Genomic DNA, 57,671 nt, shown 5'->3' with positions numbered 1-57,671 from the left:
AAGGCATTGGCAACTTGTCCGCAACAGGTAATTTTAATACGAACAGGTATAAACTGGTTTCCAATGGTTTAGGGGAAGATTTGATTTTGCGTCTGGACGAAACTGCAAATACTTCCTTGTTGCGATTAGGGGCGCATTATGACGATCTTTATAAAAGCGCCGCTATTATTAATTTTACCAAGAAAAAGATACTCTCCAATGATGATGTGGCTTCTTTTGACCTAATTCTTGGGGATAATGTACGGTATAACTTTGAGTATTATGTAGACAAAGGCACCTATTGGAGCTTTGGTATAAATTCCCGATTCAATGATTTTGAGGAAGAAATAGATTTTAGTATCATCAGCTCTAATTTTGAAGTGCCTCCTGGGTTGAATGTAAATACTATCAATCTGGATGTTACGGATTTTACGAATCAGGTCTATTTGCAAACAGTTATTAGGGAAGAATTCGCATTTACCATTGGTGCGGAACATAAATTTTTAAAATATACGACAAGAACTCTTGGGGGTATTTCCGGTCCCACGGAAGGCCCAGCAATAACTACCACTGACGAAAGAACAATTTTTGAGAAGAGTAATTTTTTCAGTGTTTTTGGCAATTTAAAATTGGATACCTACGATGATAAATATTTTCCGACAAGAGGACTGTTTTTTGACGGGGATTTCCATTATTACTTGCTATCATCCGATTTCAATGAAAACTTCAAAGACTTTTCAATATCAAAAGCACGTATGGGAGCGGCGTTTCCTTTGATGAAAAACCTTTCCTTAAACATAGAGACGGAAGGGGGATTTAAATTAGGAACTTCGGACGTAACTTCCTTTGACTTTGTTCTAGGAGGTTTTGGCACCAACCTTATAAATAATTTCATACCTTTTTACGGTTATGACTTTTTAAGTCTTCCTGGGAATAGTTTCGTAAAGGCCTATGCACGATTGGATTTTGAATTCGCTAAAAAGAATCACTTTTTGTTGGCCGCCAACTTCGCTAACGTTGATGATGATATTTTCAGGATTGGCGAGTGGTTCACAACGCCTAATTTTTCTGGGTACGGAGTAGGATATGGTTGGGAGTCCTTTTTAGGACCATTACAGGTTATATATTCCTGGTCTCCAGAAGGAAATAATACGAATATATTTTTTAGTGTAGGCTATTGGTTCTAAAGGGGAAAGTACCCTTTACGCAGTAAAACATTAAGTGTTTCTTTCGAATCGTTCTTAACGAAATCCCAATTAATTCAAAGAAGTGTGAATTAGTGTTAAGGTAAGCGTTAAAGTAAGTTAAAACCTACCAGGCAACAAGAATCTTGTTTTAAATTTACAGCAGCAAGGGGTGGTTCCCTTGCAACTTTAAGTATTGGTTTTTCATAATTTAAAGTTTGGTTGGTTATTTAGGAAAAGCCCAGTTTTTAAACTGGGCTTTTTTTTGTACAATACTTTGGAATAAAATTTGTTTAAGTAAATGTAAGTAAACGGAGTTTTAGGATTCCAGTTAGTAACTTTACTTTAAAGGATTGAGAGTATGAAGAGATTTGCCTTAATTATAATATTTCTTTCTTTCTTATTTAGCGCTTACGCACAAAATAGTAGGTCGGCTTTTGAACCTGGAGAGTGGTTGAAGTTTAGGATGCATTACGGACCATTGAATGCCAGTTATGCCACTTTGCAAGTTAAGAATGCTAAGATTAATGATATACCTGTCTACCACGTAGTAGGGCACGGAGAAACTACTGGATTCGCCAGTTGGTTTTTTAAGGTGGACGATACCTATGAGAGTTATTTTGATAAAGAGGATGGTAAACCCTATAGGTTCATCAGAAAAATAAATGAAGGAGGATATACCAAAGACGTTGAAATTAATTTTGACCATGAGAAGGACAAAGCCGTTTTTAATGATAAGAAAAACAAGAAAAAGCTTAATTTTGATCTTCAGGACAGTATCCAGGATTTAATTTCCGCTTTTTATTTTCTTAGAAATAATTACGAGCCTGAGGATTTGACAAAGGGCGAAGCCATAGATTTAAAAATGCTTTATGACGACGACGGTATTTTTACTTTTAAGCTGAAGTATTTGGGAAAGGAAACCGTGAGAACCAAATATGGGAAAGTGGAATGTCTTAAGTTTAGACCACTAGTGCAATCCGGAAGGGTCTTTAAAGAACAAGAAAGTTTGTCGCTTTGGGTATCTAACGATGATAATAGAATTCCAATACGGATAAAGGCCGATTTAGCAGTTGGCTCCATCAAGGCCGATTTGGATGGGTACAATGGTCTAAAACATCAATTTAAGATATTAATGGACTAACACGAAATGAAGGACAAGGAGCGAATCCAATCTCAAATCTCTAAACTTGAAGAAAAATATAAGGATTCAGGACAAGACCTCAACGCTTACCTAGACGGGTTACTCTACCAACGTTATCTTACCTATTGGGACTACATCCATTTGGATACACTACTAAGTTTACAAGTACCCCGGACGTATTTTCCAGACGAGGAAATTTTCATCATGTACCATCAGATTACGGAGTTGTATTTTAAGCTCATTCTACATGAACAAAAACAACTGGTAGACGACAAATCTCAGAAGCTGGATTTTTTTATTGAAAAGGTAAGGCGTATCAACAGTTATTATTCTGCCTTGATTTCTTCTTTTGGAATCATGATAAAGGGAATGGAACGGGAGCAGTTCTTACAATATCGCATGGCATTACTTCCGGCAAGTGGTTTCCAATCTGCACAGTTTAGAATGATTGAGCTCTACGCAACACCCATGGAAAATTTGGTACATCAGTCCAAACGTGAGGAGTTTTCCTCAAGGAACACTATTGAAGAACTTTACGAAAATATCTATTGGAAAAGTGGAGCAACGGATAGTTCCACCGGAGAAAAAACATTGACTTTAAAGCAATTTGAATACCGGTATACTCCCAGACTCATAAGAATCGCAAAGCAAGTAAAGAACAATACGATTTACCATAAATATTTAGATCTGCCACCGGAACTTAGGCAAAATAATGAGCTCGTAAATTCGTTAAAGAGTCTGGATTTAAATGCAAACGTAAACTGGCCGCTAATGCACATGGGCTCCGCACATCGTTATCTCGGAAAGGAATCCGGGGATTTAAAGGCCACTGGCGGCACAAACTGGAAGGAGTATCTTCCGCCCAGTTTTCAAAAAATTGTATTTTTTCCTAAACTATATACAAACCAAGAGTTAAATGATTGGGGAAAACAATGGGTAGACCATATCTTTAACCCCAATAAAATAAGTAATTGAGAATGCAAAAATATTGGGGCATAATATTAATGGCATTGACCTTAATGGTATCCTGTGGGGAAGATAAAAATCAAGAAATAGAGCATACCTCCCCAAAAATAAGTCCTATCGAGGAACCTGTGGTAACCCATTTTGGCTTTAATCTTCAAGATTTTAACGTTAAGGCAGATACTGTAAAACGGGGTGACAGTTTTGGCGAGTTAATGATTCAAAACCACGTTGACTATCCAAAAATCGTTAAGCTATCGGAAAACTTCAAGGATACCTTTGATGTTCGCAAAATAAGGGCAGGTAAACCTTATCTTATTTTAAAATCTAAAGATACCTTGGAACAGGCCCAGGTCTTTATTTATGAAAATGACCCGATAAATTATACTGTGGTTGACTTTAGGGACAGTGTAAATGCTTACAGAAGTAAGAAAAAGGTAAAATATGTGGAGAGGGAGGCTGCTGGGGTTATAGAGACTTCTTTGTCGGAAGCCATTTTAGATCAGGGAATAGATTACAACGTAACCAATAATCTATCAGAGATTTATGCTTGGACCATTGATTTCTTCAGACTTCAAAAAGGAGATAAGTTCAAAGTCATTTATAAGGAAAAATATATTAACGATACCATTTATGCTGGTGCCGAACCTATAGAGGTGGCCTATTTTGAACATAACGGACGCCCCATTTACGCCTTTGCCTACGAAAATGATTCTCTAAAGAATATTGTAGATTATTTTGATGAGGAAGCAAACAATTTGAGAAGAACCTTCCTGAGGGCTCCCGTACAATTCAGTAGAATTTCATCGCGCTATAATTTAAAAAGGCGTATCCGTTACTACGGTTACAAGCTGCGTCCGCATAAGGGTACGGACTATGCAGCACCTATTGGCACGCCTATTTTAGCTACGGCAGATGGTACGGTAACAGAGTCTACAAGACGTGGTGGTAACGGTAAATATGTAAAGATTAGACATAACGGCACTTATTCCACGCAATACTTGCATATGAAGAACCAAAAGGTGAAAAGAGGCGAATTTGTAAGGCAGGGGGATGTAATTGGTTGGATAGGGATGACAGGTAATACAGGTGGTCCCCATGTATGCTATCGTTTTTGGAAAAATGGAAGGCAGGTAGATCCGTTAAGGGAAGAACTACCTTTGGCAGAACCTTTAGCAGAAGAATTAAGGCCGGACTACTATGCTTATATTACTCCAAAAAAGGATCAGTTGGATTGCATAGAGTATCCCGAAAAACCTATCGAGGAAGAGGATTTGTTAACACTCAATGAACAAAATGCCACTACACAAAATTAATCCAACCACCACGAAGTCGTGGGCAAGCCTAACACAACATTTTTCGGATACCAAAAATTCTCATTTAAAGGATTTATTTGCTTCGGACGCTAATAGAGCCCAAGAATTCAGTTTGGAATGGAAGGATTTCCTTTTGGATTTTTCCAAAAACAGAATTACTACCAAAACAATGAAATTGTTGGTTCAACTGGCCGAGGAGGTAGCGCTCAAAGATGCCATTGCTAAATATTTTCAAGGAGACCTTATTAATGAAACCGAGAATAGAGCAGTATTGCATACGGCATTAAGAGCTAAAAAGAACGATGCGCTCATTGTCGACGGCGCTAATGTTGTTCCTGAAGTTTATGCCGTTAAAGAACGCATAAAAAGTTTTACAGATTCAATAATTGATGGTTCAAAAAAAGGATTTACAGGAAAAACGTTCACGGATGTCGTAAATATAGGAATTGGCGGTTCGGATTTAGGTCCCGGCATGGTAACGGAGGCGCTTAAATATTATAAAAATCACCTTAACGTACATTTTGTGAGCAATGTGGACGGGGACCATGTTAGGGAAGTTTTAAAAACGGTCCACCCGGAGACAACTTTGTTCGTGGTCGTTTCCAAAACTTTTACGACACAAGAAACATTAAGTAACGCCACTACGATTAAGAAGTGGTTTCTAGAATATGCTTCCCAAGAAGATATCGCTAAGCACTTTGCTGCAGTATCAACAAATACGGAAGCCATCGCAGATTTCGGAATTACTTCTGATAATGTATTCCCGATGTGGGACTGGGTTGGTGGCAGGTTCTCGTTGTGGAGTGCCGTTGGACTGTCCATCGCATTGGCGGTTGGCTTTGAGAATTTTGATGGTATGTTGGAAGGTGCTAATGAAATGGACGTTCATTTTAAGGAGGCCCCGTTTTCTGAAAATATGCCTGTAATCATGGCACTGGTCAGCGTGTGGTACAATAATTTTTATGGTGCGGAAACGGAAGCCATCATACCATATACCCAATATTTGAGTAGGTTTTCGGCTTATCTGCAACAGGGAATTATGGAAAGTAACGGTAAAAGCGTAGACCGTAGCGGAGAAAAGGTCGGTTATGAGACCGGGACTATTATTTGGGGCGAACCTGGCACCAATTCACAGCATGCTTTTTTCCAATTGATCCATCAAGGAACAAAATTGATTCCGACCGATTTTATCGGCTTTAAACATCCTTTACATGGCGATATGGACCATCATAACAAATTGATGGCCAATTTCTTTGCCCAAACTGAAGCGTTAATGAACGGTAAGACTTTAGCAGAGGCAAAAAGTGAATTAAAAGAAAAGGGGAGCTCGGATCGGGAAATTAAAAACCTTGCGCCGTTCAAAGTTTTTGACGGCAACAAACCAACCAATACTTTGTTGATAGACAAACTTACGCCTAAAAGTCTGGGTTCTTTAATAGCGCTTTACGAGCATAAAATATTCGTTCAAGGAGTCATTTGGAACATATTTAGTTTTGATCAATGGGGAGTTGAGTTAGGAAAACAATTGGCCGGAACCATCCTCAAGGATATCGAGGGTTCTGAAATTGCTGATCATGATAATTCTACACTGCGACTTTTGCAATATTTTAAGAGATAGTTCAAGGGTTCTGTAATAATCCTTAAAATCCCATAACATCTTCATTCACAGCAGCGATTTAATTCATTTTCATTAAATTTGCCCCGACTAATTTAACGTTCTCTTAACGTTGGAAGTTCTAAAATACAGGACTTTTGCAGCAAGTTAAAAATTAACACACACTAGAAAATGAAAAAAATTTATTTAGCTATGGCAGCCTTCTTATTGGTTGCGACAGCATTCTCACAAGGTGTTACAACATCAGCTATTGGTGGTAAAGTAACAGATGCTTCCGAAGAACCACTTTTAGGAGCCAATGTAGTTGCCGTTCACGTTCCTTCTGGAAGTACATACGGTGCGATTACAGATTATGACGGTTTTTTCAGAATTCCAAATATGCGGGTTGGAGGACCATATAAAATCTCAGTTTCTTATGTTGGATTTACAGATTTCGTAAGAGAAGATGTGTATTTGAACTTAGGTCAAACGGAAAGGTTCAATGTAGCGTTATCGGAATCGGCCACCGCTTTAGACGAAGTTGTGGTGACTGGGGTAAATGATGGGTTCAGTTCTAATAGAACAGGTTCTTCAACCAATGTTTCCCAGAGAGACATTAATACCTTGCCAGCTGCTTCTAGGTCAATAGCTGATTTTGTACGTATTACGCCACAAGCTCAGATTACTGAGGGGAATGACGGATTTTCAATTTCTTTAGCAGGACAGAACAACAGGTATAATGCAGTTTATATTGATGGTGCTGCTAATAATGACGTATTTGGTTTAGCGGGTTCGGGAACAAATGGCGGCCAAACAGGAGTTAATCCTTTTTCTGTTGATGCAATTGCATCATTCCAAGTGAATATAGCTCCCTTTGATGTAAGACAATCTGGTTTCTCTGGAGGTTCCATTAACGCCATTACGCGTTCAGGTACCAACGATTGGGAAGGATCAGTTTATGGTTTCGTAAGAAATGAAAGTTTAGTGGGAAAAACTCCGCCTTCATTGGTTGGTGATGGAGAAGAAAGGGAAAAAGTTGATGAATTCAGTGCTTTGACTTATGGATTGAGGGTAGGTGGTCCTTTGGTGAAGGATAAATTGTTCTTTTTCTTGAATTACGAACGTCAAGATGATGAAACGCCGCAACCTTTTAATTTCAGCAATTATACTGGGCGTTCTTCACAAGCTGATATTGATGGCCTAAGTAACTTTTTGCAATCTACATATGGTTACAACCCTGGAATATTTGACGCTAATACCAGAACTTTGGAAAGTAATAAGGTAACAGCTAAGTTAGATTGGAACATAAATGAAAATCATAAATTGTCTTTAAGGCACGGGTATGTGCAGGGTGATAATTTAGAAGCTAGAAGTTCCGGTAATAGATTTATTGGGTTTATAAATGGTTCTGAATCATTTTTAACAACAACCAATTCTACAGCTTTGGAATTAAACTCAACTTTTGGGAATAAGTATTCAAATAATTTGATTCTGACCCATACTTCTGTTAGAGACGATAGAGATCCATTAGGATCACCATTCCCAACCGTAGGAATACAAGACGGTGGTGGAAATATAGAGTTTGGTTCAGAACCATTTTCCACGGCCAATTTGTTGAACACAGATTTAACAACAATTACCAATAACTTTGAGATTTACGCTGGAAAACATACGGTCACTTTGGGCGCTAATTTAGAATTCGCAAACATTAAAAACTTGTTCTTTGCCTTCAACTATGGAGATTACACTTTTGAGGATCAATTTAATGATGCAGGAGACTTAATTTCATCAGGTTTAAACCAATTCCTTACAGGACAAGATGCAGATGTATACCAACATGGTTATTCTTTAGTTGGAGATGGGACTGTAGGTGACGAGTCTGCTGGCTCTGCTGATTTCAAAACCTTCCAAGCTGGTTTTTACGTTCAGGACGATATTCAATTATCAGATAATTTCAAAGCAACTTTAGGAGCACGTATCGATATTCCTTATTGGAAAGACGGCACCGTAAATGAAGATTTTAACAATAGAACAATCCCTCTATTGGAAGCTCAAGGCAAAAACTTACAAGGTGCTAAAGTAGGTCAAGGTGTTCAAGGAATTGCCCACTTTGCTCCAAGGCTTGGATTCAATTGGGATGTAAATGGCGATAGAACCACGCAAATACGTGGTGGTATCGGTGTATTTACTTCTAGACTTCCGTTAGTGTGGCCTGGTGGGACATACAATAATAACGGTGTAACAGGGGGATTCAATTTTGAATTTGGACAGCCTTTTGTTGCGGATGTTAACAGTCAATTTGAAGATCCCGCTCCTGGTACAGGTGGAGTTGGCGGAAATATTGATTTAATCGCAGAAGATTTTAAACTACCGCAAGTAGTAAAATATAATGTGGCCATTGATCAAAAGCTTCCTATTTGGAATTTGATAGGGTCCGTTGATTTCCTTTATACTGATGTTATAACTGACATCTACTATGAAAATCTTAATTTAAGAGGTCCAGTTGGATTTTATGATGGAGCAGATAATAGACCTTTCTATGATAGAGGAGACGAAATAGATGACACCTATCAGAGAATCATCTTGGCATCAAATACTGGAGGCGGAGATGCAACCAACCTTACTTTCAGTTTAAGAAAACCTTTTCAGAATGGTTTTTCAGGGCAGGTTTCATATAGTTTTGGAGAATCTAATAAAGTTTTCGACGGTACTTCTTCACAGAACAGTTCGCAATGGAGAAATATCCAGACTGTAAATGGTAAGAACTCAAATATTCCTGTATCCAGATCAGATTTCGCTTTAGGAAATAGAATATCAGCTAATGTATCCTATGAATTGGCATGGAGTGATAATGTTAAAACCACTTTTGGTCTCTTTTACGAAGGAGTCCAGAGCGGACCTTATAGCTTTACTTATAGAGAGGGGCGTGATTTGTTGAACGATGATTCTAGGGATAACGCTTTAATGTATATTCCTGCTAGTGCCTCTGAAATTGTTTTCTCCGGCGATGCTGCTGAACAAGCTGCGCAGTATGCCCGTTTGGAAACCTTTATTAATAGTTTGGAGTATTTAAGGGAGAATAGAGGTGGCTATGCCGAAAGAAATGCCACACGAGGACCGTGGAGTCATGTTGTAGATTTAAAATTACTTCAGGATTTCTCCTTTGACATTGGAAACAAGAAGCATACATTCCAAATCTCAGCCGATATTTTCAACTTCACCAATTTATTGAACAAGGATTGGGGTAAAAGAAAGTTTATTGCAGGCAATGTTAGTCCTTTGCAAACTGTTTCTACTTCTGGAACTCCCGTATTCTCAATCAATGATGGTGATGTTAATGCTGACGGTACGCCGAATATTGAGCAATTGGACGATTTCGGATTGCAATCGTCTAGGTGGCAGGCACAATTGGGTCTTAGGTATATTTTTAATTAAGAAACAATATCTATTACATTTGGATAAGAAGCCTCACTGAAAAGTGGGGCTTTTTTTATGCCTAAAAATGAGTACATTTAAAACTTAAATTTGATACTTATGGAAGAAGCAAGCCTAGGATACCAATGGATACAGGTCTTACATTCCTATATGGCCTATGTAGCACTTGCGGTTTTATTTTTGGCAGTTGCAAACGCTATTACGGGGCTAATGGGAAAGAGAATTTTTAATATGGGCAAGGATTTGAGACTTAGCCTCTTTGCATTGATTCTTTGTCATATTCAGTTACTGATTGGCCTTATACTTTACTTTATATCTCCAAGCGGCTTTAGTGCCCTCCAAGAATTTGGCATGGGTGGTCTTACCTCTGCTGGTCGTCTATTGGCCGTCGAACATCCATTCGTAAATATTCTGGCCATCGTATTTATTACAGTAGGTTGGTCTAGACACAAAAAGTTTGTGGAAGGCAATAAAAAGTTCAAGAGCATCGCCATTTTTTATGGTATTGGTTTAGTGCTCATCTTGAGCAGGATACCGTGGAATCAATGGTTATGAAAAAAGAAATGTATTACGTTGCAACGTTTATAATTTTGATATTCGTGAGTGTCTCAAATGCTCAGTCCGTATCATTGTTTAATGGAGAAAACTTGGATGGCTGGACTATTTATGGGACCGAAAAGTGGTATGTGGATGACGGTGTTTTGGTTTGTGAAAGTGGACCAGATGCACAATATGGCTATTTAGCAACCAATGAAGCGTATAAAAATTTTATTCTAGAGCTGGAGTTTAAGCAGGAGGCGGACGGTAATAGTGGAGTATTCATTCGGTCAACTGTAGAGGGCACAACAGTAAACGGTTGGCAGATAGAAGTTGCTCCTCCAGGCTATCATACTGGTGGGGTCTATGAATCCTACGGTAGGAAATGGCTTATAAAACCGGATGAAGAGAAAGAAGGTGTTCTAAAGATGGGCGAATGGAACACCATGAAAATAAAAGTAGATCGTGACAAAATTATTTCATGGCTCAATGGAACCGAGATGATTTCCCTTACGGATAGCATAATCGGAAAAGGGGAAGGATCTATATTGCTGCAGATTCATGATGGCGGCGGAATAAAAGTGAAATGGCGAAATATTCAATTAACCGAATTGGATTAAGCTATCCATTATCTATCAGCGATATTTTTTAATTTGCTGCTTTGATAAGGTAGACGTACACAGGAAAATGGTCACTATATCCCCCAATATAACTTCCTCCGGCATAAGTGCGTAACGGGTAACCTTTATACTTTCCTTTGGCATCCATTAGATAGGCCGGCGTAAAAATCCCTACTTTCCAATAGTAGAAAGAATCTCCGGACTTGTCAGCTAGATAGCACTCATATATATTTGATCAAAAAGATTCCAACGGTCATGGTATGCCAACGAACCGAATCCTTTTTTAAATAGTCTTTCCATAGGTCCAAAAAGGTCTAGAGAGTCCAATTGTTTCTTTTTACCCTTAACGCCCAAAACTTTTTTAAAACTAGGGTCGGTGGGGTCATCGTTGAAATCTCCCATTCCAATAATCCTAGCGTTCACATCCAATCGTCTAATGGAGTCTATTATGCGCTTGTTCAACTCCGCAGCTTCCAAGCGATATGGACGACTACGTAATTCGCCTCCACTTCTAGATGGCCAGTGGTTTACTAAAAAGAAGATTTTTTCATCATCTAATATACCTTCTATAACGAGTTGGTCCCGTGTGTAATTTCGCTTATCATCAGCATCTGTTAATAGCAGACGCCGGCTATCAAAGTTTAAAGGAACAAATGCACTTTTCTTGTACAAGAGTCCAACATCTATTCCCCTTTCATCTGGGGAATCTGCATGTACAATTCCATAATTCTTCTCTTTAAGGAGTGGATGATTAATTAAATCGAGGAGTACTTGTTTATTTTCCACCTCACATACCCCAATAATATCAGGGGAAGTTTGGCTGAATTCGGAACCTATTTCGGAAAGAACTTTAGCGAGATTAGCTATTTTTTTATCGAAACGTTGCTTTGTCCACCTATCCTTGCCCTCAGGTGTGCGATCATCATCGAAAATAAGGGTGTCGTTTTGCGTGTCGAATAGATTTTCCAGATTGTAGAAAGCGACGGTTCTGAGTTTATATTCCTTACTGGTTTGAGCAATTACTAAGAAGGTTGAAAAGAATAGAAAACAAAGAAGGACCCATGGAGTTTTACAGGCTCGGAGGAGTAGGAGATTTTTGACTGGATTTGGGCTTGGATTGGTCCCTTGAGAAGACCTAAGAGGTGTTTTCCGGAATGTTCTTTTCGAAGACAGAGAACTACTTCTAGTATAGCAATTAATCAGAAAGCAAAAGATACCAGTCTTCATCCTACATTTATTACAACTAAAATAAATCATATATAACGGAATTTTCGTACTTTTTTTGATTTTCTAAATATATTACCGTAACGCTAACGTAATAAATGCTCAAGTATTTCTTGTTCATACCGCTCTGCATATCCCTTAAATTTCTTGCTGCTCAAGAAACAACGATATCAGGTACTGTTCTCTCAGATTTAGATTCTACTCCCATTGAAAATGCAGAAATAACTATTGAAGGTCAGCAATTTCTAAGCCAAACAGATAGTTCTGGACGCTTTCAATTACAGGTTTCCCTAACCGGAGACTATGTCATTTCTGTATCATTCCAGGATTATCGTGTAAGGAGAATTCCTGTTTTACTAGAAAGCAGGGGTGTGGATATTGGGACTATTTATCTGGAAAGGGATATCACTTTTGAAAAGAACGATAACTTGATTACACTTACGGATGCCGAGTTATTGGATGATGAAGGAAGTTCCAATGCCCTAGGCCTGCTTCAATCCACCAGAGATGTTTTTCTAACTAGGGCAGCTTTTGATTTTGGCCAGGCATTCTTTAGGGTCAGGGGATATGATTCACAAAACGGGGAAGTACTTTTAAATGGCATTCCAATGAACAAATTATTTGATGGCAGGCCGCAGTGGAATAACTGGTGTTGTTAATATTAATTATGTAACTTTAGTTTTGATTCTAAATTATGTTAGCAATATATATCCGAAAAAGTCGGGATAGAAAAAAGGAGAAAAGTTTAAAAGAACAACGCTTACTCGGTCAAGAGTTTGCACTCGATCGAGAGATGCAATATAGGTTTTACGATGAGGGGATAATTAGTGGTCAAAAGAAAAAAGAACAAAGACCCCAATTTGCTAAACTCTTGAAGGCAGTAGAGAATAAGGAAATAAGTGGTGTCTTCATTTGGGATAGTTCCCGAATAGCACGTAACGAAATAGCCTGGCATACATTTGCCGACCTTTTACGGGAAACAGGTACTTTACTGTACGATAACGGTGTAGAAAATGATTTTAGCGATGAAAATACGTACCTATTTTACACGATAAAAGCAGGGATGGACGCACATTTTGCCCGTATTACAGCTAAGAAGATACAAACAGTACTAAGACGTAATGCAAGTGAGGGAATCCCCCATGGCTTAACCCCCTATGGTTACACTACGGACGATAAAGGCAAATGGAAAATACATGCTAGAGAAGCAGAGACAGTTAAAACTATCTTTGATTTGTACCAAAAAGGATACGGATATATAAGGATTGCTAAACATCTTAACGAAATGGGTATTGAAACACGGTACGATATCGAATGGGCTCCCGCAACCATTAGGTATATGATATATAATAAAACCTATTCAGGAAGGGCAAAGCACAATGAATTAGAATTAGAGGTACCCGCTATAATCCCTAAGGATTCACATGACAAGCTGATTGAAAGTATCGGAAAGAGGTACAAAAAACCAGGACCCAAATCAAAAAAGTACATTTTAAATGAAGTAATGTTTTGTGCTCAATGTGGAACTAGATATACCGTTTCACAAAGAAATAGACATTCTTACTACAGGTGCTTGAGCGAAGTAAATAGGGGAGTTCCAAAATGTGGAAGTAAAGCAGTTAGAGCTTGGGCAATAGACAGACTTGTTTTTGAGAAAATACTCCTTGGTCAAGAACTTTACGAACAAGCCAAAAAAACTTATCAGACAGGGGGGAATATTGAACAAAAGAAAATACTTAATAAAAAACAAACGTATCATTTAGGAAAGCAAGAACAGTGGAAGAAGGAAACAATGAGAAATCATGAGCTATATGTTAAGATTGGAGATATGGGAATCTATATGGCCGAAAAAAAAGGATAGATAATCAAGCTTATAAAACCGATGAAACTTTAAAAGAAATAGCTATCGAACTTGAAAAGCTTGAAAATAGTAATAGGGTACTACTTGAGTTAAAAAAAGACTTCAAATTCAATTTGTTCGAGCAATACGTAGATTTATCAAATCCTCATAAAAAGGAGTATTTTGATAAAAGTATGAAGACGATTGTAGAAAATAGGGCGTTTGAGGAAAACAAGAAAACGATTATCGACAACTTAACTTTTGAAGAGAAGATAGCAATGGTGGAAAAGTACATAAAAAGAATAACAATTGATTACCTAGCGATTCCTTTAAAAATAAAGGTTGAGTTCAATATTCCAATGTCGCCAATGGAATTAATAATGGAATCGAGGTACTATGGAGCTTTGAACCTTAACACAAAAAAGGAGTATTTTTTGAAAGACTTCGGTAAACAACCATTAAAGATTTATCATAGGATGAAAACAGAGTTTAGTAAGTATTCGGATGTACATACATTTGATATTAACTTGATAACAAAGCCATTTGGATTTCTTAAGAATAAATAGTGGCTAATCCTCCCAACCACAAATGGTCCTACCTATCCTTTTGGCCTCGTTTAATTCTACTTCTTCAACCGCGGTGGAGCAATTTGACAATCCTCTACAGGTCTTGTTATAATGGTATTTCTCACTATATTTTCCTTTGCATATATACACATTTGAGAAATCGATCGGAATGTGCGAGGTGAAGATCATGAACATAAGGACCATACCAAATCCTTTTGAATATTTAAGTAAGATATTTCTGGTAACTCTATCCATCAAATAACTAACGGTGCTGGTTAGGATTTAGTGTAAAGCTTTGTTGTAGTAATCGATCGTACTGGTCATAAAGAACCACCTAAAATTTTAAGTCCCGCGCCGACTTTACAAGAAAAAGGCCTTGTAGACGGGCTGGTTACGATTCTTTTTTTTAATCGATTAGGGGATTGTCTAACTGTTAACGTTATTGTAGTCCGTTTTTCCTTTTTTAGTTATTATGTTTTAAACGGGGGAGGAGGGCAAATTTCGAAAACGAATTCCTTCGGAATTTTATCTCTCCTATCTTTATAAAAGCTGGCAATAGACATCCACCAGTCTTTCAGAGATTTTTTTTCCGTAAATAAATATGAATTATCAAATTTAATATTATCACCGTCTACTATATAGGAAACTATTGCAACAAAATAATATAGTTCCTTTTTAGTGTCATATGCAAAGTAGTTATAGGAATATATATTGGAATCTTTTAAAGTACTTGGATTAATAATACTTCCATATACTATGTCTTTTGAACCCAAATTCCTTTTGTAATTCTCTAAATTTGCAAACAGCCAGGTGTCCTTTGGTGGATTTGCATTTCTTAACGATTCGATTTTTCCGTTTTTGAGAGGTGTGATATATTCATTTCCTCTCTTGTTGATGGCATCAAATATTTCAGCATTTTTCACTTGCGAAAATATCGGAGCAATACTCAAAATTATCAATAGTGTTTGAATTAATTTCATTTTGAACTTTCATGTTTTAATTTAGTACTATCGTTCACATAATCACTTATTGATTTTTGAAGTACAGTTCTAAAATGCACTATAAAGATTTTGCTATGCGTTGTGCGGGATTAGAAAACAATTCACTATCCGCCTAACTTTATGTTTGTCAATTTTCATTTACTTTCAAATTAGCAACAAAACCCGCATTATGAAAACTATTGTCAGCATCTTTTCATCTTAGGAATTCAACGGGAAAATAAACTTGAGAATCTACTGGTTCTCCTGCAATCATTCCAGGAATAAATTTAAAACCACAGCTATTAATTATGTCAATAGCCACTTTATATAACTCATCTTTATCTTCTTCATATGGTTCAACGAATCTAATTTCACCGTCATTTTGGAGTAAGAAGCTCACATAGGAAGTGACTTTTTCTCCCTCTTGATTTGAAACGGCTCCTACTTTTAGTTGATAACATTGGATTTGTTCTTGAGAAACTTGTTGCATTTCAATCTGCTTGTCGAGAGCTGTATAGGATGCAGCGATCGGTTTCTTTGGGAGCTCAAATTCCTTGTTTTTTACTTTTCTTTGGTAAATTTTTATTGCTTCTTGGATTTCAAAATATGATTCATGTTCAGTTATTGTTTTGAGGGTAATTGCTCCGTTAACCTCTTTAAGCTTATTATACCAGTTGCCAACTTTATGTCCTTCAAAGTCGGTATAATCCACTTTGATTTCATCCGAATAATATGTTTTAGATGTCCCGTATTCGGATTCAGTTACCACCAGATAGCAATCATGACCTAAGATTATTGCGGTGCTGTCCTTTAAAATTTTGGAGCCAGAGTATTCAAAATTTCCCTTTCTAGAATCTCGAAATGTCACATAAGGCTTATCCCAATAATCATCGTACATTCTTTTAGTTTCATCATCATATGTATATGAGTAATTGTATTTTCCATCTTTGAAATAAGTTGACTTGTAATGTCTAGCCGTTATTAAGTAAGAAGCAGTAGTACCATGTTTCATTTCTACAACTTTCTTTAAGTTTACAGTGTCTGACTTAGGTATAATCTTAATTTCATAAGTTATTTCACCACTGAAGTATTGAGTATGGCCGAAAAATGGAATAACTATAGTAAGAATTAGTAGTTTCTTCATTTATATTTTAATTGATGCTAACCTTTGGGCTAAGCGTATTGCGGAGGTAAGGAAACTTTTCGTTTCCGTCTGCCGACGTAGCTAAAGCTTATTGTTTTGCTTTTTCTTTTTTTGGTTCATATCAAAATCCAAAAGATTTAGCGAATTCATAAATATATTCAGACCAATAAGTTTAGGCTTTGTACTAAGTAGTTTTTATAATCGGTAACCGAGACCTATTTTTACCAAGTTGATATTCGTGTTGTATTTAAAGTCAGGAACGTCATTATCAACACCAATTTTTATAAAATCATATTGAATTTGTAGAAAGAGATTATTTGTGATGTCATAAGCTAGTCCAAAATTCAGATTAACTCCATTCTCACTTTGACTTGAACTTACATCCGAGTTAGTTTCACTATTAAATCTATCTACATCAGCTCTAAAGTTTACTATTGAGTAACCCAAACCTACAGATGGATGAAGTTTCTCTAGGGATTTGATTTTAAATTCACTATTAATTCTAGGACTGAAAATATAAATTGTAGCATCGAAAGGCTGCACTCTATCTTCCTTTGTATTTTTAAAAATTCCTGAATTTAAAGAAACACCTAGGTTCATAAAATCTAGATTTGCGAAATTGTATTTAAGTCCTGCATTTATAATACCATTGTAACTTCTTCCGATTAGATTTTCATCGATTGGAATGGGATAATTTAATTCAATACTGAATTTTGAATCTTGCGCAAATGATTTGATTGTAAAAATCATTAAAAATGTCAATAATAATTTTTGTTTCATAGTTTGGTTATATTGTTTCTTACAACGGTTAGTCTAAGTTTCGTTGTTGTGATTCGACCGAAGGACAATCCAGCCAAACCTAAAGATAGCTTTTTGTGCGTAATTTCCGTTTGGGAAATCCGAAAGCAATAAATTTTAGGCTTTGTTGTGATTAGTGCTTTTCATAATCTTTGAGGTAGCGTATTTTTTTCGCCTTAAAAACAAGAACCCGCTGTTGGTAAATTTGCACTTATTAAAGCAGAAAAATCATCAAAAAAGGAACAATCGGTTACATTTATAGTATTCCAATTAGATAAATTCTGATTAAAAGAATTGGCTTGGTAAAACATATTTCTCATGTCAGTTACATTACCAACATCCCAATTGCTAAGGTCTCTATTAAATGAGGAAGCTCCATTGAACATTCCGTTCATATTAATTACGCTACTAACATCCCAAGTACTAATATCGCTGTCGAAAGAAACGGCTTCACCAAACATAAAGCTCATATCAGCAACACTAATAACATCCCAAGTACTAATGTCACCGTTGAAAGAAGTGGCATTTATAAACATTCCATACATATCGGTTACACTACTAACATCCCAATTGCCAAGGTCTCTATTAAATGAGGTCGCTCCATAGAACATCCCATCCATTTTAGTTACCTTACTAACGTCCCAATTATTTAGGTCACTATTAAAAGAGGTCGCATCAGAAAACATTCCATCCATATCAGTTACATTACTAACATCCCAATGATTAATATCAGCACTTAAGGAGGTGGCTCCGCCGAACATTAAGCCCATTTTGTTTACACCAGATAAATCAGGAGCATCTGTGGCCGAAATATTAAGATTAGAGCAACCAGTAAATGCACCCCACATAGTTGCCCATTTATTATTTCCCCATTGCTTTATATCAATTATTTTATCTTTATTTGAAAGATTGATGAAATTAATAGATGGAAAACTTCCAAGTATTATCACATCGTAAATACCATCAGCCGCATAAGTGTGAGAAGGGCTACTTCCATTTTGGGTAATAGTGCCATCGCCCCAATCTATGGTAACATTGGTGGCTGTGATAGGAATAGTTATAGATTCATTGCTATTATTGGTTTGCCACGTTGTAATAAACCCTAAACCATTATCTGCAACATAAGTTGTAAAACAAGGTCCTTTTGTTGGCAACTTGTTACTAGCCAATCCAGAATTAGCATTGAAGTCGTTACAGTTAGTTACATTGATAGTTTCCCAATTTGATAAATCTTTATTAAAATTAGCAGCTCCATTAAGCATTGCGGTCATATCAATAACGTTACTTACATCCCAATTACTAATATCATTGTTAAAAGATGCTGCTCCATAAAACATGGCGCTCATATCTGTTACCAAAGCTAAGTTTGGAACATCAGTTGCATTGTAGGTTAAGTTTTCGCAACCTTCAAAAGCACTTTTCATCGATAGCCATTCGATATCACCCCATTGTTCAATACTTATAATTTTCTTTTTATGCTCAAGGTTGTTACTAAAGTAAATAGAAGGGAATATACCTGTAATTTTAACGGTGTACGTGTTCGCGGTTTCATAACTGTGCGTTGCGTTTTCTGAATGGTTTGTCAAGGGTGTGCCATCGCCCCAATCTACAGTATAATCATATGAAAACCCATTTTGTGTAGGGATGGTGATGGATTCGTTGGAAGTTGTTGTTTGCCAAGTAGAAATGAATCCTTGCGGTTCGTCAATATCCGTTACATTTATTGTTATTATGGTATTGGCTGTTGCTATACCGTCTGTCACTTGAACCGTTATCTCATGAAAGGAAGCCGTTTCAAAATCCAGTTCTTTACCAATTCCCAAACTAACGGCTCCATTTTCTGTAATGCTGAATAAGTCATTGTTATTATCGATTATGCTAAAACTGAGTTCGTCGTTATCTACATCATTTGCAATTACGTTACCAATAACGGTGGTTTCCAAGATTTCCTCTGATACATTAAAAGATTGAGCTGTAATTGTAGGTGCGTTGTTTACAGGATCATTATTTGCAGGACTATCGTCTTTTTTACAAGATGTTATTAGTAGGATAATAAAAAAAATAGCTGTAAGGTTAAAAATGTTAGGTTTTGACATAGCTTTTATAAATTGTGTAAAGTCTAAACTTTAACTAGAATATTCTAGTCTTATTGTTTTTAAATTATACTTTAAGTAAAATCGTATTCAAATTTTTTAGTTCAAACTTCTCAGGACGGGTCAGAATTAAGCACAACGGAAAGAGTTTGGCGAGTAGGGCGGTAGAAAGCGATAAGCCTTCAAGTTTGTATTGAGCCAAAGCGTTGTATTTTGTTTTTATCTTATTCATTTTAAAAGCCAAATCAAAGATTTGGCGGTGTTCATAAATAGCACCGAATTTGCGTTAACCAATGAACGCCCTATTTGCTATATATCGTGTTGTGGTGTCGTTTTTTTATTCTTTTTTATTCAGTTTCAAAGTCGTTGAAGTACACAATGAAAATCAAGAATTCATTAAGTTGTGTGTTAGTTTTACTTTTCTCTTTCAAGAAGTCAAAGCTTTCAATTCCGTCCTTTATTAGCTCTCTGTCGGTAGGAAGTTTTTTAAATTGACTTAAACACTCGTCTTTAGTCCGCTGGCATTAGTCATACCAACTTTCTCTTGATTTTCTTCCTGTCGTGTCGTATTTGTGCCAATAAAGTTCACAAGTACCGTCTGCAAATTTATATTGAACTTGTCCACCAATAATTCCAAGTCCTACTTCAACGGCTTTATCAATTACTTCTCTAAAGTCTGTTCGTTTCCAGCCATATTCTTCTCCACTTAAAATCGCTTTTTGTAAAATTTTGGTCGGTAGATATTTTTCTTCGGTTTCTGTCATTCTTTAATGCGCCACAACTTATATATATAGATAAAAAATTATCTATGTACCCTCTAATATAGTAATAAACCTGATGAAAAGAGTTGCTCTTTATTTGAGATTAAAATAGACTAAAGTTAGATTAAGCCCTATCCTTAACACACTTTCAAGTAGTTGATCGTTGCATTTTGTAGTTGATCGAAATGTACTAAATACACCCTCCCTAAATTAGGATCACATTGCTAATAATCGGATCTTTATTGAAGACAAAAAAGCCCTGTAGAGATGGACCTCCACAAGGCTAAAAATCAAAAACCTTAACGCTAATTAAAATTAATGACATGACGAATTTACAAGTTTATGTTGGTACTTACCATAAGTACAACGAAGGAAGTATATATGGGAAATGGGTCGATCTATCCAATTACTCCGACCTGGGGGAATTCTATAAGGCCATTAGGGAACTACACAAGGACGAGGAAGACCCAGAGTTTATGTTCCAGGACTACGAGGTGCCAGAGCTCATCAAATCATTGGACCTGATTTCAGAGGGGTATATTTCAATGGATATTTTCGAGATCATTCAAGCTATAGAGGGTTCAAGCTATGACGAGGATGTTCTGGAGGCCTACCTGGTATCGTTCGGTTATAACGGAGAGGATATTTCGGAGGTGATCGAAAAGGTAGATGAAACTTACAATGGTGAGTACAGCAGCGATGAGGAGTTTGTCCAGGAGCTGTTGGAGGGCTGCGGAGATATACCAGCAAACCTACCAGCTTATATCCATATAGATTGGGAGAGAACGGCTAGGGACATCATGTACGATTATTCTGAGAGCAACGGCCATTATTTCAGGAACCTTTAATCAAATGCCCTCTAAGGAGGGCTTTATCCTTTTACTATGAAAGCACGATATATAAGGATCAGTACACCAGACCAGAAACTGGAGAGACAGCTTATAAAACAACATCCAGACGAGAAGATTTACATTGACGTAATTAGCGGTTCCGTACCTTTTGATAAACGGCCAGGCGGCCAAAAGCTACTGCAAGATAAAGACCTGAAATACGTAACGGTACACGCTATAGATAGACTGGGCCGTAACCTGCTGGACATACTGACTACTCTTCAGCATTTTGAGGATCACGGTACAAAGCTTAAGGTAGAGAACCTGGGTATAGAATCATTGGTTGACGGGAAGCCCAATCCAGCTTTTAAACTCATTATCTCCGTGCTGGCCAACATAGCGGAAATGGAGCGGAATACGATGCTGGAACGCCAAAGGGAAGGAATAGAGCTGGCCAGGGCAAAGGGCAAGTATAAGGGACGCGTAAGGGGCTCTATCGAATCCAGGGAGGAAATTTTGGCAAAGTATCCTACGGTGATCAAACGCCTAAAGGAAGGCCACAGCTTAAGGAATACGGCGAAACTATCGGATGTCTCCCTGGGTACCGTACAGAAGGTCAAGGGCTATCTCCAGGAATAGTTGGATAATAACTTTATTTTATTTTTTTAAATTGTGAAGTTGTTCCCTGAAATTTCAGCTCTGGAAATTTTGTTGGGGGGGTGCCCAAAAGAAGCAAAAAGGTGGTGGGGGTTTGTCTGGGGTACCTTAAGAAGTTGTAAGTGATTTAAATTTCATGAACAAGCTTTGACCAAGCAATTACTTTTAGCCATAGTTTTTTATTTTGGCAATACCTTTTCAAATGTCAATTCCAGCTTTTCAGTGTGTGGATAAACCACATAAACTGGAATTTTAGGATATAAAGTAGCGTGTATGCCTAAAATTAGTCTATAGGCACTTTTGTTTTCATCCACAAGTTGGTGTCCTACATAGATTGCTTTGACCTTATCTCTGTCATAATACAAAATCCTATCTCTCTCAGGTCCAAGTTCACAAATGAATCTCCATTCATCTTCGTATTCCCAATGTTTTAATTTTGTAGTCATGACATAATGGAGTGCAAAGGGATATTCTTTCTTAATTCGAATTAGTTTTTTTGGATAAATTACAGGTGCAAAAGTAGCTCTTGAAAATTGTCCCTCATTTGGCAAAGTAGTCACTTCAGTCCCTTTCCATTCAAGTGCAAACCCTTGGTAATTATCGGTGTAGTGTGCCCACATTAAATGATTGTTAACCACAGATGTCATAGATACAATTCCTAAATTCCCATAATTATTTCGTTTTACTGTAGTCATGTTATTAATTCCCTCCTTATCATCATGATTGTCCACAAGATTAAAATTGCAGTCGAAAGGGTCGTTAAATGTAATAGGGTTTGAAAGGTAAAAGTATGAGTTTAAGAGTGCATCAATATTGTTTAAGTTCAGGGAATAAAATTTGAATGCCTTTTCTACTTTTTTTGGTATCGGTTTTCCATTTCGAAAGTAAGTCCAGTCTCCAGCCTTTTCATCTCTCTTAAGTCTATACTCATCGTCAATGGTAAATTCTTTCATTTTTTTAAATTTTGGTTAACGGTTATAGATTAGAACAGTAGGGCTGAAAATGAGCGACTACGATTCGGTTGAATACAAGGCAAATTTAAAAATTTGGCAACCTCGCAAATTCGTCCGAACCGTTAAGTTTTGCTACAATTCCCCTATTGTTTTATACCCTGTTGAACAGCGTTTTTACCAGTCATCATTATCGTCATTATTTTTTAGAAAATTCCAAGAAAAAATCGATAAGGCCTAAAGTCTTTTTGTCTTCATCTGGATTAAATCTTAATTTCAAAAGAGTAATCTCGTTACTAATTCTTTAAGTATTGGCAAATAATTATCTTGAAAAGCGCTTTTGGTAGTTGAATCAAAATAAAACATCTGAAACTCATAATTTGCATCCATCATTTTTCTTTCCGTTGGTTGCTCGTGTTCGATTCTAACTATCTCTTTTTCATAGACGTTTAATGTTTCCATTATTGATAATAATTCAGAAACTTCATTCCTAATTATTGACAACCATTTTATTCGTTCCGTTGTAACCACATCAATAAATTTTTTTGTCTTAATGTTTCTTCTTGTAGCGATGTACCCAATTACCGTAGCGAAAAAAGTTAAAAAAACTCCAATTTGCACTACATAATCTTTGAGAAACTGTGCCATTATCCTATTTCTAATTCTCTTTTAATAACATATAATAATTCATTATAGGACTTTTTGAAACTTGTTTCATCGACCATTTCGTCTTGAACAAATAATTCGTTCCAATTTTCTTCCCAATTAGGTAGGTTTTTACGCTTTTCAAGATTCATTTTAAGTTTAGCATCATTACCAGAACCAGTAAAAGTCTCAAAACAGTTATCCATAAGAACTTTATACTTTGCTAAAATATTTTCTTTGAAGATATGAGAGTATATATGAAACTCTTTGTCTAAAAATCTTTTAGTTTCTATTACATCAGTTGGTTTAAGTTCTTTCCAGTTTCCAAATCGATAATAGTAACAATATAAGTCATTGAGTTTTGGACCAACATTGTCATAGAAGTCAAGTCGTTTTTCAATTACTTTACGTCCAGACCATTGCCTTTTCTCAACATTTTGACCAATTTTAAATAGTCTGTAAGCGATAATTCCACCAATTAAAGGTGTTGCTAATGAAACGACCAATTTGGCAATTTCTAATCCATTCCATATTTGTTCTGGTTCTGACTGCATTAGTGATGTTTTTCTTAAACTACCTATAACGGCTTATGTATGAATAGTAGCTGACGAGAGAAAGCTATCACTCATACACTATATTATAGACTTTTATTTTATTTCCTTATTCAATTGTTTAAGTATTGTAATATTTTTTACTAAATCTTGATTCGATATTGTGGTTGGTTTATGGACAACATTGTTTCTAAACATTCTCATATAATCAAATTCTTTAAGCAAGCCATATTGTTCTTCTTGATTTGTCATTAAAACATTAATAGCATTTCTGACATTATGAACTTCGCGTTTATATCTCCTGGCATTTCTTAAAATATCTTGCTCTAACTCTGTCCATAGTTGTAAGAAAGTCCCAAGGTTCGCAGGAGCAATTTCCGAACGCAATTCCAATTCTATCTCTTTGCAAATTTCTTCGATTCTATCGCTCTTCGGGTAAAGTGCATTTTCAGGTATTTTATCAAAATATTTCCCCCAAAAACTATCATTATTAGGTATTTCAAATTTTGCAATTAAACGATTGTTTAAATCAAGCTCACCTTTGTTTTCATACTCGCTTGTTATGTCTTCAGTTCCGACTAAAAAGCCTTCTTGAAAGTATGGTCTTAAGGCTTGAGGAGGTGTTATACTCAGAAGCCTGACGTTAACTAAATCGTGTTCGGAATTAGTTGAGATTCTGTTTGAATAATATGGCAACCCAAGAACATAGACATAAGCGGTCTTATGTTCGTTTTTGTATTGAGCAAATGAGCAAGCAACACGTAATGACTGTGTAATGTCAATTAAAGGAGTTTCTATAACCTCATAATGTTGTAAAACACTCCATTGAATCAGCCTTTTTCTCCTGAATTCCGCCAACCCATCAACTTTGTGTTTCTTAAAAAGGTCAACTAATATTTTACTCGCACTATACAACTTATCAAAACGATAATCCAATTCCTGCTGTGTTAAATGTTCGCCTCGATATATGGTTGGATAAAATGTGGATTTATTTGCTTTGTTTCTATAGTCGTTTTTCTGACCTCTAAAGAAAAGTAAGTGGTCCTTATTTAGGTAAGATAGCTTTGCGACTTGTTCAACTAATTCTCGATAATTTTTGAGGGGAAACCCTGGATCTTTTCCAACATTTTTTGGGTTGGTGTGCTTGTAAAGTTCACTTGTTAATCTTCCGAAAATCTGTCTCACTTATTGTTTCTTTTAATTGCCCATTTAAATCGTTTAATTTTTTTATCGGTAAGGTTATGCGACTCTTTAATTTAATAGTTTCCTTTAAAATTTTCTTGTGCTTGGAGGTTGCAGAGAAGCAATAGTCATAAACCCGAAATAACGGTTTTCATTTTGCCGTGGTTTTGGTTGTACAATAAAACTGACGGAGGAATGGTAAAGTTAAATTAATATAAAGAGATTCGATGGTAGGAAAGCCTTAGAATTTCGGAGGACATATTTATTAAACAGACCCATAGCTTCTTCTGTAATATTAAGAATGTTGAAATTGTCCAATAAAAGTATTTGAGTTTTAAAGCGGTGGAAATAAAGGATATCTATTTGAACCTTTAGACATTATTTTTTGCATCCAAACCCATCAAAAATTATAAATCGTTTGAATGGTCGAATGGTTATATACAAAGCAAATTATAAAGAGCAGTTTCCTGCTTGCATATCTGCATAAGTTGGATTATAGTTATTTATAAATACGCTATACTTTGATTCGATTAAACCATTGTCTACAATAGGTTTTATGGCGCATAAATCAACTAAATTAGGGTTACTGGATATTTCCAATAAATTTGATAAATATTCGATATTATCCAATCCATCTAGACTTAAAAGAGCGTCATTAAGTCTAATTCTCATCACTTCTTCGACCCTATTAAGGCTCTCCAGCCCATTAAGGTCAACTAAAATATCATTTTCGGCTATTTCCAAACGGGTTGCTGTAGTAAAACCGTTTAGACCGTTCAGGCTTTCTAATTGATGGTTGCCTTTGATTTTTAAAGTCCGAATGAAACCTACTCCTTTAGATAATGCACTGATGTTATCAATACCGTTATTAATAAGTTCAAGAGCTCCTAAGGAAATAAGGTTTTCAAGTCCATCTAAGCTTTCGAGACTTGGATTATCGATTATTTGAATGGTATTAACAGTAGTCAGTGTTTCAAAATTCCCCAACGAAATAAGCTTGTCATTTCTTAAAAGGGATATTCTCATAATTTCGCCGACTGTGAGTCCACTAAGACCATCCAAATTTAATAGGTTAGGATTATCTCCAACAGCTATCAGTGTAAGTGATTCCAAATTAATTAGACCATCAATATTTTGTAGATTTTCATTTTGTCCTATTTGAACACCTCCGACTGATTTTAAATTAAGAAAATCATCGAGATTGGTAAGACCGCCATTGAGCAGTATCGCAAAAGTACCACCCACAAATTCAAGGTTTTTAAAGCTATTTAAATTTGGGATATTTTGAAATTTATTAATTGAAAATAGACCTCCTACTTTCTTTAAGTTATCAAATCCACTCAAATTGTTGATTAATTTTTCGCCTGGTCTTTCGGATGCAAATCCGATAATGTCAAGGTTTCCTGTTACTTCGGTATATCCCTTTTTCACAAACGCATTCACTTCGCTCTGATATCTTAAAGAAATATCTCCCTCATATACTTTTTTTCCACCGAACAACCCCCCAGTTTTTGAACAGCTATACGAAAAGAACAAGAAAACAGAGAAATAAAGGATTGTTATTATGTTGATTTTTTTCATTTTGAATTTGTTAGCTAATTACGGTAAGACTTGTTTTATATGTTTGGTTACAACGAAGGAATTCTGGTAAAATTTTAAAGATAATATTGTTTGTCCACTTACAATTAAAACCAGTTGTCCAAAAAGTAAAAGGAATAATTTCCTAAAATTATGGTAAGAAATCCTAGAGGGATTTATAAAAACGATACTTATCCTGCAATTTGGGCGGGGGTAAGGGGTGTTTATACCTAACTGGGCGTCGCATGGGGACGGAGGTTTCAGTTGTCGGTAAAGAGGGGGTTTTTATAAAATTCCATTGCAAAAGCCCCTATTTAATGATTAAGTCGATAACTAACAATAACTACGTTTTTCAGCATACCCTTCATTAATAACCTTTGGGATATGTTTAGTTTCATGTAGAAAATCATTAAGAGCTTTAAAATCCATAATCTAAATATAATCCATTATGTATTTAATAAAAAATGCTGTACCATTAAAAAGCAAAACATTGATACATACAATTTCATTCTATCTTTTCTGGCGAATAAATTCAAATTGGTGTAACCTTTAGAAAACTCGATTATTACAGCGTTCAGCCAATAATAGGTAAATCCAGACCAAAATGTATTCACCGTTTCCATAATTTTCAATCTATAAACACTACCCAAACATAAATCCCCACAGCTAATACGTTCAATACGAGTGCTACTACAAGGATTGTTAGAATGGCTTTTAAATATTTACTGATTCCGCTTATCAATTCAGTTTGGACAGTCTGATGGAAAAGGTTTTCCTTCGCTATGTTTTCAGATGAAAGCTCATTGTGTTTATCATCAAATTCCTTTCTACGCTTAAAGCTGTTCAATATACTATCCGCTTTGTTCATTTACTATAGTTTAAATATATCATATCCTAAACCAACCCCAAGCCATAATCTACCATTGTAATCCCATGAATCTGATAAAGAACCAATACCTAAATCCCAACCCATGAAAAGCCCTAACGATAATTTATTACGACTAAAAACCAAACCAGTGCCAATTGATGCCAAACCTATTGTTTGAGACTCACTATCTGTCAGTCCACTTCCATCATTTGTATTCTTTTCAGTTAAGGTTTCCGAAGCTGCTCCCAGAAACATTCCTAATGAAATTTTTTCTGTAAAACTTTGGTTTCCTACTTTTTTCCTGTAATGAAACTTTGTTCTACCGTGGGAAATTCCACCGAATAGCCCTGCATTGAAAGAGGTGGAAAATACTCCTTTTATATCCTCACTGGAATTACTTTTTGGTCTATACTTAAATGGTACTGTTAATGCAGTTGCGTTTATTTCCCAAAAATTGAGCTTTACTGTTTGCCCATCTTTCAAAGTATAATAAAGGGTTTTAGAATCATCTTTAAATTTTGAGCTATTTGGTATACCGCTTTTAACTTTATAAACAAAATTCCAAAGATTGACGTAAAGTTTATCTTTCTCAAAAAGTACGTTTCCATTGTACTTGTATTTCTGACCAATTTGATAGAAGTCGGGAAATCGTCTTACATTATACCCTATATATTCTTCTATTCCTTCTTTACTTGCTTGTTTTTGGGTTATTGTAATTTTCTTTCCATTTAAATCAATAAGTTCAATAGAATTAACAAATCCGTTTTTTACCGCTTCAAGCTGTTTATCAATTTTATCTATTTCCTTCTGTTTTTCTTGCTTGATTTCTTCACTCAAATTTTCGACATTTTCAAAATGCGTTACGATTTGTTTATAAGGTATTATACTATCTGCTTGTAAGATAACTCCACCTTTAACTACTTTTTTTAAAGTTATCAAATTGGTATCATCCTTGACAGGAGAATTTCCCATACTTCTAGCACTTATATTTTGTTTAATACGATATCGTTTCTTGAATGTTTCTTGGGAAAATGAGTTTACTGTAAAGAAAAGGCTAACCAGTAAAGGCAATGCTAAGGAGTTTGTCATCTCAGTTTGGTTTTGGTTGAATATTGCAAATGCTGGGGGAATGTACAAGTTATATTAATCCATGCAATTTCAATGGTAGGAAAGCCTTAGAGTTTCGGAGGACATTGTATTATAGTCTTGGTGGAATAATCTTATAAAAACGGAGGATATCGGTTATAAAAAATTATCGGATAAGTAACATAAAATCAAAATCACTATTGTAACCGTTACAGATATAAAAATTCTTTTGTCTATAAAAGTTGATTGCGGACTTATTAACCACCGTTTCCGATAAAACAGAAATTATATAAAAGCTGTTGCTATTGTAGTAGTTAACAGAAGGGTATCTATTGACATATCCAAATATAAATCTTTACTTTTAACTCATAGAACTATATAAATATATGATGTTATCAGAAGAGGAACAGTGGAACGACCTTTGGCAAAATGGCACTTTTCTCACGCATCATATTATACAAATAAAACGTTCAGTTTTTACGCTCTCTACGCTTTTTTGTAGAAGGGGAACTTGACCTAACACCGATAAGATAATTACCAAGGGGGTACTTCAAAACAGGTGAGACATTGGATAAGTATGCTAGTAGTGTCGATGTCTTTTTTTGATTAACACAATTTTGTCTTTTACTGAATCTGGTAAATAAGAAAACATTAGAACCCACTGGTAAAATCGCAAGGAGTTTTAATGTTACCCATAATATTAAGGCTTCCTAATTACAGGATTTTGCAATCGCTTTGTAGGCATCACTAAAACCTAGTTCACCTGCCTTACTAAGATGTAAGCATCCTTCATCTTTTTTATCTATATCCAATTTAATAAGACCAAGATTATAATGAGTTACTTCTTCATTAGGGTTATGTATAAGAACTTTTTCATAATCTATTATCGCTCCCTCATAATCACCTAGTTTAGTCCTACAGAAAGCTCTTCCGAAAAATATTTCTGTCCATAACTCAGAATAACCTGTACCTACTCCAATTGCATTATCAAAATCTAATATTGCGCCTCGATAATCCCCTAAATCAAGTTTTAAATTTGCTCTTTCATTATAATATTCTGTTAGTCTAAAGGACTCTTTGTCAAAATATTCGTTATGAATTTTAATTGCGTTATTTAAATCACTCATTGCATCCATCTTATTTCCTTCCTCTATATTCAATTTAGCTCTAATGTAATATTCATGACTGCAATTTCCACATCTATTAATTAGATTTGTGGTAGATACAATAGTACCTTTACTCTGATAATTTTGTCCCTTCAAGGAAAAGCTTACAGCGCCTAGCAAGAATCCTAATAGTAAAATACTCTTTGTCATTATTTCTATGTTTTTATTGAAACTATTCATGCTGATAGCACCCTCCACCTCTCGACACTTTCCTTTTACAATAACCCCCTGCTTTAGTTCTTGCTCCGCAATTTGATGTTACGGAACTATTTTTTTTAAAGGTAGATGGAGTTTGTTTTTGGGTTTTGTTCTGACTTGTATGTTGATAGCAAAAACCGTTAGCCAGGCTTGTCCTATGCTTACATCTTGCACCTTTTTTAGTAATTCCATTACACCTTATCGAAGCACTTTCACCAACTGCCTTATTACTAAAACTGTTACTCTTATTTAAATTACTTATGGAAGGGGGCTTACATATTTTACATGGGGTTAATCCAGTTTTGGTAATATCGTCAGTCTGTAGTTGTTGGGAAACATTCTCGACCATTCGACAGGAAGTTAAATGATACTTTTTCCCAGACGGAGTCCTATAAATATTCTGTGCCTGTAACTGAATACAAGTCAGAAATAAAACAATTAAATATAAAGGTTTGAAATTCAGAATGTATATTACTAGAGATTTCTGTTTAGAGGAGGAAGTTCATGAAACTCGACCAAGTATTTATTTAGTTCTTCTTTTTCTAATTTGGAGAAGTCATCACTTACTGAAAGTTCAATATACAGATTTTTATACGGGATCTTCTTTTGTAATTCAGAAGATGATTTATACCGTACACCACAAAAATGTGAAGAAGAATTATTATCAGGATGAAGAGATTTTTTTAAATCGATTATCCTATCATGGAAATTGGATACCTTTCCGATATACAATATTCCCGATTTATCAATTTTCATGACCCAAGGAGCAGGAATTCTTCTACCTGTTGAGTCTTTACAAAATAGTTTATATACACCAGAACCGCTACCGAATTTCTCGTTTATATAATACCATGATTTTTCATGTAAAATTTGAAATTCTTCTGACATTAAAGTTGTTTTAAATTTATTTTATTGTCCCATTCTAATTGTTTTTTTTCTGAGTACCCCCTTGCAGGAGTTTTTAATAGTTCGAATCGAATATTGTTTTTTTCACAATAATCCTGTATTTCGAATATTTTTTCCCTCATGTTACTAATGGAACTGTTCACTGTTTTTCTAGTTAAAAAAACTGCTTTAATATTCGGCAGATTATCCAATAGACCAATTACGTCATTCCATTTAGTGATATTTTTGTCGATATAATCGTCAAAATAATTAGCCTCTTCATCTTCTTCTACTTCTACTTCCGAAATTAAGTCGGTAAAGTCTATTTTTTGTTTTAACATCCAACTTATTTTCGACTCCCTTGACTGCTGCATCATATCATCAAAACCAAAAGCTTTTGGTAATAATTTCCATAGACTATTCGGTCTTCTAACATTCTTTCTTGAATAGAAAAAATCGGCATCGTTTGCCTCGGTTTTAGGATTGAATGTTCCAAGAATTAAGATTTCAGATGATGGGTTTACCTTGTGGTCGACAAAAATATGTGGTACTCGAACTTTCATTCTAAAATATTCAGATTAGAATAATAGAACGAATTAGTATGAATGTTCTTATATATTTTGATTAATTAAATGAAACTTTAGTGTTCTCCAATCACCACTTCAATCAACCATGCTATGGTCATCACCAACAACCAAAGACTAAAGTAGAATTTACCGTTATGATAGGCATAATCAAAAGGCATTTCATAATAGTCCTGTAATAATAAGCTAACCAAGGTACAAGAAAAAGATATTGTAAATGATATGAGCCAATAAGGGGTGAATCCAGACGAAGTACCTGTCAGATCAAAGCATTATGGATAACAAATATGTAAAAGCTGTTGCCGAGGCAATGGATAAATATAATCCTAACGTGAAAAGAAAATCTTTGAACCTTTCCTTTTTTTGTTTCTTAAAACGGGAAAAATCGCTCCCTAAACCAATCCTCAAAACCAATAAGTCAAAAATATTTCTTTTATGGGCCTTGAATTTTCTTATAAACTCAGCTAGTGTGGCATTAAACGTATCTTTTCACCAAAAAGAACAGCTCATTCGTAATTCTTGAAATAAAAGCACTGGTCAATATAATCTTAATAGTGGACCAGAACTACCTTAGGCTTTATGAGATGGACGATTCCCTTTTGGGATACCACGATGTATTGTAAAAGACAGATCGGCCGTTAGATCGCTTTAAATAGATCTTAAAACCGTATCCCCAACGGACGGACGTTTCAACTACGCTATTGTTCCTTTCCTTGACACCTTCACTTTCCCAACGGGCAATTCCTATGAACTTGTAGGATTTGGTCTCGTATTGGAATATGCCGTACTTTTCCATTAGGCCAGTCATAAGCTTATGAATCCTATTTTGGTTCTGGTAACCTATACTGGACTTTTTAATTACCTCCCGACCGTTTACGGAATATACCCCAGAATCCACCTCCGCAACATTTCCATTTGCACGGACCGAAAGAATACCATTATCCTTGTTGGTATGCACAAAACTTATTGAAACTTGTAGGTTATAGTCGGTTTTAGGTTAAAAAGAAAACCCCACCGTTAAAACGATGGGGTTAGTATGATTTGGGTATTTAGGTTTAAGATAATTCTAAAGACAGGTTATATTCATCAATTTCTTCAAGTATTTCTTCTACGACATAAAAGAGCTCTATATAATCCAGTACTTCCCAAAAGGCTGGTTTGTATCTTTCAAAACCCTCATAAATAGATAGTTTTGCGCATCCACACGGAGTGAATCTAATTCCAGCAGCAATTTTATCATTGTAGTACAATGTGCAATCTGCCCCATCAATCTTTTCTCCCTCGGCATCAGCAATCAATTCATAAATTGGTGTGTCGATTTCGATTTCAACATTTTCAATAAAGGAATCTAAATCTATTATAAATCCTTTTTCGTCTAATTCTATAATTTTACTCATAATATTTAATTTATATTTCTTTCCCAATTTTAGTGCTGGGAATTTGCACTTTTGATTATTGCTTCTTTTTAGTTCTTTAAAATCTACTTATCTACATATTTCACTAAGACCATGAATCTGGCTTTAGCTCTGGAATATTGCCGAAATAATTCTTCAGATGTTTTTCGAAGCTCTCTTTTAGTATTCCAAGGTTCTCTTCCGTGGTAACTATGCTATCATGTATGGTGAACAATGGCATATCTGGATGTTCCGATGACATAAGCTTAGTACAATGGTCCAAAATACAATCGGCTTCAATGTTCTGTAGTAGTACGGGAAAGAAGTTCTTTTTTCTAGGTTTAATCCCTTTGATTTTCTGCATGATTTTGTAAACGGTCGGGAACTCTTCATCAAAGGCTTTTATAATTCCATGTCTGTTATTTAAAGAACTAAAAAGGGTCTTCATCATTATATCCTTGCCCAGGTCCCTTTGGTTATTGAATTTCTTCGTTCTGGTCCCAGCTTCGGTCTGTTCCTCGTAGGAGAAGGTGCCGCAGCAATTCTGGAATACCAGTCCAGCCTTGAACAGAACATGATAGTATTGGTCATAGATAGTTCCGTTTTCTACCTGCGCTATGAACCTCTCTAAATCCCCATTATTACTTGGACCGTCGAAACCGCAGAACATATTAGGTATAAGTAGTAGTTTATTTAGTAGGGTTCTTATATGGTTATCACTATTGGGTTCTAGGTTCCTTAGTAGTGATGAGAACATATATGGTTGGGAATTCCTTATATCTATTGATGTGAGGGTTCGCCCTTCGTATGTTATAAAGGGTTTAAGGTCCTTGGGGAAGCTGGTTAGGGCGCTATGGAGTCTATCGTCATCCCCTTCGCGGCTATATCCCCATCCTCCATTCGCTATGCTTTCTATGCATATGATCCGATGGTTGGACTTATTGATATCTCTAGCGTGAGGGTATTTTTTGGCGACCATGGCCATAGCAGCTGCCTTGTCAATTTCAAAACGTTCTGGGTCCAGCCATTTGGTGAGATGCCCAGTTGTATTATCTGAGACTTCCATTCTCCTGTTCATTTCGGCCAACCTTCCTTCGATGAATAGCTTATGGCCTTCCAATGATATGACCTTAATTTTATGTTTGTGGTAGGGGTCTGGCAATCTATAACTGTAGCAGTAATTTTTTTTGTTACTGTAATTGTTCCCATTTCGTACCAGTAGATTTTCGTTTACAAGGAATTCCATGTACTTGCTGAAATTCCTTATACCCTTATGGATTTCGGAGCATATCGGGACCCATCCGTCCTCGTACTTATCCTTCTTGGTGTAGGGGATGTAGATTACCAGGTTCAAAAGATATGCCGCCTGTGCCAACTGAAGGACTGGTTGTATGTTTTGTTCCTTCCTAGAGTTTATACTATCCTCTAACTTGTTGAACAGCTTATTAGGTAACCATACATTGATCGTTCTATTTTTTATATCGTATTTCATAATTTTAATTTTTTAATTATTTGGAGTGAATATTTATATATTGCTTAAGTAATTGGCGGTTTCATCAAGGATGATCACCTTTTTCCATACCCCGTTTTCAAAAATTTCTACCGACAGCCAATCTTTTCTGGTAATAGGTTTTAAGCTTCCGTGCCACTCGGATGGGTCAGCCCACCGTTCAATACTTACCTCCTCAAGTTCCTGAACATCCTTGGGTTTTTTTAGTCCTTTTAACAAGTTCTGGCCAATCAAGAAGTGCTTTCTCCCGTACTTGTATCCTGGCACATCCGCAAAAGCTTAATTGTTCTTCGAATGACATTATTTTTCTTTGTCCTTGATTGTTACATAACATCTTTGTGGCGGTATTCTCCCAATGCGGGTTTGTTGATATCCAGGCTACTGCTTTCTCCTTATTGTGGAATGTGCTCGTATTTGCCCATTTGATGTATCCTGAATCTAGAATACTTGCTAGATGTTGGTAATGGGTATAGTGATAAAATTTTGAATTCTTCATTTTGATAATATTTGTAATTAATAATTCGCTTGTTTTTGGACATAGGTATCCCATTGAAGCTTGTCCTATTTTTTTTAAGCTCCTTGTAAAAAAAATCGATAAAGTTATTTGTTGGATTTAGGGCCCCAGATTAGTGGGCCTGGCCACATAACTGAATGTTGCGACCCATCGCTTAATTTTCCTGTAGTAAAAATGTATTTCGCAAAACCTTACCTTACTTGAATTGTGGTAGATAATCGCATCATGAGATTGCACACAATCAATGAGCTGTTCAGTATTTTTAAATTTAGAGTGGAATTGGTCCAATTGAAGGGATCCTAGGACTTTACTGGAATTGGTAATACATTCAAAATAGTTAAACATTTTATTTTCCTTTTTAGGCGTATCATTGGTCCACCTTGGCGTGTTTAGCGCTAGGTTGGAGCCCTCTTAAAGAGAGACTCTAGAGATACAGGTTAGACGTTTTTTTGCAAGGCCGATTTACTAGCTGTTGCTTGTACAAAGATACAAAAAATATTCGAATTATTATTATAACTATCTGTATTACAGTATTTTATAAATTAACTAAATTAAGGTATAAAAATATAAATAAATGATTTACAGATGGTTAAGTGCTGATGTAGTTAGATTAGCCTACTAAAGTAGTTAGTTTAGCATTTTTTAACATATAATTAACTGAAATAAACATCATTTCTTCACCTTCAAAATGGTAAAAAGTGTGTTTACAACTATTGGTTTGGGTCAAAATCTACTTTTAATAAGAAGTGACTAATGCCGCCAAAAAATGAAAAATTGGAAGGGGTCTGTTCCAATTTTCTTTCATAGGGGAACGGTAAGCCTAAATTCAAAATTTATGCTTTTTATAATACGGTTGTATGTGCAATATTGATTCCTACCTCAAATTTCGTCCTGTAAAGGTACTTTTTGGGATAGCCTTAGAAAGTGAAGTGGGCAATGATATAACTTTTAACGAATGACATAAAATCCTGTTTAACACATAAAATATCCTTTTATCGGGATTAAGGCTCACCTGATCTAATATTCAATGCTTTGTTTGAATCGCAGCTTAAAACCTCCAATATTGCGGTAGTTATAAACCAATATATAATATAAATGGAACTGATAAAATTAAAGGTAAAGGAACAAGCTTCAAAAGGTTCAGAGGCCAGGTTAATCATTAATAGCTTTATAGATGCATGCACCAAGCTGGATACAAAAATAATAGAACCGTTATTGGACGAGGACCAATACTTCGAAGAGAAAGATAAATATAGGTTTCTGGCCTTTTTAAAAGGACAGTTCGATTTTGCCAGGTCCAAAGGCTTTGATAGCACAATCCTTAAGTACGGCGAATGTGGTATGTGTGTAATGGGCCATAGTACCTACGAGTTTTACGGAGCCGATGGTAAAATTAGATTCGCCTATATCATAGAACAAAGGGATGGTGAGGTAAAGGACATTTACAATTGCAATGTCAGTAGTGGTTGGTTAATGAAATAAACTGTAGGAAAATACGTTAAAAACGTATCAATATTATTAAACAATAAGTATGAAAATAAGAATGGCCATAGTTCTATTTATTACCTTTTCAACCGCTATTGCACAGTATTCTGGGTATTACACGGTAAATCAAAACATAAACGCAAATATCAATGAAAATGTGAAAATGAGCGGTAATGTAAATATTAATAAAAATATATCTACTATAGACTACGGTAAATTAGCACTTGCAAACGCAGAAAATGAAAAGACAAGATTAGAAAATCTAAAATTCACAGACCAACAGCAAAAAAGAATTTTGCTAGAAATTGCATCGGACCCATTAAGCGCATTTACTTACGGTTATGATAATCCTATTGAAATAAAGGGAAAGGAAGCTAAGAACTACGGATTTAAGAGATTCAAAATTATCTATAAAGTTCCACACAATTCCCTTTTTACGTTTGCAGGAGCTGGAAGAATAGAGAATGTAAGTTTAGATGGAGTCACAACTGAAATAATCTTTTCTGCTCCATGGTATAATACTACGAAGGTAGAATTCGATACAGAAGAATATGCGAAAATGAAACACATAAAAGTGGGTCAGCTAAATGAAGGGCAAGGATTGGACGGTGGGGACTTTTTTGTTCACAAGAAAGATATTAAACGCGCAACGGTATATGGGACAAAAGGTTTTATAGGCACTCTCATCTGGGAAGATGATTATCAATACACAATAACGGACAACTATTCTTCTTTCAATAAATTGGAAGGGGACGGTGTTTTTTATTCTGTTAAGGTAAGGTATTATGGTAACAAAGATGAAGTGACATTTGAAAAGTTAGAGGGTAGAAAATTCTATTTAAAAAGGCTAGTAGAAAAGGTCATTTCTACAGCTACTGCTTGGGATATGAAATATTAGGTTATCTGTTATATTTCAATTACCAATTGCGCTTCCAATTCGGAGGTGATTTTTTAATCAATTTGAGACTGATACTTTCTTTTTCCTGTTATTACATTTCTAATACTTTCTATAGGGTCGGGAACATCGTTTATTCTTCTTGTGATTAATAACATATGGCAGTAAAATACCTTTTGGCCGACATCTTCATCTGCATTGAAACCTAGATTCAACCCATTCATTTTCGGATTCTTTTTCCATAATGTTGATTTTTTCTTATGTACTAGACCGTTCTTCGTATTTATCTTAGGACGGGAATATGAAAAATATCTTAGTATGACCTTCATATGGATACTTAGGAATTGGATACTTAGGAATCTTTTTTAGAAGTTATAAATGCTTTGGACCCCCATCAAACGGAATTTAATATTCCTTAATTACAAAAACGTTACAGGAAGAGACTAAAATTTCCATTTAAAAAGCAATAAAATAGACGCTAAATAAGCCAAAGGAAAGAAATACCTAAGATGCCTAATTAGAGATGAAGGTCCTTCTAACTCCTTTTTCCTTTTGGTGATAATGACAGTAAATACTACAGCGAAAATGAATAAATGGCTTATACTCATTATATATTCTATAAAAGTTCGGTAGGGTAGTTTTGGGATAAAAGAAGCTGAAAAAATATTGAGGACTAAAGAAGACAACAATGATATTAAACCAATAATTATTTGTGTCTTAAAATCCTTCAACCAAAAAATAGAGAAAGAAGATAATATTAAGATAAGTAATGGAAAAAGCACTAGAGATATATAATTTTTTGGATTCCTATTCGCTTCAACCACAAAAGCTACACGTGAGTATTTTTCTTGACCCGAAAAAGGATAGTTATTCAATTTTACTACTGCATTTTCTCGAACCACTATCCAATCCTCATCGAGAACGTGTTTGTCGAGAAATAATTTTGGATTAACAAATACTAATTGACGACTTTCAAGTCCAAATGATTCGATTTCAACTTTGAATATTTTAGAATCGAAAGGGAACTTATTAAAATCCATATTTGTTGAAAACGTATCTGAAAAACTTTCTTTATATACGATTTCTCCTGTTGAATCGATTTTAATTTGAATGTTTGGGATATCACGATTACCCTGCACGTTTATAAGGTCAAAGGCAGGAATCCATGACACACTTTTTAAAAACTCTTTCGCTCTTTCGTTTTCAAATATAACATGGGTTGAAAGGGAATCAACTATTCTCAACTTTGCTTGTTCGGAGCGCCATTTGTAAAAAAAACAACCATCAACTTTATAGGTCTCATCGACCGAGTTGATATTATATATTCTATTAATTTGTAGTGTTATGTCAACCTCAATTGGTAATTTTTCAACCTGCATCGTATTGTTCTGCTTTCCATCTACATAGGATTGTGTAATCAAAAGAAAAAATAAAACGTTATACCGCTTAAAGCCCCCTTTAATTGAAATAGTGTCAATATTACCAAAATCATGGTGTAGATATTTTGAAGGTTTGTTATTGTATGTGAGTTTTTTGCGGATTTTACGAAAAAAGCTAATCATGTGAAGTAGTGGCTGTAGGATACATTTACAAGATAGTCAATTATCAATCATAGCTTTGAAATAAACAATAAAGGCTGATTTTTATAATATCAAATGTTTTGAGCATGAATAATTAATCATTTAGTTTTTGAACTAAGGGTAAGAATTGGGTGTTGTTAGTTTTTGAATATGATAATTAATATAAAAAGCGCTATCGTGGTTAATTTGAAATTCATAAGTAAATATTATCATATTTTTGAAAAAAACTAGATGCAGGAGCCCCCCTTCACAGTTGATTCACTTACTGAAATCTGCCGCAATACCCTTACGACCCCATTCGATGAGAAAATCATAGGCTTGGAAGGGTTCTATTCACCTGGTCAGAATAAGAAGTACGGGAACGTATACTATGATACCCTCCATGATGAGAACAAGCTTAGCAAGTTTACTTTAGTAGTTCCAGAGAAAATAAGGGAATACCTTAAGCCCAAACAATATTACGTATTCGAAGGCCACCTGATCAAGACAATTAACAGTATAAACGACGGCACGATAAGATTGCTTTTCAGGGTAACAAAACTGAAGGACAAAAAGGACGAGTTCCAATTCATTTCCAAGGATGAGTTCAGTGTCGTTCAGGAGCGGTTTAAACGCCCCATCCCATTTTTGGACCAACTTCTATTGGACAGGATTTCCAATGGCCAAAAGCCCTTAATAAACATTATAACGGGCAACAATTCGATTGTTGGGGAGGATTACAGGAACCAACTTATCGATTCGGACTTCTACGTAATTAACGAGCACCTGGTCAACCTATCCAACACCACGGATCTGGAGAAAAAAATCAAACAGCTCTCCAAACAGGAATCCGATCTTCTAGTGGTCATGCGGGGCGGAGGCAGCGGATTGGAAATATTCAACGATGTAAAGCTTTGCCAGGCCTCGTTGGAGTGTAGTATGGCATTTGCAACGGCTATTGGGCATATGGAGGATGTTACCCTATTGGAAAAATGTGCGGACAAGGGATTTGCCACACCAACGGCATTCGGTTCATTTCTACAGAAAATAGTAGAGCAGCATAGGGGCCAGATAAAGGAACGCACTGGACTTGAAGAAAGGATTACCTTATTGGAAAAGGATTTGAACACCATAGTAAAGGATAGGGACGAAAGATTGCTCAAGGCGGAGAAATCCATTAAGGCCGAAGTTTTGAGGGGCCAGACCGATAGGGACAAGCTGGAGCAGATATTTAAGAATAGGGAAAAGCTTTACTTGTATACTGTACTTTCAATAACATTTCTGCTCGTAGTATGTCTATTGATTATTTTTCTTTGATTTAATTCTTATATCTGGATTTAAGAAATTTTACTTTAGGGTAAGATCCATCCAACCTTTTCCTTAATGATTTACCATGTAATTTGCCATATGGAGTTTTAATAATTGATTGATCAATTTCAATAGTATATGTATTTGGGTTTATTTTCAAAAGGCTATCGTCGAATAAACAATGTAAATCTGACCTTAACAACAAAGCATTGTCAAGCTGATTGTTACCTGAAACATTATGTGGGATTATATGACATGCCTCAAGGACATTGGTTGGACCATGTCCACTAATTGTACAGCGATAGTCATATTCTTTTAACAGTAATTCTCGCAGTTTAGGTTGACCTTTTCTAACAGTACGAGCATAATACTGTTTGTTTGTATAGTCGTCATCAATTGGTGTTTCAATCCTAGTACTTGAGTAAAGTTGAAAGTCAAATTGTATTCTGTTAATTGAATTAGTGCCATTCGAACGGGGGTCGCCTCCTATGTCATTAAAAGATAAAGCAGGGGTAAATTTCCTGTAATTTTCTAAGTGAGCAGCTATTCTTTGTCTCTTATAAGAGTCGTCTGCTAGTGGTTTTCTTGGTTCCAAGTTTTTAATTCGTCCATAACCAAGTATCCTTTTATCGTCTTTGATTGGATACTTCGTTAGACAAAAAACAATATGGTCCCCCACTTTAATTTGCTTAGAATTTGCGATGCCCAATGGATATTCATAAGTTTCTCCCAAAACATCTCCGTATCCAGAATGTTTCTTGTGCAGTACTAACCAGGTAGCCATATTTCAACTTTCTTCAAATCTACGAATTAAAGAAATATTTAATAAACTTACATAATTAGTTAAAATAACTGGGGTGGACTTAATGATATTGTCCGGAACCAAGAATTTTCAAACGGAATAGCGGCTTCCGAGCATACATTTGGCGGAATATTGGGTAATACCAACATAGATTTAAGACCTTCAGGTCTACGCTCCGGGTTTCGAATTTCTAGTTCGGCTTCCAATAGAACTTACACAGGAAGGTTAATGGCAACCTATAATTCCGGATTACAGGAAAATGGATTGGCCTATATGTTTTCCGCCTCTAGGCGCTGGGCTAAAGAGGGCTATATAAACGGAACCTTATACGACGCCTATTCGTTTTATGGAGCTCTGGAATATCAATTTAACGAAAAGAACAGTTTTGCATTGACCACTATTTTGGCCTCTAATAGAAGGGGACGGTCCTCTGCCATTACCCAAGAAGTTTTTAATCTAGTAGGAAATAGATACAATCCCTATTGGGGAGTACAAGATGGAAATATAAGGAATTCTAGGGAACGGAAAATTGCGGAACCTATGGTGCTTTTAAATTATTTTTATGATTCCAAGAATTTAAACCTTAACACCGGAATCTCTTTTCAAACAGGGACTCATGCTAGGAGTAGGCTTGGATATTTTAATGCACCTAATCCCGATCCTACATATTATCGATATCTGCCCAGCTTTTACATTAACAGTCCAATTGGCGCCAATTTTGTAAGCGCGAATATAGCCAAAGAGGGTTTTTTGAACAGCCCACAACTAGACTGGAACAATATGTATAGAGCCAATAACAGCCCATCACAAAATGGCAAAGCGGCTTACCTGTTATATGATGATACCGTAGATGATACTCAGCTCACTGCCCGATTGAATGGGAACTTGAAAATAAGCGATAAGTTAAAACTGGATTTTGGAGTCACGAACAAGAATTTATCTTCGGAAAATTATGCTGAAATAAACGATTTGTTGGGTGCGGAATTTCATGAGGACATTGATACGTTTTCTGACACGAGAAATGATTTAACAGGGGACCTAAATAAAACAGAAGGAGATATTTTCAATTATAACTATAAATTAATTGCCAATGAAACGGAAGCATTTGCACAATTGAATTTAGATTTTATTAAATGGAAGGCCTTTGTCTCCGGAAGATATGCTGCGGTTACCTATCTAAGAAATGGATTATTCGAAAACGGACGATTTCCTGATAATTCCTTGGGTGAAAGTGGAAAACTGAGTTTTTCAAACTTTGGGACCAAAGGAGGCCTAACCTATAAAATAACGGGAAGACACTGGATTGTTTCCAATGCAGGTTATATTAAAAAGGCTCCCGTGTTGCAGAATGTATTCATTAATCCTAGAGAATCTAACTTAACCGTGCCAAATCTACAGAGTGAGACCATATCTACGGTCGATTTGAATTATTACATCAGAATGCCAAAACTAACGGGTAGGGTGAGCGGTTTTTATACACGTTTTCAAAATACAACGGACATCAACTTTTTCTTTGTGGATGCCGGAGTTGGTTCGGACTTTGTTCAGGAAGTATTGACAGACTTGGATAAATTACACATGGGTACGGAGATCGGGTTGGAATATCAATTATCGGCTACGGTGAAATTGTCCGGGGTTGCCGCGATAGGAAAATACCTTTACGCCAGCGATCCATTCGTAACTATAAATTTTGATACGGCAGATGCGGATGAGGAACTTATAGATGTAAGTGGGGCCAAGGATTTGGGAACGTCGGCCATAAAGGGATATAAGTTAGCACAAGGGCCTCAAAAGGCATTCGCTTTCGGAATTGAGTATAGGGACCCTAAATATTGGTGGGTGGGCATGACGGCTAACTATCTTGGTAATAATTATGCCAATATATCTACGATTACCCGCACCAAAAGTTTCTTCCTAGATCCAGAGACGGGTCAAAATTTTCCAGATGCAACTGCGGAAAACGTGGCAGCACTGCTGGAACAGAAACCATTGGACAATTTTTACCTTTTGAATTTGGTAGGCGGTAAGTCTTGGTTGAAGAAAGGGAAATATATCGGTGTTTTCGCAAGTGTTAATAATCTCTTTGATACCCTTTTTAGGACGGGAGGTTACGAACAGAGTAGGAACGGTAATTTTGGTCAGTTAAATCAAGATAATTTGAGCGGCACGCCTTCTTTTGCACCAAAGTATTGGTACGGATACGGGCGAACTTATTTTTTGAATGTAGCAATCAGTTTTTAGCGAAACTAAATTAGGAATGATAATAAAAGCATCACATATAAATTTATTCAAATGTTTCATTATCCTCACGTGCTTATGCAATTGCGTAAAGAATAGGGATTTTGATATGCCTTCCTTGAATTGTGCTGATGGTATTCAGCCAAATGCTACATACAGTGATGTCAAGAATTTATATGACGGTGAAACTATTCAAATACAGGATGATTTGGTAATGGAGGGTTACGTAATTTCATCCGATAAAGCAGGGAATTTTTTCAGCGTTCTTCACTTTCAAAATTCGCCTAAGGACCCTACGGATGGTTTACAGATTGAAATAGATGTACGCGATTCTCACTTATTTTTTGATGTTGGACAACGCATATTTATAAAACTGAAGGGGCTGTATTTGGGTAAGTCCAAGGGTGTTTACAAGGTCGGAGGTGTATTTAGCTCTTTCGGTAACTTATCCGTAGGTAGACTTCCGAGTAATACTGTATTCAATCATATTATGGTTTCCTGTGAACCTAATGTGGCTATTGATCCATTGGAGGTGCGTATTTCAGAAATTGACACTACAATGGTTAATGCGTTAATTTCTATTAAGGATATAGAAGTTTCGGAAACTGACTTAGGCCAGCCTTTCGCTGTAGAAAGAGAAGAAACGGAAAGGTTGTTGGTAGATTGTGAGGATAATGAACTTGCCCTTTTAAATAGTAGTTTTTCTGATTTTCAAGAAGTTCTTTTACCGGAAACCCGAGGAACGATTACCGGAGTTTTGACTCGGGATAACAGTAAGTTTCAACTTATCATTCGTGATTTAAATGATATTCAATTCGATTTGGAACGTTGCGAGGATATTATCACTGAGTTTACATCAACAAATATTTTCTTTTCGGAACTCGCCGATCCGGATAATAATGCCGCTGCCAGATTTGTGGAACTATATAATTCCGCAAACGAACCTTTGTCCTTAAACGGATGGCGAATAGTTAGGTATACTAATGCTAGTTCGGAAATAAGCTCCTCTTTGGATTTATCTGATTTTAGTATTGATGCGGAGAGTACTTTGGTCATTTCACCGAATGCCGTAGAGTTTGAAAATGTATATGGCTTTGCTCCGGATGTTGCAGTAGGAACGAATTCTCCTGCCGATTCAAATGGGGACGATAACCTTCAGCTGGTGGACCCATTTGGGACCGTTATCGATGTTTTTGGGGTCATAGGGGAAGACGGTTCGGGTACCAACCATGAATTTGAAGACGGGAGAGCGGTAAGAAGGATAGAGATATCCGAAGGAAATCCAATCTATACCTTTGCGGAATGGATCTTATTCAACGATACTGGGAGCAACGGTACTACAAATTTACCGCAAATGGCTCCAGATGATTTTTCGCCTGGGGTAAGATAATAGTTAACATGCCGTTTTGGCGGCGATTATAGATTCAAGCATTTTAGCGTTAAGGGGTTTTACTAAGTAGTTATGGACCATTTCAAAAGATTTGATTTTTTCCATAAACTCAGGGCTCACAAAGGAGCTGGTAATGTAGATAGAGGTATGCCTACGCTGGTCTTGGGGAATATTCTTTATCTCCTCCAAAAATTCCCATCCATCTTTTTTAGGCATATTAACATCTAAGAAAATTACTTCGGGTAGGGGAATATTTTCAATCATTAGGCCTATAATACCATCTATGGCTTCTTGTCCGTTGGTATAACAGAGAATATTTTGGCTGAAACCCATATCCTTCATAAGTCTCTTCGCATTGAATGCAAAAAACTCGTCGTCATCTATTATGCAACAACTTGTAAAAGTTCCCATTTTAAAAGATTTTTTTCTATTCCCTTGATGTACGGATAGAAATGCCATAGAGCCGTAGTCTTAACAAAAAGTTATTAAAAAAATTAGGTATTCCCAAGAATAGGCTTCATTTTTAATCTTCAAAATCCTTTTCTCTATGGTTTTACGCATGTAATACTACGTAGTTTAGGGCCCATATTCGAAGTATCAGACCATAGCCCCATTCAATACTGTTTCAAGATCTGTTGGTGTAATTGGTTTTAGAATGTAATTATTTACAGCCTTATAGTTTTTAACTTTTTCCAAATCTCTAGGGTCAACGGAGGAGCTAATTATGAAAATTGTGGTTTTCTTAATTTTATTACTGGGAATTTTCGAGAACTGTTCTAAGAATTCCCATCCGTCCATAATAGGCATATTCAAATCCAAGAATATGTAGGGAGGTATTTTTTGCCCAGATTCCGATAGCTCTAAAAGTCCATCAAGCGCATCCTGTCCATTATTGTAGACCATAATGGAATCACAAAAATCTATTTCTTTCATCAGTCTTTTAGTCCCATAAATAAAAATAGGATCATCATCTATAATGCAGCAGCTTTCAATCTTTTTCATAATCATAAATTTAGCCTTTTTTAAGTTTAATATAAAAAGTAGAACCTTCACCTACGGTGCTCTTTACGGTAATGGTACCGCTCATAGACTCTATTTGGTTCTTGGTGATAAATAGGCCAATGCCTTTGGCGTCTTTGTTTCTATGAAAGGTTTTGTACATTCCAAAAATCTTGTCTTTGTGCCTCTCCAAATCTATGCCCTGTCCGTTATCCTTAAATTCAATAATAACGTGGTCATTATCTAAGATAGTTGATATTTCAACTATGGGGCTTCTGTTGGGTGCTCTATATTTAAGGGCGTTTGTATACAAGTTTAAAAGAATACTTTCCAAATAGGCCGGTACTGCCTCCACAAAATGGGATTTATCAATGTTTACTTTAGAAATTGCATTTTGCTCCGCTATTAGACCGCGTATGCCCTTCTCTATTTTTTCAAATGTATTGCTTAGATTTACAGATTGCATTTTTTCCAATGCCCCTGTTTTCGCCTGTACCACGTCGTTCAAATGTTCTATGGTCTCCGATAGACTATTGGAAGCGTTAATGAGCATGCCATGCAAATTCTCGCGTTCTTCTTCTTTTTTCTCTTCAACTAAGAATTTTGTTAGCATGGACATATTAGTGGAGTGCGACCGTAAATTGTGGGAAACAATATGGGCAAAATTTAGAAGGCTCTCGTTTTGTTCCTTGGTGACGTTGACCAAAGTACTCAAGCGTTTTTCTGCTTTAATTCTATCTGTCATGTCCAATATTTGGGCAATAGAATGGGAAACGCCGCCGTAAACGTCCCGTACAATAGTTACCGTCAGCATTGCATGAACTATAGCGCCCTCTTTATTAAAGTACCTCTTCTCCATTTGATAACTATCCCTTTTGTTTGAATAAGATTGATCAATCATCTCCATGGACTTATCTAAATCATCTGGATGTGTAATTTCTTGCACACTCAGGCCCATGAGTTCCTTTTGGGTATAGCCCAAACTATTAGAAAATGTCTTGTTTACTTTAATCCATTTATTATCCGGCCCTACCAAGGCCATTCCTATGGCGGAATTCTCAAATGTTTCTAAAAAAGATTCCTTGCTGCGTTCGAGTTTAAGTTTAGTGTGTAATAACTCCGTGATATCCCAATTGGCTCCTATTACTTTATCTACTTTACCTTCTAAATCATATTGTGCCTCTCCAAATGCAACAAGATGAACGGTATCACCATTCGGCTTTATACCTCTAAATTTTGTATTGAAAGGTTTTCCGGAATCAATTGTAGATTGTAAATTTTCTTGAACCTCCGGATAATCTTCTGGATGAATTCGGTTCATCCACTCTTCCAGCATGTTTGAGGAGTCTTTTGAAATACCGTACATATCATACATATTATCATTACAATGTACTTGGTTTTCCTTTATTTGATAGTCCCAAATACCAATGTTTGCCACACGCGTTGCAACATTTAGCCGTTCGGCCATTTCTTTAATCTTAAAGTCTGCCTGCTTCATTGGAGTAATGTCCCAGTTTACCCCAATCATTTTAATTGCCTTACCTTTATCGTCTCTCTCCGTGCTGGCTATAGCTTTAATATTCCTTACGGTTCCGTCTGGCCAAAGGACCCTGAATTCAGTATCAAATTCTTTGACTCCTGAAATGGCTAAATCAATTTCGTGGGCACCTCTTTCCTTATCTTCCGGGTGTACTCCAGCTTCCCAGGCAGCATACTCCCCTGAAAAATCACCCTTATTAAGCCCGTATAGGTTGTACATGTTATCGTCCCAAATAAGACTGTTGTTCACAATGTCATACTCCCATATACCTATATTGGCATTTTCGGTGGCTATTTTTAAGCGCTCTGCAATTTTTTGATATCTTATTTCCGCTTTCTTTTTCTCATCAATATTTTGAAACGTCCCAAATATTCGGGCGCATTTGCCATTAACCAATTCCGCTTCACCTTTTGCGCGTACCCAAACTTCATTTCCCTTTGCGGTAACGATAATAAGCTCAGTATCCCAAGACTTTCCTTCGGCAATGGCTTTGGTAACCAACTGAGTTATTTTTTCCCTGTGTTCCCCCTCTTTATAAAAATTTATTCCCTCTTCTAAGTTTGGAATATAGTCGTTAGGAACTTCATGGATGCTTTTGGTGGCCCTGCTCCAGTAAACCTCACTCTTCGTCATATTAACCTCCCAGCCGCCTACTTTTGATACTTCTTCCGCTTTTAAGAGCAATTCTTTTTCCCGTTCCTCTTCTGTAATATCTTCAAGAGAAATAAATAGACCCAAAACATTGCCATCGGCATCCTTCCAAGAATTTATTTTCCATTTTAACCATTGGATTCTTCCGCTTGGTAACGAAAACCTTTGGCCCTTATTTATCTGATTTTCACCATTCAAGCAGTCTTTAAGGGCTTTATGTAATAATGTTGGCGCTTCTTTAAAAATAGTGGAGAAGCCTTTGGTTTGGAAGTTTTTTTTATCAATATCAAAATCATCAAGCCAAACGTCTGAACAGCTCACAAATTTCAGATTAGTATCTAGTACCGCAATCGCCGATGGAGCATCTTTTACTAGAAAATCTACCATTAAGGTTTCCAATATACTATGATTTAAGAATGAAGGTACACTTTTAACGTAGGAAAATACATTTAAATTGTAAGAAATTATATTTAAATACCTCGCAGAGGATAACCAAACACTTACGACCTAAAAATTATATGTCGTGTTAGTTATTTTTAAAACTATGACGATCTAAGGAGAAAGGGTCATTGTTTTTTTATAATTTTAGTCCTAATACGCAATTATATGAACGAATTTTTTTTCAACGAAATAAGAAATGGAAACTTCAAGGAGGTCAAAGCAATGTTGGAGAAAAACGCAATCTTGGTTAACAGCAAGAATGATAGGGGCTCCACACCACTTATTTTGGCGACCTACTCCGATGAACTGGATATTGCGGTACTGTTGTTGGAAAATGGTGCAAAAATTGACGCTAAGGATGCTTCTGGGAACACTGCATTGATGGGAGTATGTTTTAAAGGGTATGTCGATATTGCTAAAATTCTTATCGAAAAGGGAGCTAGCATCAATGAAAGGAATACAATGGGAGCGACTGGTCTAATTTATGCGGCCACTTTCAAGAGAGTTGAAATTGCGAAACTTTTATTGGAAAATGGAGCCGATAAAGAGATCAAAGATGCTAGAGGCAATACAGCATTGGACCATGCGAAAATTCACGGAGTACAGGAGTTGATAGATTTGTTGTCCTAAGGACCTTATAATATATTATGATTTAGCCTCCTACTAAATAATGCATCTAGCAACGATTTACAAAAGTTTTTCTCAAGTGTGATGATTCCTTCAAACTTAAATGATTTATGAACCAGACTTTAAAAATTGGCTTGGTACAGTCTTCTCTATTTTGGGAGAGTCCAGAGGAAAACAGATTGATGTTTTCCAAAAAAATTGATAGCATTTCTAAGGACGTAAAACTTATTGTCTTACCAGAAATGTTCACAAGCGGTTTTACTATGTCCCCAGAACATATTGATAAGGACGAAGGACCTAAAACCATATCTTGGATGAAGGAAAAGGCGGTGGAATCAGGAGCTGCTATAATTGGGAGTTCTGTTTTCAATGAAAATGGCGGCTATTATAATAGGCTATTTTTTGTTCAACCGAATGGCACCGTATCTAGTTATGACAAGAGGCATACATTTACTTTGGCTGGTGAACATGAAAAATATGAAGCTGGGAATAAATTAATTTTGATCGATTTTATGGGGTTTAGGTTTTGCCCTTTGATCTGTTATGATTTACGGTTCCCTGTGTGGAGTAGAAATACTGCGAATTATGATGTTCTTCTCTACGTTGCCAATTGGCCGGAACCCAGAATAAATGCTTGGGATGCGCTTTTAAAGGCCAGGGCAATTGAAAATATGTCCTATTGCATAGGTGTTAACCGTATTGGCTCTGATAGCAACGGTTATAAATACAATGGTCATTCTGCGGTTTATGATGCTTTAGGCGTGCAATTAGCATTTTCAACCCGTGAAGAAGTAATGGAGGTAGTAATCAATAAAGACCACATTCAGGACACCAGAAGGAAACTACGATTCCTAGAGGATAGGGATGAATTCATTCTCAATTGACAGCTAGGTCTTTGTATTATAAAATTTAATTATATCAATTAAATCTTCATCTTTCTTTACAGAAAGCTTTTCTTTTTTAGCGAATTTCAAAGTGCTTTCGTCAAATAGTTTTTCGATGTTTTTTTTCTTAGATGAAAATTCCAAGACCGTACCATCTTCCTTTTTTATGAAGAGGTTGTCACTGATTGTTAGTCTATCCTCATTATCAATTCCTAATAGATTTGAATCGGATGCAGCCTTAATTACCTTAGTATCATACACTCTAAATAAACTCAGTTTTCCATTCACAAGTTCCTCGGCAAAGATAGGTTTGGGATTGTCAACTGGTTTGAAGGGCACGAAATTCTTACCTTCCAGTTCAACTGAAATACCATCCGCAGGGGTTAAAGAAATAATATCCTTTTCCTTTAGAATTTCCACTTCTTTTGTGTAGGCATTAAACCTTGCTAAAAGTTTGAATTTTTTCTTTGTATTTCTATCGATAACTGTAGCCTGCTGCCATTCTACATTTAAGAATTCTGACCCTTTTACATCATTTCCATGATTATCAGAAACTCTAATCACATGGCCACTAATATTATTGTCAAATTGATAGGATGCACCTTCCTCAGTTGTATAACTAACTTGACCTAGGCCATAGTAGGCTACCAATAAAAAAAGCAAGTGTATGTATTTTTTCATAGAATTTTATATTTAGTATTTTTTAAATGTGCAAAATCTGTACCAAAACAAAGCTAGGGAATTGAAATTTCAATCTATTAAATTAAAGGTCTCTATCTTTTCCCAATTGGCTCGCATTTCTATCGGTCCGGGATAATAGATGACCTTTTCCGGTTGTATTCTTTTTAGATAGCTTCCCGTATCCCATTTTCTATTTTCGTTCTCATCGTAAATAACTCGCACCAAATAGTTTCCAGGATTTAAATTATTGAACTCAAAAATCTGTGGAGCAGTGGCATAAGCCTCTCTTATTAATTCACCTCTTTCATTGGTAAGTTGTACTATTAGAGGATATGAGATGTTATTTCCTACCAGATTTAATCTTAAGTTTCCATAATCTGCTAAACTTTTAGTTCCCAGACTGTAAACAATCGTATCATTGGTATTTTTAAAAAAATCTTGTACTGCGCCTGGCATAAGATTGATTCTATAACTTTCATTGGGCTCGGGTATGAATTTAAAGTCTATTCTATTTTTTAAAGAATCCAGCTTGACTTCATATTCAACGGATAATGAATCTTTGTTAGTCATACTGATTTTGGAACTATCCAAAGCAATTAAAGGAGTATTTGCATTAATGCTTAATTGTTCCCCAAAGTTTAGGTTTCCCTGCTGGTTTGGGCTCAAGAGTAAAGAATCCATTTCTACCTTTCTACTTTTAACAGTAAAGGTATCTATAATCTTCAGGGCCTCGTTTTTAACCGTAAAAACGATAGAATCCATTTCGAATGGCGTAAACCAAAAATTTAAAGTGTCCTTGTCCCTTTCTTTCAATACTTTGGTTCTTATGGTATCCGGTAGTATTGTCAAAGGAGTAATCGTCGCATCACTACCCTCGCCGTAATAACCGAAACTTATTTTGTTCTTCGCCACCATCGAGGGCACGGCCACCCCATAATCCTGAATTTCCTTAAAAAGGTCAAGCCTATAAATAGAATCTGTAGGTAATTCTATGGTGTCGTTGATAAAACCAATTTTATCGGTCTTTTGGTCAAAGATATTGTCCTTGGCGGCATCTTTCATGGCAAATAAAGCATATTTACCTTCCTTTAGATTTTTTAACCTGAAGATTATAGTACTATCAAGTGTATTGGTGATATAATTTGGCGGTTTGTTGTATAATGTAGAATCGGTATAAGCAGAGTCGATTTTATAAAGCATAACGCTCACAAAATCGTCGGTGTCCTTATTAAAGGCATCTTTTACGACCCCGGCGAGTTCCAATGAATCTATATAGTCTCCGGTAGAAAACACATAGGTCAAGAACGGATTTGGGTTCCCTTCGTTATTATCTACGATAGCTTGACCAAAATTTAAGGTGTAAGTAGTATTTTCCAAGAGGGTATCCTTAATCGTAATATCTATAAATTTATTGGCACCACCTTGAGGAGTTAAAACAGGAGGGTATTTAAGCGGAGGGGATATAATAAGCTGGTCCTGGACATCTTTTAATTTAACAAGCTCGTCAAAATAAAGTCTGATTTTTTTTGCGTCAAAATTGATGGTCATGTTTTCTGGCTCCGCCTTCAACAGCACGGGTGGAGTTTCATCTTTAGGGCCTCCTGTGGGAGTCCCTTTGCGTGCACATTGATAAAATGCAAAGGCCGCAAAAAGTATAAAAAAGCCGGCAATTATTCGTCTTAGCATATCTTTTGTTCTCAGGACAAAGAAACGACTTATTTGTAGAAAAATTAAATCAAGTCACTACTGCCATACTGGTAATATATATTGAGGTTCCCTCAATATTTTTTAAAGTTTGTCCACAGATTTCCATAGTGGCGCCAGTGGTAATTACATCATCGACCAAAAGTATATTTTTGTTCTTAAGTAAATTGGGGTCTATTACCTCATATAAGGACCGGTTGTCATACCACCTACTTAGTCTATTTTTTTTGGTCTGCGTACGGGTGTTTGCGGTTTTTATAAGGTTATTCTCTAGATATTCCGCATTAATATGTTCCGAAATTTTCTGTGCAAAAAGCGCTACTTGGTTATACCCTCTGCTTTTTAGTTTCTTTTTATGCAATGGAACAGGGATTACGTAGTGTATATTTTTTAGGAAATCGTTTTCTTTCAAAATTTGACCGTACCAGTCCCCTAGAAAGCCCCCAATCTGTTCCTGATTCCTGTATTTTAGCTGATGAATAAGGTTTTTAACGATTCCCTGCTCCGTAAAATACAGAAAGGAACTTGCCTTTTTAATGTTAATTCGTCCATAAAAAATACGGTCTACCCCATTTTCAACGTTAAAGTTGTATTCGGTGAGCGGTAATTCGTGTCGACAAACGGTACATAATAACTTCTCTCCTCTATTTAATCGAGCGTTACATCCAAAACACACCATAGGTAATAGGAGGGTGTTTACATCATTTACTATATTTGAAAGCTTAGTGCGTAACAAATCTCAAGTTTTAAATTAACCTACTTTAAGGCCAATTATTTGGATGGATAGTCAAGATAATAAATTCAATTATAAAATAATCCTTGGTGCTCTGGTTGCAGTAATAATTGGTATACTTATAGCCTTTTATTATAGCTATGCGCAATCCAATGCTCAGATAAATTTTTTAGAACAAGAGAAGGCCTTATTGGTAAAGGACTTAACTATAATGAAAGCTGATGTAGACCATCTCTCTACGCTCAGCGAGGTTTATGAAATTGAGCTTGAAACTTCAAAATATAAAGTACAGCAACTTTTGGATTCTGTTGGAAGGTTGAACTTCACCATAGATAAACTTCGGGAATTTAAAACAGAACTTCGTCGCTTAGAGGCCAAGAACGATAGTCTACGATTAAAGAATAATTTTCTACGTTACAATAACATGTTACTTACGGACAAGTACGAGGAGTCCCGTAACCAAATAGAAATTCTTAGGGCGAACAGTAGCTCCCTGGCAGAGGCCGAAGCGCTGCAGCGTAGAAAGATATTGGAACTAAACCAAAAGTTAAAGACCAAGAGCTATTTGAAGTTACAAAACTCCGAGGGTAGCGGTTTTAGGATGCGTAGTAGTAGGCCTATAAAAACAAATAAGGCATCGACCATAGAGAAATTAAGGGGGTGTGTCACAGTTGTGGCCGATCCGAGTGAATTGGATGCCGATAAAATCCTATACTTTCAGTTTCTTGATCCCAACAAACAGATTGTTGAGGACAATGCCAATACCATTACGGTGAACGGGAATATATACAGTAAAAGAGTTGAGTTTGTGTTTATGGGCGTTGAGACCAACATATGTGATTTTATAACCATACCTGAGGGTTCCCTCCAAGAAGGTGTCTACACGCTTAATGTTTTTGAGGACGAGCGGCTACTTGCCTCCTCTGAATTTCAATTGAAATAATTATACTTTTGCAGGCTAAAATTCTATTTTTGCCGCATGGCAAAACAAGAAGACGATTTTAAGAAGGTTATATCCCACGCAAAGGAATACGGCTATGTATTCCAATCCAGTGAAATTTATGATGGTCTAAGTGCCGTATATGATTATGGGCAGAACGGTGCTGAACTGAAGAAGAATATCCGCGAATATTGGTGGAAGGCCATGGTGCAGCTCAACGACAATATCGTTGGGTTGGATTCTGCTATATTTATGCATCCCACTATCTGGAAAGCCTCTGGACACGTAGACGCATTCAATGACCCTTTAATAGACAATAAGGACTCCAAGAAAAGATACCGGGCAGATGTATTGATAGAAGATTATGTTGGTAAGATTGATGCAAAAATTGAAAAAGAGGTCGCGAAAGCGGCAAAAAGATTTGGAGATACTTTTGATAAGGAACAATTTTTAGCCACCAATCAAAGAGTTGTTGATTACCAAGAACAAGGGAAAGCCATACTTAAAAGAATGGGTCAATCTTTGGAGAAAGAGGACTTGGAAGATGTAAAGGCTCTAATTGAAGAATTGGATATTGCTTGTCCCATGTCCGGTTCTAAAAATTGGACCGATGTGAAGCAATTCAACCTTATGTTCGGAACCAAACTAGGGGCTAGTGCTGAAAATGCAATGGACCTGTATCTAAGACCAGAAACAGCCCAAGGTATTTTTGTGAATTTTCTGAACGTCCAAAAAAGTGGACGCATGAAAATACCTTTTGGAATTGCCCAAACAGGAAAAGCGTTTAGAAATGAAATAGTTGCAAGACAGTTCATCTTTAGAATGCGGGAGTTCGAACAAATGGAGATGCAGTTTTTCATTCAACCAGGAACCCAGAAGGAATGGTACGAGGTTTGGAAGGACAAGCGGATGAAATGGCACCTTTCATTGGGAATGGGACAAGATAATTATCGTTTCCACAATCATGAGAAATTGGCACATTATGCTGATGCAGCTGCAGATATAGAATTCCGTTTTCCATTCGGGTTCAAGGAGTTGGAGGGAATACACTCCCGTACCGATTTTGACTTAGGTAGTCACGAAAAGTTCTCTGGAAAGAAACTTCAGTATTTTGACTACGAAACAAATAAGAACTACGTACCCTATGTACTGGAAACTTCAATAGGTTTGGATAGAATGTTCTTGGCTGTTTTTTCCAACTCGCTTGTAGAAGAGGAATTGGATAACAATACTACCAGAACGGTTTTAAAATTACCCGCGGTATTGGCACCTACCAAAGCAGCCGTTTTTCCATTGGTTAAAAAAGATGGCTTACCAGAACTGGCCCAAGAAATTATTGAGGACCTAAAATGGGATTTTAATGTGCTGTACGATGAAAAGGACGCCGTAGGGCGTAGGTATCGGAGACAGGATGCCAATGGCACACCGTTCTGTATTACGGTAGATCATCAATCTTTAGAAGACAATACGGTTACCATTCGTCATCGGGATACGATGGAGCAACAACGTGTCGCTATAACTGAATTAAAAGCTATTATTCATAAGGAAGTGGACATGAAATCGTGGTTAAGGAGGATGGAATAAACTTATAGTCTATATCCAAGCCTTAAACTACCATAAAAATTCCTGGCATCTCCCGGGTAAAAGTACCGAGGTTCGTTACCGCCAAAACCTTGGGTATTTATTAGTACGGACTGCGCATAAACTTTGTCGAAAAGATTATTGATTCCAAAATCGATTCCCAAGGTAAAATGGTCTGATAATTTTTTAAGATAGCCCATTCGGGTGTTGAAAACGGTAAAATAATCACTATATACATCAGCGGCATTCGTGAGCGGAATTTCGCTCACATGTTGGTGAGTAGTATTCCAATAGAAATTTTCAAATAACCTTAATTGAATACCGGATGTTCTGCGCTGTTTGGGAACTCCTGTTAGCGGGTTTCCCGAAAAATCCTCGCCATCGTCTAGAAATTCTACGAAATTATGGTCGGTTAGGGTATAGTTTACAAAAGGAGCTACTTGTATGTTCTCGGAAATGTTCCATGTATAATTCAATCCTATTTCCAGCCCACGGTGATGTGTCTTTCCGGCATTTTTCCCCACCAATCGGTCTTCACTTATACGCTCCCCTACCAATAGATTTTCAATGTTCATTTGATAGATGGATAGGTTGACTTGAAAGCGGCCTTCGTCTAAGAAAAGATTTGTCCCGAGTTCATAATTTATTCCGGTCTCTTGAGCAATATCAGGATTTATGACTCCCTCCGGGGTCAAGGTTTCTTCTAAAGTAGGGTTGGAGAAGCCTCGGCTCACGTTTGCAAATATTATATGGTTGTCAGAAATGGTATAGTTGAGGTTAAGACTTGGCAATAAAATAGTCTTGAAATTCCGTTCGGCACTTTTGTTTTCGGTTCCTGCATTGAACAAATCCCGATAATCATATTCTGTCTTATTAAGGCTAAGTCCAAATTGTGCGGAGAACTTGTCCGTAAATGGAAATAGGAAGGTGCTAAAAGCATTCCACTGGCTTCTGAATTCTTTGTTACGTGCAAATTGTTCCCCTTTTAAACTTCCATTACCGTTGTTTTCTTCCCATAGGTTTTCAAATTCATCCCAGTCGTACTCGTCCTTAAAAAGTTCTGCGCCAAAAGAATAATCAGCCGATTTCCCCAAAAAGTCTAATTGTCCTGAAAACCGGGTTCGAAACCCAAATCCATTAGTGATTTCGTCCAATATTCCAAAAGGCCGGGCTTCATCCTTATCTAGATATGTATAAAAAACGCTCGTGGAATTTTCAATTCTATCACTAAATCGATGGGCATAATTCACTCCGATTAAGGTGTATTTATTGGCCTCGAAACCTTGGGATACGCGCCATGTAAAAGTAGCCTGTTGTGGGTCTTCGGCAAAGGCCGTAGCCCCTAAAGAACTGGGAATTTGAGCCGTGAAATCAATATGGTTTACCAAGAGCGAAATTTTATTTTTGTCATTGATTTGATAGGAAGTGTTCAATAGTAGTCCATCCCTTTCAAAATTGCTATTTTGGCGATATCCATCTGTTTTTAAATGCCCGTATTGAAGTCCGAGCCTAAGTTTGCCATCAAAATGATTAAAGGACAGGTTGTTTTTTAAAAGCCCGAAAGAACCCACCGTAAAATTATTGGATAAGTTGGTTGAGCTTCCCAAAGCTTCCTTTGGGTTTAATATAATAGCGCCTCCTAAATTCGCCCCAAACTCAGTCCCTTTTGGACCTTTAATGACTTCAATTTGGCTAAGATTCTCTAAATCAAAAGCTTCAATGGAAGAAAATCCTGAGCCATCGGTTACCGGAATATCGGCATAGTACATTCTTAGCTTATCCGTGCCAAAAAGAGTTCTTGCCCCAATTCCCCTGATGGTAATCCTATTCGTGTTCAAGGCTCCCGAAAATATATAAACTCCGGGAATCTGGTTCATCGCATTGACCATGGAAACCGGGCTGTAATTTTGAAAGGTTTTGGCGGAAATCACTTCGGAGGGTATAATGCCGGTTGCATTTTTTTTCTTCAATGCATCTAAAAGAATCACTTCGTCCAGTTGCGTAACACTATCTTTTTCCTGTGGGTTCTGCCCTGAACATAAAGTATAGCCGAGAATAAGAAAGAGAAAGTATAATTGCTTCATGCATCGATTTGAGACAATAAAAATAGGATTTAAAAACGAAACCCGATGGAGAGACCGGCTCGGAACATAAATGCGTTTTGAAAATCTTCAGGATTGATATTCCTCCCGATACCTCCACTGAATTCTAAAGTAAATCGATCACTCCTGGTCACCCATTTGGTCCCAAGGCCCAATCCCAGTGCTGTAGTGCCGTAATCGTTATTTCTACTACCGAGCGTGGTGGAGTTTTCTTCGTCTTCACCTGTATAGTATAAACCAAATGCTTCGGCAAAAAAACCACTTCGAGGATTATAGCCAAAATAGGCCCGAAGATTGGGGCCAATCCCGAAATTTCCGTTATAATCCGTGGCATC

Annotated in this window: 57 protein-coding genes and 1 riboswitch (2 of these 58 running past the window's edge); of the genes, 22 read left to right on the top strand and 35 right to left on the bottom strand. The window is 36.4% G+C overall.

Annotated features, from left to right (window positions below; translation table 11 throughout):
* The 8 genes from N8A89_RS06875 to N8A89_RS06840 form a co-directional block, all read left to right on the top strand.
* On the top strand, nucleotides 1-1,166 hold the 3' portion of the coding sequence (locus tag N8A89_RS06875; RefSeq protein ID WP_281541594.1) for a patatin-like phospholipase family protein. It extends 1,135 nt beyond the left edge of the window; the window shows 1,166 of its 2,301 coding nt (coding positions 1,136-2,301); its start codon lies off the left edge, out of view; the stop codon is at nucleotides 1,164-1,166.
* A gap of 358 nt (nucleotides 1,167-1,524) precedes the next feature.
* The gene (locus tag N8A89_RS06870) at nucleotides 1,525-2,307 is read left to right on the top strand and encodes a DUF3108 domain-containing protein (protein ID WP_281541593.1); all 783 of its coding nucleotides are present in this window, start codon (nucleotides 1,525-1,527) and stop codon (nucleotides 2,305-2,307) included.
* Between the two features lie 6 nt (nucleotides 2,308-2,313).
* Complete coding sequence (locus N8A89_RS06865) at nucleotides 2,314-3,282, top strand: tryptophan 2,3-dioxygenase family protein (RefSeq protein WP_281541592.1); 969 nt, start codon at nucleotides 2,314-2,316, stop codon at nucleotides 3,280-3,282.
* Between the two features lie 2 nt (nucleotides 3,283-3,284).
* Nucleotides 3,285-4,586, top strand: a complete 1,302-nt coding sequence (locus N8A89_RS06860) for a peptidoglycan DD-metalloendopeptidase family protein (RefSeq protein WP_281541591.1) — start codon at nucleotides 3,285-3,287, stop codon at nucleotides 4,584-4,586.
* The gene (pgi, locus tag N8A89_RS06855; protein WP_281541590.1) at nucleotides 4,567-6,204 is read left to right on the top strand and encodes a glucose-6-phosphate isomerase; all 1,638 of its coding nucleotides are present in this window, start codon (nucleotides 4,567-4,569) and stop codon (nucleotides 6,202-6,204) included. The genes N8A89_RS06860 and pgi overlap by 20 nt, the downstream gene beginning before the upstream one ends.
* Before the next feature lie 168 nt (nucleotides 6,205-6,372).
* A complete protein-coding gene (locus N8A89_RS06850; protein ID WP_281541589.1) occupies nucleotides 6,373-9,615 on the top strand; it encodes a TonB-dependent receptor in 3,243 nt (1,080 codons plus the stop codon).
* Between the two features lie 99 nt (nucleotides 9,616-9,714).
* Nucleotides 9,715-10,170 carry a hypothetical protein gene (locus N8A89_RS06845; protein WP_281541588.1) on the top strand — a complete coding sequence of 152 codons (456 nt, stop codon included), beginning with the start codon at nucleotides 9,715-9,717 and terminating at the stop codon, nucleotides 10,168-10,170.
* Nucleotides 10,167-10,772, top strand: coding sequence for a 3-keto-disaccharide hydrolase (locus tag N8A89_RS06840; RefSeq protein WP_281541587.1), 606 nt, complete (start codon nucleotides 10,167-10,169; stop codon nucleotides 10,770-10,772). Before N8A89_RS06845 ends, N8A89_RS06840 begins: the two co-directional genes overlap by 4 nt.
* A 28-nt stretch (nucleotides 10,773-10,800) precedes the next feature.
* Here N8A89_RS06840 and N8A89_RS17690 read toward each other — a convergent pair whose 3' ends face one another.
* Together N8A89_RS17690 and N8A89_RS06835 are read right to left on the bottom strand one after the other, a co-directional pair.
* Nucleotides 10,801-10,920, bottom strand: coding sequence for an endonuclease/exonuclease/phosphatase family protein (locus N8A89_RS17690; protein ID WP_347343959.1), 120 nt, complete (start codon nucleotides 10,918-10,920; stop codon nucleotides 10,801-10,803).
* Nucleotides 10,921-10,982: 62 nt separating this feature from the next.
* Nucleotides 10,983-11,999, bottom strand: coding sequence for an endonuclease/exonuclease/phosphatase family protein (locus N8A89_RS06835; RefSeq protein ID WP_347343958.1), 1,017 nt, complete (start codon nucleotides 11,997-11,999; stop codon nucleotides 10,983-10,985).
* Between the two features lie 95 nt (nucleotides 12,000-12,094).
* Here N8A89_RS06835 and N8A89_RS06830 point away from each other — a divergent pair, with 95 nt between their 5' ends.
* From N8A89_RS06830 to N8A89_RS06820, 3 genes are all read left to right on the top strand, one after another.
* Complete coding sequence (locus N8A89_RS06830; RefSeq protein WP_281541586.1) at nucleotides 12,095-12,655, top strand: carboxypeptidase regulatory-like domain-containing protein; 561 nt, start codon at nucleotides 12,095-12,097, stop codon at nucleotides 12,653-12,655.
* A gap of 35 nt (nucleotides 12,656-12,690) precedes the next feature.
* Nucleotides 12,691-13,857, top strand: a complete 1,167-nt coding sequence (locus tag N8A89_RS06825; protein ID WP_289645160.1) for a recombinase family protein — start codon at nucleotides 12,691-12,693, stop codon at nucleotides 13,855-13,857.
* A 173-nt stretch (nucleotides 13,858-14,030) separates the two neighbouring features.
* On the top strand, nucleotides 14,031-14,402 hold the full coding sequence (locus tag N8A89_RS06820; RefSeq protein WP_281541584.1) for a hypothetical protein: 372 nt from the start codon (nucleotides 14,031-14,033) through the stop codon (nucleotides 14,400-14,402).
* A 3-nt stretch (nucleotides 14,403-14,405) separates the two neighbouring features.
* Here the strand turns inward: N8A89_RS06820 and N8A89_RS06815 are convergent, their stop codons facing one another.
* From N8A89_RS06815 to N8A89_RS06790, 6 genes are all read right to left on the bottom strand, one after another.
* Complete coding sequence (locus N8A89_RS06815; RefSeq protein WP_281541583.1) at nucleotides 14,406-14,657, bottom strand: hypothetical protein; 252 nt, start codon at nucleotides 14,655-14,657, stop codon at nucleotides 14,406-14,408.
* Nucleotides 14,658-14,872: 215 nt separating this feature from the next.
* Nucleotides 14,873-15,382: a hypothetical protein gene (locus tag N8A89_RS06810; RefSeq protein WP_289645159.1), complete on the bottom strand. Its 510-nt coding sequence runs from the start codon at nucleotides 15,380-15,382 to the stop codon at nucleotides 14,873-14,875.
* A 214-nt stretch (nucleotides 15,383-15,596) separates the two neighbouring features.
* Nucleotides 15,597-16,526 carry a hypothetical protein gene (locus tag N8A89_RS06805; RefSeq protein ID WP_281541581.1) on the bottom strand — a complete coding sequence of 310 codons (930 nt, stop codon included), beginning with the start codon at nucleotides 16,524-16,526 and terminating at the stop codon, nucleotides 15,597-15,599.
* A 195-nt stretch (nucleotides 16,527-16,721) separates the two neighbouring features.
* A complete protein-coding gene (locus N8A89_RS06800) occupies nucleotides 16,722-17,306 on the bottom strand; it encodes an outer membrane protein (RefSeq protein ID WP_281541580.1) in 585 nt (194 codons plus the stop codon).
* Between the two features lie 194 nt (nucleotides 17,307-17,500).
* A complete protein-coding gene (locus N8A89_RS06795) occupies nucleotides 17,501-19,420 on the bottom strand; it encodes a BspA family leucine-rich repeat surface protein (protein WP_289645158.1) in 1,920 nt (639 codons plus the stop codon).
* A gap of 521 nt (nucleotides 19,421-19,941) precedes the next feature.
* The gene (locus N8A89_RS06790) at nucleotides 19,942-20,181 is read right to left on the bottom strand and encodes a hypothetical protein (protein ID WP_281541579.1); all 240 of its coding nucleotides are present in this window, start codon (nucleotides 20,179-20,181) and stop codon (nucleotides 19,942-19,944) included.
* A gap of 320 nt (nucleotides 20,182-20,501) precedes the next feature.
* Between N8A89_RS06790 and N8A89_RS06785 the strand changes: the two genes are divergently transcribed.
* Both N8A89_RS06785 and N8A89_RS06780 read left to right on the top strand, forming a co-directional pair.
* Nucleotides 20,502-21,026 (top strand): antirestriction protein ArdA, encoded by a 525-nt coding sequence (locus N8A89_RS06785; RefSeq protein WP_281541578.1) that lies wholly within the window; start codon nucleotides 20,502-20,504, stop codon nucleotides 21,024-21,026.
* A 36-nt stretch (nucleotides 21,027-21,062) separates the two neighbouring features.
* Nucleotides 21,063-21,647 (top strand): recombinase family protein, encoded by a 585-nt coding sequence (locus tag N8A89_RS06780; RefSeq protein WP_281541577.1) that lies wholly within the window; start codon nucleotides 21,063-21,065, stop codon nucleotides 21,645-21,647.
* 197 nt (nucleotides 21,648-21,844) lie between these two features.
* On the opposite strand, the gene N8A89_RS06775 is transcribed toward N8A89_RS06780, so the two are convergent.
* The 16 genes from N8A89_RS06775 to N8A89_RS06705 form a co-directional block, all read right to left on the bottom strand.
* The gene (locus N8A89_RS06775) at nucleotides 21,845-22,618 is read right to left on the bottom strand and encodes a DUF2971 domain-containing protein (RefSeq protein ID WP_281541576.1); all 774 of its coding nucleotides are present in this window, start codon (nucleotides 22,616-22,618) and stop codon (nucleotides 21,845-21,847) included.
* Between the two features lie 273 nt (nucleotides 22,619-22,891).
* A complete protein-coding gene (locus N8A89_RS06770) occupies nucleotides 22,892-23,263 on the bottom strand; it encodes a hypothetical protein (RefSeq protein WP_289645157.1) in 372 nt (123 codons plus the stop codon).
* Nucleotides 23,263-23,814 carry a hypothetical protein gene (locus N8A89_RS06765; protein WP_281541575.1) on the bottom strand — a complete coding sequence of 184 codons (552 nt, stop codon included), beginning with the start codon at nucleotides 23,812-23,814 and terminating at the stop codon, nucleotides 23,263-23,265. The genes N8A89_RS06770 and N8A89_RS06765 overlap by 1 nt, the downstream gene beginning before the upstream one ends.
* A gap of 93 nt (nucleotides 23,815-23,907) precedes the next feature.
* Entirely contained in the window at nucleotides 23,908-24,996 is a 1,089-nt protein-coding gene (locus N8A89_RS06760) for an FRG domain-containing protein (protein ID WP_281541574.1), read from the bottom strand.
* A 447-nt stretch (nucleotides 24,997-25,443) separates the two neighbouring features.
* Entirely contained in the window at nucleotides 25,444-26,574 is a 1,131-nt protein-coding gene (locus tag N8A89_RS06755) for a hypothetical protein (RefSeq protein ID WP_289645156.1), read from the bottom strand.
* 625 nt (nucleotides 26,575-27,199) lie between these two features.
* A complete protein-coding gene (locus tag N8A89_RS06750) occupies nucleotides 27,200-27,439 on the bottom strand; it encodes a hypothetical protein (protein WP_281541572.1) in 240 nt (79 codons plus the stop codon).
* A 3-nt stretch (nucleotides 27,440-27,442) separates the two neighbouring features.
* The gene (locus N8A89_RS06745) at nucleotides 27,443-28,528 is read right to left on the bottom strand and encodes a hypothetical protein (RefSeq protein WP_281541571.1); all 1,086 of its coding nucleotides are present in this window, start codon (nucleotides 28,526-28,528) and stop codon (nucleotides 27,443-27,445) included.
* Between the two features lie 707 nt (nucleotides 28,529-29,235).
* Nucleotides 29,236-29,841, bottom strand: a complete 606-nt coding sequence (locus N8A89_RS06740) for a tetratricopeptide repeat protein (RefSeq protein ID WP_281541570.1) — start codon at nucleotides 29,839-29,841, stop codon at nucleotides 29,236-29,238.
* Between the two features lie 22 nt (nucleotides 29,842-29,863).
* Complete coding sequence (locus N8A89_RS17775) at nucleotides 29,864-30,238, bottom strand: DUF5763 domain-containing protein (RefSeq protein WP_430682101.1); 375 nt, start codon at nucleotides 30,236-30,238, stop codon at nucleotides 29,864-29,866.
* Between the two features lie 125 nt (nucleotides 30,239-30,363).
* Nucleotides 30,364-30,777 carry a hypothetical protein gene (locus N8A89_RS06735; protein ID WP_281541569.1) on the bottom strand — a complete coding sequence of 138 codons (414 nt, stop codon included), beginning with the start codon at nucleotides 30,775-30,777 and terminating at the stop codon, nucleotides 30,364-30,366.
* A complete protein-coding gene (locus tag N8A89_RS06730; RefSeq protein ID WP_281541568.1) occupies nucleotides 30,777-31,337 on the bottom strand; it encodes a uracil-DNA glycosylase family protein in 561 nt (186 codons plus the stop codon). The genes N8A89_RS06735 and N8A89_RS06730 overlap by 1 nt, the downstream gene beginning before the upstream one ends.
* A 77-nt stretch (nucleotides 31,338-31,414) precedes the next feature.
* Nucleotides 31,415-31,552, bottom strand: coding sequence for a hypothetical protein (locus N8A89_RS06725; protein WP_281541567.1), 138 nt, complete (start codon nucleotides 31,550-31,552; stop codon nucleotides 31,415-31,417).
* A 383-nt stretch (nucleotides 31,553-31,935) separates the two neighbouring features.
* A complete protein-coding gene (locus N8A89_RS06720) occupies nucleotides 31,936-32,316 on the bottom strand; it encodes a hypothetical protein (RefSeq protein ID WP_281541566.1) in 381 nt (126 codons plus the stop codon).
* 97 nt (nucleotides 32,317-32,413) lie between these two features.
* Nucleotides 32,414-32,755, bottom strand: coding sequence for a hypothetical protein (locus tag N8A89_RS06715; RefSeq protein ID WP_281541565.1), 342 nt, complete (start codon nucleotides 32,753-32,755; stop codon nucleotides 32,414-32,416).
* Nucleotides 32,756-32,858: 103 nt separating this feature from the next.
* Nucleotides 32,859-34,244, bottom strand: coding sequence for a hypothetical protein (locus N8A89_RS06710; RefSeq protein ID WP_289645155.1), 1,386 nt, complete (start codon nucleotides 34,242-34,244; stop codon nucleotides 32,859-32,861).
* Nucleotides 34,245-34,277: 33 nt separating this feature from the next.
* Nucleotides 34,278-34,529, bottom strand: coding sequence for a hypothetical protein (locus N8A89_RS06705; RefSeq protein ID WP_281541562.1), 252 nt, complete (start codon nucleotides 34,527-34,529; stop codon nucleotides 34,278-34,280).
* 584 nt (nucleotides 34,530-35,113) lie between these two features.
* Nucleotides 35,114-35,215: riboswitch (SAM-I-IV-variant riboswitch) on the bottom strand.
* A 656-nt stretch (nucleotides 35,216-35,871) separates the two neighbouring features.
* Here N8A89_RS06705 and N8A89_RS06700 point away from each other — a divergent pair.
* Both N8A89_RS06700 and N8A89_RS06695 read left to right on the top strand, forming a co-directional pair.
* Entirely contained in the window at nucleotides 35,872-36,258 is a 387-nt protein-coding gene (locus N8A89_RS06700) for a hypothetical protein (protein WP_281541561.1), read from the top strand.
* Between the two features lie 49 nt (nucleotides 36,259-36,307).
* A complete protein-coding gene (locus N8A89_RS06695; RefSeq protein ID WP_281541560.1) occupies nucleotides 36,308-37,159 on the top strand; it encodes a hypothetical protein in 852 nt (283 codons plus the stop codon).
* Nucleotides 37,160-37,212: 53 nt separating this feature from the next.
* On the opposite strand, the gene N8A89_RS06690 is transcribed toward N8A89_RS06695, so the two are convergent.
* Together N8A89_RS06690 and N8A89_RS06685 are read right to left on the bottom strand one after the other, a co-directional pair.
* A complete protein-coding gene (locus tag N8A89_RS06690) occupies nucleotides 37,213-37,485 on the bottom strand; it encodes an HIT family protein (RefSeq protein ID WP_281541559.1) in 273 nt (90 codons plus the stop codon).
* A gap of 114 nt (nucleotides 37,486-37,599) precedes the next feature.
* Nucleotides 37,600-38,718, bottom strand: coding sequence for a ligand-gated ion channel (locus N8A89_RS06685; protein WP_281541558.1), 1,119 nt, complete (start codon nucleotides 38,716-38,718; stop codon nucleotides 37,600-37,602).
* A gap of 249 nt (nucleotides 38,719-38,967) precedes the next feature.
* Here N8A89_RS06685 and N8A89_RS06680 point away from each other — a divergent pair, with 249 nt between their 5' ends.
* Nucleotides 38,968-40,032, top strand: coding sequence for an exodeoxyribonuclease VII large subunit (locus tag N8A89_RS06680; protein WP_289645154.1), 1,065 nt, complete (start codon nucleotides 38,968-38,970; stop codon nucleotides 40,030-40,032).
* Nucleotide 40,033: 1 nt separating this feature from the next.
* Here the strand turns inward: N8A89_RS06680 and N8A89_RS06675 are convergent, their stop codons facing one another.
* Nucleotides 40,034-40,807 carry an HNH endonuclease gene (locus N8A89_RS06675; RefSeq protein ID WP_281541556.1) on the bottom strand — a complete coding sequence of 258 codons (774 nt, stop codon included), beginning with the start codon at nucleotides 40,805-40,807 and terminating at the stop codon, nucleotides 40,034-40,036.
* Nucleotides 40,808-40,957: 150 nt separating this feature from the next.
* Between N8A89_RS06675 and N8A89_RS06670 the strand changes: the two genes are divergently transcribed.
* Complete coding sequence (locus tag N8A89_RS06670) at nucleotides 40,958-43,066, top strand: TonB-dependent receptor (RefSeq protein ID WP_289645153.1); 2,109 nt, start codon at nucleotides 40,958-40,960, stop codon at nucleotides 43,064-43,066.
* Between the two features lie 106 nt (nucleotides 43,067-43,172).
* A complete protein-coding gene (locus N8A89_RS06665; RefSeq protein ID WP_281541554.1) occupies nucleotides 43,173-44,453 on the top strand; it encodes a DUF5689 domain-containing protein in 1,281 nt (426 codons plus the stop codon).
* Nucleotides 44,454-44,456: 3 nt separating this feature from the next.
* Here N8A89_RS06665 and N8A89_RS06660 read toward each other — a convergent pair whose 3' ends face one another.
* The 3 genes from N8A89_RS06660 to N8A89_RS06650 form a co-directional block, all read right to left on the bottom strand.
* Entirely contained in the window at nucleotides 44,457-44,912 is a 456-nt protein-coding gene (locus tag N8A89_RS06660; RefSeq protein ID WP_281541553.1) for a response regulator, read from the bottom strand.
* 138 nt (nucleotides 44,913-45,050) lie between these two features.
* Complete coding sequence (locus tag N8A89_RS06655) at nucleotides 45,051-45,455, bottom strand: response regulator (protein WP_281541552.1); 405 nt, start codon at nucleotides 45,453-45,455, stop codon at nucleotides 45,051-45,053.
* A gap of 10 nt (nucleotides 45,456-45,465) precedes the next feature.
* On the bottom strand, nucleotides 45,466-48,042 hold the full coding sequence (locus tag N8A89_RS06650) for a PAS domain-containing protein (RefSeq protein ID WP_289645152.1): 2,577 nt from the start codon (nucleotides 48,040-48,042) through the stop codon (nucleotides 45,466-45,468).
* 207 nt (nucleotides 48,043-48,249) lie between these two features.
* Here N8A89_RS06650 and N8A89_RS06645 point away from each other — a divergent pair, with 207 nt between their 5' ends.
* Together N8A89_RS06645 and N8A89_RS06640 are read left to right on the top strand one after the other, a co-directional pair.
* The gene (locus N8A89_RS06645; protein ID WP_289645151.1) at nucleotides 48,250-48,714 is read left to right on the top strand and encodes an ankyrin repeat domain-containing protein; all 465 of its coding nucleotides are present in this window, start codon (nucleotides 48,250-48,252) and stop codon (nucleotides 48,712-48,714) included.
* Between the two features lie 107 nt (nucleotides 48,715-48,821).
* On the top strand, nucleotides 48,822-49,595 hold the full coding sequence (locus N8A89_RS06640) for an amidohydrolase (RefSeq protein WP_281541549.1): 774 nt from the start codon (nucleotides 48,822-48,824) through the stop codon (nucleotides 49,593-49,595).
* Between the two features lie 3 nt (nucleotides 49,596-49,598).
* On the opposite strand, the gene N8A89_RS06635 is transcribed toward N8A89_RS06640, so the two are convergent.
* From N8A89_RS06635 to N8A89_RS06625, 3 genes are all read right to left on the bottom strand, one after another.
* Nucleotides 49,599-50,276 carry a hypothetical protein gene (locus tag N8A89_RS06635; RefSeq protein WP_289645150.1) on the bottom strand — a complete coding sequence of 226 codons (678 nt, stop codon included), beginning with the start codon at nucleotides 50,274-50,276 and terminating at the stop codon, nucleotides 49,599-49,601.
* Nucleotides 50,277-50,345: 69 nt separating this feature from the next.
* On the bottom strand, nucleotides 50,346-51,962 hold the full coding sequence (locus N8A89_RS06630) for an Ig-like domain-containing protein (protein ID WP_289645149.1): 1,617 nt from the start codon (nucleotides 51,960-51,962) through the stop codon (nucleotides 50,346-50,348).
* Nucleotides 51,963-52,011: 49 nt separating this feature from the next.
* Nucleotides 52,012-52,716 (bottom strand): ComF family protein, encoded by a 705-nt coding sequence (locus tag N8A89_RS06625; RefSeq protein ID WP_289645148.1) that lies wholly within the window; start codon nucleotides 52,714-52,716, stop codon nucleotides 52,012-52,014.
* A gap of 43 nt (nucleotides 52,717-52,759) precedes the next feature.
* Here N8A89_RS06625 and N8A89_RS06620 point away from each other — a divergent pair, with 43 nt between their 5' ends.
* Nucleotides 52,760-53,656, top strand: coding sequence for a hypothetical protein (locus N8A89_RS06620; RefSeq protein WP_281541545.1), 897 nt, complete (start codon nucleotides 52,760-52,762; stop codon nucleotides 53,654-53,656).
* A 36-nt stretch (nucleotides 53,657-53,692) separates the two neighbouring features.
* Nucleotides 53,693-55,237 carry a glycine--tRNA ligase gene (locus N8A89_RS06615; protein WP_281541544.1) on the top strand — a complete coding sequence of 515 codons (1,545 nt, stop codon included), beginning with the start codon at nucleotides 53,693-53,695 and terminating at the stop codon, nucleotides 55,235-55,237.
* Nucleotides 55,238-55,239: 2 nt separating this feature from the next.
* Here the strand turns inward: N8A89_RS06615 and N8A89_RS06610 are convergent, their stop codons facing one another.
* The gene (locus tag N8A89_RS06610; protein WP_289645147.1) at nucleotides 55,240-57,318 is read right to left on the bottom strand and encodes a TonB-dependent receptor family protein; all 2,079 of its coding nucleotides are present in this window, start codon (nucleotides 57,316-57,318) and stop codon (nucleotides 55,240-55,242) included.
* 29 nt (nucleotides 57,319-57,347) lie between these two features.
* A protein-coding gene (locus N8A89_RS06605; protein ID WP_281541540.1) for a hypothetical protein crosses the window boundary here: on the bottom strand, nucleotides 57,348-57,671 show its 3' portion. The gene runs 198 nt beyond the window's last position; 324 of the gene's 522 nt are visible here — the last part of the coding sequence; its start codon lies beyond the right edge, outside the window; its stop codon occupies nucleotides 57,348-57,350.

Source organism: Maribacter aestuarii, assembly GCF_027474845.2.
Classification (GTDB): domain Bacteria; phylum Bacteroidota; class Bacteroidia; order Flavobacteriales; family Flavobacteriaceae; genus Maribacter; species Maribacter aestuarii.
The sequence above is the reverse complement of the archived record's forward strand: the minus strand, read 5'-3'. Positions and strand labels throughout refer to the sequence as shown.

Coding starts and splice junctions, on each gene's coding strand:
- N8A89_RS06735 (WP_281541569.1), bottom strand. CDS start 30,777: ATGTCAGAAGAATTTCAAATTTTACATGAAAAATCATGGTATTATATA.
- N8A89_RS06645 (WP_289645151.1), top strand. CDS start 48,250: ATGAACGAATTTTTTTTCAACGAAATAAGAAATGGAAACTTCAAGGAG.
- N8A89_RS06660 (WP_281541553.1), bottom strand. CDS start 44,912: ATGGCATTTCTATCCGTACATCAAGGGAATAGAAAAAAATCTTTTAAA.
- N8A89_RS06730 (WP_281541568.1), bottom strand. CDS start 31,337: ATGAAAGTTCGAGTACCACATATTTTTGTCGACCACAAGGTAAACCCA.
- N8A89_RS06810 (WP_289645159.1), bottom strand. CDS start 15,382: ATGAAATTAATTCAAACACTATTGATAATTTTGAGTATTGCTCCGATA.
- N8A89_RS06865 (WP_281541592.1), top strand. CDS start 2,314: ATGAAGGACAAGGAGCGAATCCAATCTCAAATCTCTAAACTTGAAGAA.
- N8A89_RS06710 (WP_289645155.1), bottom strand. CDS start 34,244: ATGAAATACGATATAAAAAATAGAACGATCAATGTATGGTTACCTAAT.
- N8A89_RS06610 (WP_289645147.1), bottom strand. CDS start 57,318: ATGAAGCAATTATACTTTCTCTTTCTTATTCTCGGCTATACTTTATGT.
- pgi (WP_281541590.1), top strand. CDS start 4,567: ATGCCACTACACAAAATTAATCCAACCACCACGAAGTCGTGGGCAAGC.
- N8A89_RS06680 (WP_289645154.1), top strand. CDS start 38,968: ATGCAGGAGCCCCCCTTCACAGTTGATTCACTTACTGAAATCTGCCGC.
- N8A89_RS06830 (WP_281541586.1), top strand. CDS start 12,095: ATGCTCAAGTATTTCTTGTTCATACCGCTCTGCATATCCCTTAAATTT.
- N8A89_RS06815 (WP_281541583.1), bottom strand. CDS start 14,657: ATGGATAGAGTTACCAGAAATATCTTACTTAAATATTCAAAAGGATTT.
- N8A89_RS06850 (WP_281541589.1), top strand. CDS start 6,373: ATGAAAAAAATTTATTTAGCTATGGCAGCCTTCTTATTGGTTGCGACA.
- N8A89_RS06635 (WP_289645150.1), bottom strand. CDS start 50,276: ATGAAAAAATACATACACTTGCTTTTTTTATTGGTAGCCTACTATGGC.
- N8A89_RS06750 (WP_281541572.1), bottom strand. CDS start 27,439: ATGAACAAAGCGGATAGTATATTGAACAGCTTTAAGCGTAGAAAGGAA.
- N8A89_RS06740 (WP_281541570.1), bottom strand. CDS start 29,841: ATGACAAAGAGTATTTTACTATTAGGATTCTTGCTAGGCGCTGTAAGC.
- N8A89_RS06780 (WP_281541577.1), top strand. CDS start 21,063: ATGAAAGCACGATATATAAGGATCAGTACACCAGACCAGAAACTGGAG.
- N8A89_RS06620 (WP_281541545.1), top strand. CDS start 52,760: ATGGATAGTCAAGATAATAAATTCAATTATAAAATAATCCTTGGTGCT.
- N8A89_RS06715 (WP_281541565.1), bottom strand. CDS start 32,755: ATGAGTAAAATTATAGAATTAGACGAAAAAGGATTTATAATAGATTTA.
- N8A89_RS06630 (WP_289645149.1), bottom strand. CDS start 51,962: ATGCTAAGACGAATAATTGCCGGCTTTTTTATACTTTTTGCGGCCTTT.
- N8A89_RS06835 (WP_347343958.1), bottom strand. CDS start 11,999: ATGAAGACTGGTATCTTTTGCTTTCTGATTAATTGCTATACTAGAAGT.
- N8A89_RS17775 (WP_430682101.1), bottom strand. CDS start 30,238: ATGGTCGAGAATGTTTCCCAACAACTACAGACTGACGATATTACCAAA.
- N8A89_RS06765 (WP_281541575.1), bottom strand. CDS start 23,814: ATGCAGTCAGAACCAGAACAAATATGGAATGGATTAGAAATTGCCAAA.
- N8A89_RS06695 (WP_281541560.1), top strand. CDS start 36,308: ATGAAAATAAGAATGGCCATAGTTCTATTTATTACCTTTTCAACCGCT.
- N8A89_RS06845 (WP_281541588.1), top strand. CDS start 9,715: ATGGAAGAAGCAAGCCTAGGATACCAATGGATACAGGTCTTACATTCC.
- N8A89_RS06870 (WP_281541593.1), top strand. CDS start 1,525: ATGAAGAGATTTGCCTTAATTATAATATTTCTTTCTTTCTTATTTAGC.
- N8A89_RS06785 (WP_281541578.1), top strand. CDS start 20,502: ATGACGAATTTACAAGTTTATGTTGGTACTTACCATAAGTACAACGAA.
- N8A89_RS06745 (WP_281541571.1), bottom strand. CDS start 28,528: ATGACAAACTCCTTAGCATTGCCTTTACTGGTTAGCCTTTTCTTTACA.
- N8A89_RS06615 (WP_281541544.1), top strand. CDS start 53,693: ATGGCAAAACAAGAAGACGATTTTAAGAAGGTTATATCCCACGCAAAG.
- N8A89_RS06790 (WP_281541579.1), bottom strand. CDS start 20,181: ATGACAGAAACCGAAGAAAAATATCTACCGACCAAAATTTTACAAAAA.
- N8A89_RS06800 (WP_281541580.1), bottom strand. CDS start 17,306: ATGAAACAAAAATTATTATTGACATTTTTAATGATTTTTACAATCAAA.
- N8A89_RS06685 (WP_281541558.1), bottom strand. CDS start 38,718: ATGATTAGCTTTTTTCGTAAAATCCGCAAAAAACTCACATACAATAAC.
- N8A89_RS06640 (WP_281541549.1), top strand. CDS start 48,822: ATGAACCAGACTTTAAAAATTGGCTTGGTACAGTCTTCTCTATTTTGG.
- N8A89_RS06860 (WP_281541591.1), top strand. CDS start 3,285: ATGCAAAAATATTGGGGCATAATATTAATGGCATTGACCTTAATGGTA.
- N8A89_RS06700 (WP_281541561.1), top strand. CDS start 35,872: ATGGAACTGATAAAATTAAAGGTAAAGGAACAAGCTTCAAAAGGTTCA.
- N8A89_RS06840 (WP_281541587.1), top strand. CDS start 10,167: ATGAAAAAAGAAATGTATTACGTTGCAACGTTTATAATTTTGATATTC.
- N8A89_RS06770 (WP_289645157.1), bottom strand. CDS start 23,263: ATGGCACAGTTTCTCAAAGATTATGTAGTGCAAATTGGAGTTTTTTTA.
- N8A89_RS06655 (WP_281541552.1), bottom strand. CDS start 45,455: ATGAAAAAGATTGAAAGCTGCTGCATTATAGATGATGATCCTATTTTT.
- N8A89_RS06775 (WP_281541576.1), bottom strand. CDS start 22,618: ATGAAAGAATTTACCATTGACGATGAGTATAGACTTAAGAGAGATGAA.
- N8A89_RS06665 (WP_281541554.1), top strand. CDS start 43,173: ATGCCTTCCTTGAATTGTGCTGATGGTATTCAGCCAAATGCTACATAC.
- N8A89_RS06825 (WP_289645160.1), top strand. CDS start 12,691: ATGTTAGCAATATATATCCGAAAAAGTCGGGATAGAAAAAAGGAGAAA.
- N8A89_RS17690 (WP_347343959.1), bottom strand. CDS start 10,920: ATGGATGCCAAAGGAAAGTATAAAGGTTACCCGTTACGCACTTATGCC.
- N8A89_RS06805 (WP_281541581.1), bottom strand. CDS start 16,526: ATGAAGAAACTACTAATTCTTACTATAGTTATTCCATTTTTCGGCCAT.
- N8A89_RS06755 (WP_289645156.1), bottom strand. CDS start 26,574: ATGAAAAAAATCAACATAATAACAATCCTTTATTTCTCTGTTTTCTTG.
- N8A89_RS06690 (WP_281541559.1), bottom strand. CDS start 37,485: ATGAAGGTCATACTAAGATATTTTTCATATTCCCGTCCTAAGATAAAT.
- N8A89_RS06795 (WP_289645158.1), bottom strand. CDS start 19,420: ATGTCAAAACCTAACATTTTTAACCTTACAGCTATTTTTTTTATTATC.
- N8A89_RS06820 (WP_281541584.1), top strand. CDS start 14,031: ATGAAGACGATTGTAGAAAATAGGGCGTTTGAGGAAAACAAGAAAACG.
- N8A89_RS06675 (WP_281541556.1), bottom strand. CDS start 40,807: ATGGCTACCTGGTTAGTACTGCACAAGAAACATTCTGGATACGGAGAT.